Below are 55,008 nucleotides of genomic sequence, written 5' to 3' on the forward strand. Positions count from 1 at the left end.
ACCGCACGCTCCAGGAGTTGCGCGCCAGCAACCTGATCGTTCTCAAGGGCAAGATGCTGGTCCTGCCGGATATCGAGCGCCTGATGAGCGCCGGCCTTTTCAACGCCAATTACTTGCATTTGGACCGTGAAGGTCGTCAGCTCGATGCGAATGATTGAGACGTCCCGAGCGCCGACGCGAGCGGATTGCGCTAGACTGGCGGGCTGCGGCGGGCTGCCGGGGATACGGCGATGGTCGAACAGCGTATGGGTGATGGGCCTTTCGAGCAGGAGATCGTGCATCGCCTGGGGCTGATGCCGAATCTATTCCGGTCGGCGCCATCAGCCCCGGAAACGACTCGCCAGCTCTGGCAGCTCGCGAAATGTGCCTATCTGGATGCGCCGCTGCCGGCTCTGTTCAAGGAGCGGCTGGCCGTCCATCTCTCACGCCTTGGCTGCTCGTCCTATTGCCTGGCCCGGCACTTCGGCTTCCTGATCGGATTGGGCCGTCCGGCCGGCGACGCGACATGCCGGCCGGAAACGATCGATCAGGCCCGCCAGCTGCTCTCGATACCGCTCTCCGATGCCGCACGCGTCACGGCAGCGCTGGACCGCCTGGAGGCCGTCGCAGCCGCGCGCGAAATCCCCGAGCCCCGCAGCGCCGACGAGGCCGACCTGTTCGAGGCCGCGGCGGCGCTGTTCCTGCAGAGCGCGGCGGCGCCCCGCTCCCGGTTCGCCGTCCGTAAGGCATTCGGCGAGGCGCAATTCGAGCTGTTGACGGCCTTCCTGGCCTATCTGCGCATGACGCATTTCTGGGCCGATACGCATCCCGAACTGGCGATCGATCCGGACGTGCTGGAGCTCGCGCGATCCGATCCCGAGCTCGCAGAACACCTCGGCTGCGGCGAAGTGTGTCGCGCAGCTCAGCCCCCGCGCCCCGAATCCGCTGCGAACGGCAGCGAGACGAGCGCGCACCGGCTGCAGCGCCTGCTCGAGATCGATTCCGTCGGCGTGCTGTTCTTCGACCATGCCGAGGGTACGCTGATCGATGCCAACGACGCCTTCCTCGCCATGACCGGCTATTCGCGGGACGAGGTGCGCGACCGGCAGCTGAACTGGCAGAACATGACGCCGCCGGAATGGCGCGGCAGCTCCGCCGAGCAGATCGACCTCTTGCAGCAGACCGGCCGGATCGGCCCCTACGAGAAGGAATATTTCCGCAAGAACGGCGAGCGCACCTGGATGATGTTTGCCGGCCGCGACCTCGGCGACGGCACCGTGGTCGAGCTCGCGATGAACATCGACGACCACAAGCGCACCGAGGCGGCGCTGCGCGAGAGCGAGGCGCGCTTCCGCCAGTTCGGCGAGGCATCGTCCGACGTGGTGTGGATCCGCGATGCGCAGACAATGCAGTGGGACTATGTCAGCCCCGCATTCGAGACGATCTACGGCGCCCCGCGCGCCGCCGTGCTCCAGGGCGACCATCTCGCGCAATGGACCGGACTGATGCTGCCCGAGGATCGGCCGCGCGCGATCGCAGGCCTCGAACGCGCCCGGCAAGGCGAGCGCGACAGCTTCGATTTCCGCATCGTCAGGCAGACCGACGGCGCCGTCCGCTGGCTCCGTATCCGCACTTTCCCCATGGTCGACGCTTCGGGTCGCGTGCAGCGAATCGGCGGCATCACCCAGGACATCACGGCACTGGTGTCAGCCGTCGAGCACCAGAAGTTGCTGCTCGCCGAGCTGCAGCACCGCGTGCGCAACATGCTCGCGGTGATCCGCTCGATCATCAGGCGCACCGGAGAATCGAGCGAGAGCGTCGAGGACTTCGCCAGCCATCTCGAGGGCCGCATCACGGCGCTGTCGCGCATTCAGGCCGTCGTCACGCGCGATCCGCTCGCCGGCTTCGATCTGGCCGAGTTGATTGCCGATGAGTTGCGCGCCAGCGCGGCACGCGAGGACCGGCAGTTCTCGTTGTCCGGGCCTGCGGTGCGGATCAGGGGGAAGGCGGCCGAGAGCATCGGGCTTGCGATCCATGAGCTCGCGACCAACGCGCTGAAATACGGCGCGCTGACCGTCCCGCGCGGCTTCATCAGGATCGAATGGCGTCACGACGAGCGCGATGCGAGCAACTGGCTCGTCCTCGACTGGACCGAAACCGGCATGTCGGGTCGTCAGCTCGGTTCGAGCAGGCAGGGATTTGGAACCGTGCTGCTCGAGCAGATGCTGCCCTATGACGTCGGCGCGCGGGTGGCCCGGCGTTTCGAGCCGAGCGGCCTGCGCTGTGAGATCTGGCTGCCTGCGGACGGCATCCTGAAACGCTGACGCGTCGGCAAGGATGGCCGAGCGAGCCGGAGCGCCATCGGCGTAGCCTTCGCCCTCCATTCGGAGTATGCTTTGGCAACGGCCGGAGGTACCGGTCGTACGAAACGCGCAACTGCCATGCCTTTGCCTTGGTTTGGCCTGATATGGCAGAGAGTGCGGAGTACGCGAGGGAATCGGCCGAGCGTCGACGCGGCGGAACGATGATGGGGCGTTCCGACGCATCCGGCTCAGCCAAGACTAACACCGTGCACATGCAGAAGCGTGCGCATGTGGGACAACCGGTATCCAGGTTCTGTTCTGATACGGCCTTCGGGCCGAGCGTCTCGCGTCGTCGTCACATTGACGTCGTCGTCATCGGGCGTCGGTGCCACGAGACGTCAGTACGACGAGGCGTTGGCGAGAGGCATTGGTACGAGACATCAGGACGGAGCCGAGCGCCGCCAACGAGGCGGACGACAACGGAGGACGGAGCGTCAATGCTTGCAACGACGACCAAAGACGGCGATCAGCAGCCCCATGCCGTGATCGACCCGGATATCGTGCTGGCAGCGCGGGCCGATCGACCAGGCGTCGAGGCCGAACGGCGTAGCGCCCAGCGCCCGCCGGAGGTTCCATCGCCCAAGATCGATCCCGAGTACCGAACGCAGGCCTCCGCCGGCATTGCCGTCCCCGGCGAGCGCAGCACGTTCGCGACCTGGGCCGTGCGCACCATCCTCGCCGTGCTGTTCGCCGTCGGCAGCGCGGTCGCCGCAGCCGCCTGGCAGAGCTATGGCGACCAGGCCCAGGAGATCGTCGCGCACTGGATGCCGCGGATTTCGCTGGCGTCCAATGCCGACAAGGATGCGGCTTCGCAGCCCGCCGCATCATCGGCGCAAGAGACCGCCGCCGCAGCCCCGTCGCAGGCCCAGGAGCCCACAACCGGTGCGATCAGCGCGAGCGGCATGTCGCAGGAGCAGTCGCAGCTGCTGCAATCCATGGCGCACGACCTCGCGGCCCTGAGCCAGCAGATCAGCGACCTGAAGACGAGCCTCGCCCAGCTGAAGTCGGGCCAGGAGCAGATGGCGCGCGACATGGCGCGGGTGGCTGAGGCCAAGCCCAGCGACAGGCCCAGCGAGCGCACCGCCGAGGCCCGGTCGTTCGATCCGCGGGCCATCGAGCAGACGATACGGCCGCGCCCCGCCCCACGGCCCGCAACGGCGGCCATGACGCCGGCACAGCCCGCAGCGGCGGTGCCGCACCGGCCGCGGACCCCGCCCCCGTCGACGGCCAACATGGTGCCGCCGCCGCCCGCTCCGATGCCGTTGCCGTCGGCGCCAGCATCGGATCCGGACCAGCCGGTCGTGCGTCCGCCGATGCCGGTGCGCTGAGGCAGACCAGCAAGGGCTCGCCCCGTCTCGGCCTTCCGCGGCGCGCTTTGACGCGACGTCGACATGCTTGTCGCGATGCGGCTTTCCGGGCTAAGGAACTGCGCCTGAAATGCGCATTTGCGAGGGGTCCATGAGCCTGATCGATCCGACCAACCTGTCCGCTGCCGAGCTCGCCGACCGTATCGCGATTCTGCGCGACAACATCCGCCAGATCACGGAGCAGGCCGCGTCGCGGTCCGGAGCCGCCGACGAGGAGCGCAACGCGGATCGCCTGGCGCAGCAGAGCGACGAGCTGGACCTGTTGCTCAAGGAGCAGGAGCGGCGCCTGAGCAATTAGGCGGCGCAGCCCCGTTGGGCAAAGCCCGAAGCCTGATCAAATATCCATACTGCACTGCGCTCGTTGTTGCCGGCGCCGCGTCCAGAAGCTAGCCTCCCCGAAAATGAACGGGAGGATACCGGGGTATGCGAAACGGACTGCGTTACACCTTGACCGTTGCGGCGTTGCTGACGGCCGCGGCATCAGCCAATGCCGAGCCGCGCCACACGTACACGACCATGGTGCTGGAAGCATTTGCCACCAAGGTGGAATGTCCGGGCATCGACGTCGTCTATCAGGATCTGGTCCAGAAGGCGCAGGACATGCAGATGCCTGACGGCACCACCGAGAAGGTTCGCAACGCCATCGCCTACATGCACACTGGCGGAAAAATGGGCCAGAAGCAGGACGACGATCTGATGGCCGAAGTGGCCGTCGCCACCCAGGCGATCGACATGGATCAGCGCCGCCTCGGCATGTCGAACTGGTGCGAGGAGCAGAAGAAGACGCTGACCGGCTTCATCCGCCCCAAGGGCTGATCCAAGGGCTGACGGGCTGAGCCAACGGTGAGAATTGCGCGGCGCGCCCCCGGCGATGGCTGGACGGCGCGCTGGCGCATTGGCCATGAAGGACCGGAAAAGACGGCAACCGACGGCCAGGACCCCGAATGCCCGCTGCCGCTTGGCCTTGCAGCTGCTACGCAGCAAACGTCCAGCCCGGAGCGACCAATGCGCATCGAAACCGCCTTCCTGTTCGACCTCGACGGCACGCTGGTCGACAGCGTCTATCAACATGTGCTCGCCTGGAAGACCGCGCTCGACTCCGAGAACATCGAGCTCTCGGTCTGGCGCATCCATCGCAAGATCGGCATGAGCGGCGGCCTGTTCACCAACCAGCTGCTGCGTGAGACCGGCTTTGCCATGGAGCCTGACCGCATCGAGCGGCTCAGGCGCGCACATGCGACCGCCTATCAGGAGCTCGGACGGCAGGTCCGTCCCCTCCCCGGCGCCCGCGAGCTGCTCGCGTTCCTGACCGACGCCAATATCCCCTGGGCGATCGCGACCAGCGGCCGGATGGAGACGGCCGCCGTCAACCTCGCCGCCCTCGGCGTCGACCCCAAGGCGAGCCCCGTCGTGACGCGCGACGAGGTCCGCTATGCAAAGCCCGATCCCGACCTGTTCCTCGCCGCCGCGGCGCGCCTCAACGTGCCGATCGAGCGCGCGGTCGTGGTCGGCGACAGCATCTGGGACATGCTAGCCGCAACACGCTGCCGGGCGCTCGGTGTCGGCCTCTTGAGCGGCGGCTATGGCTCGGAGGAACTGCGCCAGTCCGGCGCCATCCGCGTCTACGAGGATCCGGCCGACCTGCTCGGCCACATCGACGAGGTCGGCGGCCGGCGGTGAGTCCTGCACCGGCTATCCGTCAGGTCTGCGGGCCGGACAGCGAGATGTCGCGCTCGGCACGGAACACGTTGGCGTAGAGATTTGCGATCCACTGCCGTCCCGTCGAGGTCATGTTGAGATAACGAATCTCGGTCTGGATGTGCGGAGCGACGCTGTTCCAATAGAACTGCGGATAGCGGTTGACGATGTCGGCCGGTGAACCGTAGCCGAGCTGCCGGTTGATGCCGACCTCCTCGAACTCATGATACAGCGCATTGGCCTTGCGGATGTAGTTGGGATCGCCGAGCTGCCCGATCAGATCGGCCGCACGCACGATCGACTGCTCCTCGTCGAACTGCTGGCCCGCAAGCGGCGGAAAGCGCGTGCCCTCGATGGCGCGGGCGATGCGGTCCTTGTCGAGCGGCGCCATGCCTTCGATGCGGTTGATGACGTACAGCTTGGAGCGATCGACGTGATACGGCATCAGGCTGGCATCGGAGGAGCCGCGCGGCAGGCAGATCTTGCGGCCGCCCCGATCGATGACGAAGCCGTCGCTATCGTCCTCCTTGAACAGACCCCGCACATAACCGATGTCGTGCAGCAGACAGGCCATGATCACGTGGACATAGTCCTCCGCCGTCATATGGCTGTGGAGCGCACGACCACGCAGGATCTCATGACCTGCAAGCGTGACCAGCAATGTGTGCTCGACGTTGTGATACAGCGCATCGCTGTTGCCGATGCATTCCAGCGCGATGCGAGCCGCAGCCGGAAGCATCTCCGACAGCTGGGTGTGGGAGGATCCGAAACGCCGGCGCATATAGGAGCTGAGGAACCGCTCCAACGCCGCTGCCGCGAGCTCCGGTAAGGTCATCATCGCTGCTGCCCCGCCTCAGACAGCCCAAAACACAACTCTAAAAGACACAACGCGGCAAAACACAAATCACGAAGACGCTGCTCAGGCCGACAGTGCAGAGGAAGACAGTGCTCGGGAACAACACAGCTCGCGACGGCCGGTTGCAAGTCCCTCACGTCCGGACCCGTCAGGCCGTCCCGGCCAACGAGCATAGCCCAGCTTGCCGATGTCGGCCACACCCGGATGAGGACGCCCGGGAAACTGCGGACGCGGCCGGCCGTCGATAGCAGGCGGACCACATTGGCCGCTGCGGCGTCTCTAATGTCCGCGAACCGGCAGCGGCGGACGCGGAGGCCGGGTCTCGCCGCGCGACAGCGATCGCCGGGCGCTCGTCTTGCGCGCGGGCGCCCCTGCCGGTGTATCAACCGACTGCAGATAAGTGCTCAGCGCCGATGCGGCGTCACTGCTGCTCGTATAATGCTGCTGCAGGAACAGATAGAGCGTCAGGCGAAAACGGCCCTTGGCAAGGCCTCGGGCCGAGCGGTGACAGCTTGCGCAGCTGTCGGCGAACAGCCGCGCGCCCGATTTTCCCGCATCGAGGTTTTCGGCCCGCGCGCCACTGACAACGATCAGCAACAGCGCCGCGGCTGCTCCGAGCCGCGCTACCATCCTGGCAGAGCGCGTCACCGCCGCTGCTCGATCGTGCCGCTCAGGCGACATCTGCGCGTGGCGTGTCCTCGGCCTGCGCGCCCAGCGCGTCGAGATCGACGAGTGCCGGGTCGTCGGGCAGCGGCTCGGTCTGCTGCTGTCCGCTGCCATGGACATGCATCAGCGTCTGCACTCGCCGCGCATTGAGATAGTCGACATGCTGGTGGGCAAGAGCGAGCGGCAGCAGCGCCTTGGGCAGCGCGCTCATGGTGAAGGCCGCGACCCGCTTCACCTCCTCGCCCTCCCGCCAGGTCAGCGGATTGAGCGTGTAGATCATCTGCCGGTCAGTCTCGGGAGCGGGCAACTGCCTGACTTCAGGCGGCGCCAGCAAGGCCACGTTGATGTTGCCGGCCCGCGTGCGGGTCGCCGCCGCGCGCAATTCCCAGCAGATCAGCTCGGCGGCCGAGAGCACCTCGTGCCGGATGTCGTCGACATCGGCTGCAAAGCGGCTGGCCTCGCTCAACGCCGCACGGCCGCGCGTGACCGCATCGACGAGCGCAGCCGCGCCGATCTCGAAGCGCGGAACCGCCTGCTCGATTGCCGATGCCACGGCTTCGATATCGTTGGCCGCACGGTCGCGCTCACGCTGCGCCACTGCGTCGGCAAAGGCGCGTTCGGCAAGGATGATCTGCTCGTCGCATTCGGCGACGGACGCGCGCAGCGCCTTGGCCTTCTGCTCCACCGCCTGCATTTTCGCTTCGGCGCGATCGAGCTGGCCATTGCTTGCGCCCGCCTTGGCGAGCCGCTCGGCGACAACACGCTTTTCTTCCAGCGCCTGCTCGGCCACGAGCAGACGCTCGGTCAGCCGCTGCCGCGCGGCCTGCTTGTCCCTCAACGCGCGCTCGAAGATCTCGACCGGGCTCAGCTCACGCTTGAAAAAGACCATGGCAATAATCCCTGGACGGCGGACGCGCCGGCAACGTGGTCAGCGGCCAATCCACTGCCGAATCATTGCCTGAATCTTGCGTGGAAATTGGGTCGGAAACCAGGATGAGAATGCGGCCGCGCCCCCTTGACGGCTGGCATCGGCCGTAGACCCACGGGCCGCAGAGTCGCGGCCGCCGCCACCATTCGGATGCATTTTCTTAAAAAGAGAAGCTTTGCGTCAGCTCTGATGCGGTCCGCGCATCATCTTCATCGCCTCGGCGATGTGGCGCCATTCACGCGCCTCTTCGGTGTCGCCGTCGTTTTCGCAAGACAGAGCCTTCTGCGCGGCCTGGGCAATCGCTGCAGCCCCGTGCATTTCCAGCATCTGGCGGGCGACCGCATGAATCTGGGTTTCGGACATCATGCGCGGTGCTCCTATCGCACTGAGATTCAGCGTTAACCACCATGCCCGCGATGAGTTCCGGAAATTGCAACTGCGTGACCCCGGTCACTGCCAATGCGGTTCCGAAAGGCAACACTGTGCCCGTAATTTACCTTACGTGCTCAATCGTAATTTCGCTCGGCGCGCTGCGCTGTTACTAGTGGATCAGATGCAGCGATGATGGCTGAGGAGCCAGACATGACGCAGGTCTTCTTTCATTGCTCCAACGATGATGAGATTCTCATCGACCGGCGCGGAACCGCCGTCCTTGATCTGACCGAGGCCCGTGATCACGCGACGCGCGTGATGCACGCGCTGATTTCGGCCGAAAGCGGCGAGGACTGGCGAGACTGGGTCCTGCACGTCGCCGACGATCTCGATGAAGAAATCTTCGCGGTGCCGTTCTCGTCCATTCTCGGTCGCATGCATTGAAGTCGAGGCGAGTATGTTGTTCTCCGGAGTCCGCCGACTGGCTGCCCTGCGCGATCGCTGGAATAGTTTGTTCGCACGCGTGAGCGATCCCTACCGTCCCGAGCGCTATTACATGCGCGGGCCCGGACCGAAATGGCGCGCCAAGCACGGCACTTCGCGGCTGATGCAAACTTAAGCCGTCACCACGCGTCAGCGCCCCACCATCAGCATCCCCAGCACATCGCACGGTTCCCGGCCGCATTCTTCTCGCCACATTTGTCCTTCATTTCGTCGGCGGTGAGACCGAGGGGACATCGCATGACCAGAATGCTGGCGACAACGGCAGTCGCACTCACATTGATGACATCGTCCCTGATGACGCCGGCTGCGCAGGCCGGCGAGCACCGCGGCGGCGATGCTGCGCTGGGCGCATTGTCGGGCGCAGTCGTGTTCGGACCGGTGGGCGCCGTCGCCGGCGCCGTGGTGGGCTACACCGCAGGTCCATCGATCGCGCGCTCGTGGGGGTTCCGCCGGTCGCACGCGGCCCGGTCACAGCAGGTCCGTCGTCCGGTCAGAGAGAGCCAGGCCGCGATGACCGACTCTCCGCAGCCGCCACAGGCTGCGCCGCGCGGCGCGCCACTTCAGCCGAGAACCGCTGCTGCGGCACCTCCCCCGCGCGGCCCGATCGCCCCGCCGGTGCAGACCCTCGAATAGATGTGGCCTCTGCCTAGTAGCCGCGCGCGCGGTCGACGACGTTCAACAACATCTCGCCGCGCAGCAGCCGTCTCGCATTCTCGGCCACCTGCTGCGCAATGACCTCCCAGGAGGCGATCGCCGCCATGTGCGGCGTCACCAGCACGCCGGGCTCGCGCCACAGCGGATGATCGGCCGGCAGCGGCTCCTGCTCGAACACGTCGAGCACCGCGCCGCGCAGATGGCCACTGCGAATCAGCGCCACCATATCGTCCATGACCAGGTGCTCGCCGCGGCTGCACAGGATCAGCGCCGCCCCCTTGGGCAGCCGGCGCAGACGGGCGGCATCGAGCAGGCCGACCGTCGACGGCGTCAGCGGCAGCAGCGAGACCAGGATATCGGTCTCACTCAGGAAATCGTCGAGCGCAGCGGCGCCGCTGAACGTCTTCACGCCGGCGAGAAGCCTGGGCGAGCGCGACCAGGCGCTGACCGAGAAGCCGAGATCGACAAGGCGGACCGCCGCGTCGGTGCCGAGTGCGCCGAGCCCGAGAATGCCGACCCTGCGATCCCCAGCCTCGCGCTGATCGTAGCGCCGCCACCGGCCGTCCCGCGCATTGCTGATCACGCGGTCGAAGTCGCGGTGGAAATACAGCGTCCCCCACAGCACGAACTCGGTCATCGCCGAGGTGATGCCGGGATCGACGATCCGGCACAGCGGCACGTCCGGCACGGCGGGATCGGACAGGATATTGTCGACGCCGGCTGCGATGGAATGAATCAGCCGGAGCTTCGGCATTGCCGCGAGCGCGCCGGCTTCCGGCTTCCAGCAGACCGCAAGCTCGGCCTCGCGTGCGGGGGGCTCCGGCCAGGACGCAACGGTGACACCCGGCAGCTCGCGCGCGAGCAGCGCCTTCATCGGATCCATCAGGCCGGGACGACCGAGCAGTGCAACCGAGATCATATTGTCGTCACGCCTTCCGCAGCCCGCACCATTGTGCGACGAACATCGCGATGGAGAGCGTCGTCTTGCGAACACTGTCGAGATCGACGCGCTCGTCGAACGCATGCGGCCCGATGCCGTAGGGTCCGTAGCACAGCGCCGGGATGCCGTAGTCGACCGTGTAGTAGCGGGTGTCGTTGACGGCCGTGGACAGCCGCACATCCAGCGGCTGCTCGAACACGCGCGCATGCACCTCTGCCAGTGCAGCCTCGGCAGCGCTGCCGGGCTCGCACACGGCCGGATCGGCCTGGAAGCCGCTCCATACCAGCTCGACCGGATTCTCCGACAGGAAACTGTCGGCGGCTTGCGCCTTGGCGAGACATTGCTCGATGCCCGCCATGGCCTGCGCCGGCGTCTCGCCGGGCAGCACGCCCAGCCGGCAATCCAGGTCGCACCACGCCGGCGTCGAGCTCGCCCAGTCGCCGCCCTTGATGATGCCGACGTTGAACTTGATCGGATCCTTGACCTTGGCAAACCACGCATTGGACGTGGCGCGCGTGTTGATCTCCTTCGTGTGCTCCTGGAAGGCACGGATCAGATGCATCGCCGACAGGATCGCGTTGGTGCCGGTCTCGGCATAGGCGACGTGCACCGGCGTGCCGCGCACGCGCAGCCGGAACCAGATCGCGCCGACCTGGGCGCGGGTCAGCGTGTGGCCGGTGGGCTCCGGGATCAAACAGGCGTCAGCGGTGTAGCCGCGCATCAAGGTCGAGAGTGCGCCATTGCCGGTGCTCTCCTCCTCGGTCACGGTTTCCAGGTGAACGCGTCCGTCCGGCACGAAGCCGGCCGCCTTGATCGCGTCGAGTGCAAAGATCATTGCGGAAACGCCGGCCTTCATGTCCTGTGCGCCGCGCCCGATCATCCAGCCGTCGCGCACGATCGCCTCATAGGGCGGATCGTTCCAGAGATCGGGCGGCCCCTCGGGCACGACGTCGATATGGCCCTGCAGGATCAGGCTGCGGCCCTTGCCCTCGCTGTCGAGCGTCGCCACCACCTGCTTCGAGCCGTCGAGCGCAATGCCGTCCATCGGCGCTGCCTTGGGATGGCGCATCAGGTCGACATCGGCGAGGTTGAAGCGGTCGACCATGTAGCCGCGCGCCTCGAACTCGCCGGCCAGCCAGTCCTGCACCGGCGCCTCTTCGCCACGCAGGCTGCGGAACTGCACGAGTTGCTGCAGGAAGGCGACCTGCTGTTCGAAGTTGGCATCAATGGCGGCAGCGAGCCGCTCCATCACGTCATTCGGCACAGCCGCCGCAGTTTCAGTCACACCAAGCCTCCAGCCTTCGCACTCACCCCAGCCGCGCGTCAGGCGGCCAGACACTTCTCCAGGATCGCGAGCCCTTCGTCCACGATCTCGTCAGACGCGGTCAGCGGCACCAGAATGCGGATGGTGCTCGCCGTGACGCCGCAGGACAACAGGATGAGACCATTCTCGTGCGCCACACGAGTCACGCGCTTCGTCATCTCGGCATCCGGCTCGTCGCTGCCGCGCTGCTTCAGGATATCGAATGCAACCATCGCGCCAGGACCGCGCGGACCGGAAACCGGAACCAGCGTGTTGGCGCGCGAGAAGCGCGCGATCGCCGCCCGCAATCGGTCACCGATCGCGTTGGCACGGTCGAGCAGCTTCTCCTGCTCGAACACGTCGAGCACGGCCAGCGCCGCCGCGCAGGCCAGCGGATTGCCGCCATAGGTGCCGCCGAGGCCGCCCGGCTCGGCCGCGTCCATGATCGCCGCGCGCCCGATCACGCCCGACAGCGGCATGCCGCCGGCGAGGCTCTTGGCGACGCAGATCAGGTCGGGCTGGACGTCGTAATGCTCCATCGCGAACATCTTGCCGGTGCGGCCGAAGCCGGTCTGCACCTCGTCCGCGATCAGCACGATGCCGTTGGCGTCGCAGATCCGGCGCAAGCCCCGCATCAGCTCCGGCGGCGCCTGGTGGAAGCCGCCCTCACCCTGCACCGGCTCGATGATGATGGCGGCGACCTGCGAGGCGTCGATGTCGGCCTTGAAGATGAAATTGATGTAGGACAGCGTGTCCTCGACAGAGACGCTGCTACCGGCGATCGGGAACGGCGCATGCCAGATGCCCGGCAGCGGCGGCCCGAAGGGCTTCTTGTAGGGCAGCACCTTGCCCGTCATCGCGTTGGCGAGCGCGGTGCGGCCATGGAAGGCGCCGGTGAAGGCGATGATGCCGCTGCGGCCCGTGGCGGCGCGCGCGATCTTGATGGCGTTCTCGGTCGCCTCGGCGCCTGTCGTCAGCAGGATCGACTTGGCCGGGCCCGAGATCGGCGCCAGCGCATTGAGCCGCTCGCTCAAACGCACATAAGGCTCGTATTGCAGCACCTGGAAGCAGGTGTGGGTGAAACGGTCGAGCTGGGCGCGGATCGCGGCCACCACATGCGGGTGGCAATGTCCGGTGTTGAGCACGGCGATGCCGCCGGCGAAGTCGACGTAGCGCTTGCCTTCGACGTCCCAGACCTCGCTGTTGACTGCCCGGTCGGCAAATAGCGGCGTCGCGTAGCTCACGCCCCTGACGACGGCTTGGTGCCGTCGCGCCAGCAGTTCCTCGTTTGCAGCCATCGGCTCAACTCCTTGCAGGATCATTCGAGCGGCAGGCTAAGGCGCTGGTGATCGCGATCAATCAGCTTGCGTCCCGCGACAGGTGACTTTTATGCACCAGAGCCGCTGCAGGGCACAGATTACCGGCCAAGGTGCGCGGCGGTCCAGGACAGGTCGGACGACCGGCGCGCTCCAAGCGGCTCCGGCAAGCCGGCGGAGGGAGGGAACGGCCCGGCGACGGACGATCAGCCGATCCGCTTCAACTTGTCGATGTCGCCCATCACGCCGGCAAGCTCGGCGCTCCGCTCGCGCACGAAGTTGACGAGCTCGGCGAGGACGCCCGTGATCGTCTCGAGCTTGGTGAACATCTGCTCGATCTGCGTGACGATCCCACCATAGCCTTCGCCCGCCTGCACCAGCTGTCCGCGCGTTTCCTGGATGTTCGTGCCCAGCGATGCCAGCGAGTTTTCCATGCCGCCGATCGAGGCGTGCGTCCGCGACAGGCTGGAGCGCGTATCCTGAGCCAGCTTCTTGACCTCGCTCGCAACCACCGAGAAGCCGCGACCAGCCTCACCGGCGCGCGCGGATTCGATCGTGGCATTCAGCGCCAGCAGGTTGGTCTGACCGGCGATGGTGTCGATGATCTTGAGGATGTCACGCAAGCCGTTCATCGCCTGGGTCAGGCCGGCGAACTCATTGGCGAGCGCCGTCGTGTCGGTCGCCTTGACGGCCGAATCCGCGCTGGTCAGGATCACCGAATGGATATCCTTGACGATGGTGTTGATGGCGGCAGTCTGCCCCAGCGCGTTCTCCACCTTCTCGCTCAGCATCGCGCTGGTGCCGAGATATTCGGTGAGACGCGCGACAATCCCGTCCTTGATCCGGTTGAGCAGGATCATGCGATTGAGATGGCTGCGGGTGAAGTAGCTGGCGAAGTTTGCGTAGTGAACCGGGAACATGTCCGCGAACGGATCGCGCAGCTGCTGGCCCCGCGTGTCGAAGAACACCACCGCCGTCAGCGTCTGGTTGATGTTGATTCCGAACAATTCGCCGAAGGTCGAGAATCCCGCCGCAGGCATCGGCCAAAGACCGGACATGTTGCGCAGCGCGCTTTCGTTGTTCAATCGACGCAGGATGCAATCGTTGAGAACCGCCCCGATCGCCGGCGGCTTGCCCTGCAGGAAGGCCTGGAGATCCTTCCTGGTCTGCTCCACGAAATCGGTCGCTTCCAGAAGCTCCAGGCGATCGCCCGAGTTCACGTCGCAGAAGAATGAAATGACGCCCGTCTCAGCATTGATATCCGCGACCGACCGGACGAAGAGGTCAGCGCCCACCTCGATCCCGAAGGAATAGCGCTGCATCTTCGACATGACCCCGGCAGGCGTCGTCTTGAGCACGTCTGCAACGGCGTTGGCAAAAGGCCGGATCTCGTTGGTTCGCTCGTCGAGGACGCCGGACGCGGTGCGCCGGTTCGGATCGGCCCCCATCACGACGAAAGACTGACCGGTCTTCTTGAAATTCTGGCTCTTGAACAGACTGAACCCGCGTCCCGGAGCCATCTTCATGAAGACCAGAAGCGCGTGATTTTCGATCACGCGGCTGCCGTCGAACATGTAGGTGTTCTTGAAGTCGAGCTTGCCGCCGGCCGAGCCGCCGACGAAGGCGCACGGGAACTTGCCGGCCCTGTACACAGCCTCCATGAAATAGTTTTCGCTCGCCGATACGCCATCGACCAGCGTGAATGCGAGCGTGTCGCGCACATCGATGCCGAACGGCGTGCGCACCGCCGAGAGCGAGCGGACGATCGCGTCGATGCGCGCATCGTGCAGCAGCGAGGGCGAGCCCTTGCGGATGTCATCGTTCTGCAGCGGAACGGCGTGGATGCTCACCGCCTGAAACAGATCGGCGGGAAACACCTGGACCACCACGGACGACCAGCGGTTGCCCGTGGGCTTGTAAAGCGTTGCGGGCGTGGCGGCGCAGAGCTCGCCTGCGGTCGAGACCGCGACCACGGTCGTGGCCCCGGCCAGCCTGCGGAGCTCGGATGTGATCTTCGCGAAATCGAGATGCGGCGAGATGAACGCGAATGCAAGCGGCGACGCGGCGCCGTCGAACATGAAGCTTTCTGCGGAGACGCCACCAAGCCTGTCATCCGTATCGATGACGCGGATCGTCTGCGCCTCTCGCGGGCTCGACGGTTCCAAGTCAGCGGCAGGAACGACGGCGGGCTTCAACGAAGCCTGTGAGTTCTTCGAGAACAGTGCCAACACCTGATAGCCCCGCGTCCATTGGTAGCATCAACATCAACAATGAGTTGGTTAACGCCGCCTAATTGCCAATTGGTGTACGAGATCAGGGCTGCACTCGCGGCAAACGAGAATCTGCACCCGTACGACTACTGGTGCAGCGACGATTGATTCTCATTGTCACAGATCTCGCTGCAGCGCTGCTGACGTTCCCGAGTCGCGCAGCTGCATTGATCGGCCACGCCTCAACCGGGGAAATTCGGGCAAGCTATTCCGCGAGCACTTTCTTCAACCATCCCCGCAGCGCGGCGATGGCGGGCTCGTTCCAGCGCTCTTTGAGCGCGACGAGCTGATAGGCGCCCATGTGGATCGTCGACGGGATCACCTCGACCAGCGCGCCGCTGCGGATATCTTCCGCGACCAGCACCTCGTTGGCGAGCGCGACGCCCTGCCCGATGCGCGCCGCCTCGATCGCGAGGTGCGCATGCCACAGCCGCTGTCCGCGCAGCGTGACCAGCTGGTCCAGTCCCGCCAGCTCGAACCAGCGTTCCCACTGCGCGGTGGACTCCTCGTGGATCAGCGATGCCTTGGCGATGCCTGCAAGCGTCGTGATCCCCGGGAAGCGCGCCAGATAGGCCGGGCTCGCCACCGGAAACACCCGCGGACGCACCAATTCCTCGGCCACCACCGCGCCGCCCGTCTCGATCACCTCGGCATAGACGATCTCGGCATCGGCCTCGCCGCGCGGCAGGTCTGGATGCGACAGCGTCGGCTGCAGGTTGATGTCCCAGTTCCGCGGCGGACCGGTCAGCTCCGGTAGCCGCGCCAGCAGCCGCCGATTGGCAAGCCCGGGAATGCACCAGATGTTCAGGGTCGGGCGCGCCGCCGGTCTGATCAGCGTGGTGGCGCGGGCGATGATGTCGAAGGCCTGGGTGACCTCGGCGTGGAACAAGCGGCCGAGGTCGGTGAGCGCGAGGCCCCGCCCCTCCGCGCGCACCAGCACGACGCCGAGGCTGCGCTGCAGATTCTGCAGATGGCGCGACACGACGGTATGGCTGACGGCGAGCTCGTCGCCGGCCGCGCGCACGCTGCCCCTGCGGCCAACCGCCTCGAAGGCACGCAGCGCAATGAGAGAGGGCAATCGTGGTCTCGTCATGCTCGCACAGTTGTCAGCCTGCGCGATCCACTCCCTCGCCCGCCCGCAAGCGCGCCGCCACGATCTGTCGTTCTCGCGGCTGATGTCGGAGCGCCGGCCACCTTGGCGACGTCCGCAGACCGAACGCATGCGCTCCGCACGGAGTGCTGCACAAGGCCATGAGGGCGCTTACGCGCGTCATGTCCGCTCTTAGCGTCCGGAGCAGCGCGACGCCAGCCCACATGCTGCCACAGTCGGCAGCGACGCGGCTCGGCGCGCGCGCGAGGTTAATGCGGCCGGCGGACGAGCAAACACCCCTTAAGGATCGTCTCGCCGCCGGTGCGCCTTGCCTAAAAGTTTCCACAATCGGATTCTGAATCGGTGCTGCTTCGAGCAGGAGAACCCAAGGACATGCAGATCGCCCCCATGATCTTCGTCGGTTCGCTGGCTGCCATCGTCGCGACGGCAAGCCCCGCATTGGCGAAGAATACCCAGACGCCCCAGACCTCCAGGACGGACGAGCAGACCACCTCGTCCTCCGGGTGCCGCGCCTACCAGCAGGCGCCCGACGGGAGCTGGAAGGAACTGCCCTGCCAAGGTGGAGGCCAGGCGGCCAGCGCGCCGCGGCGGCAGCAGTCGGTGACCAACACGCCGAGCAGCGCCGCACGGTAGTCGTCTCGATGCGAGCCAGCCGGAGCGCGCCTGCGCTCCGGCCCGCACGTCAGCGACCGGCTTCAATAGGGTGGCGCCTTGCGCGCCCGCTGGTCCCGGCTCGCCTCGACCCACCACAACAGATCATCGGCGAACCGCGGGAACGCGCGCTCCAGCGCCTTGCCGGCATCGCCCATGGGCTTGCCGTCGGCCGACAACGCCTGTCCGATGGGACCGACCGCGAGCGTGCTCGACACCACGACCATGCCCATCTCCGACAGGGTGCCGTGCCAGGCGGTCGCCGCCCGCGCCCCCGACAGCCGGCCCGCCGAGTAGCTCGCAATTGCAGCAGGGCGCCAGAACCATTCCTCGAGGAAATGGTCGGTGAGGTTCTTCAGTCCGGGCTGCATGCCCCAATTATATTCGCCGGTGACGAACACGAAGCCGTCGGCGGCGCGGATCTTGGCCGCAAGCTCCGCCATGGCCGGCGGCGCTTCGCCCGGCCGGTATTCCTTGTACATGCGATCGAGCATCGGCAGGCCGACCGCCTTGGCGTCGATCAGCTCGACGTCGTGTCCCCTGGCGCTGATGCCGTCGACGACGAACTGCGCCAGCCGGATACCCATCCGGTCGATGCGATAGGAGCCGTAGAGGACGAGGATGCGGAAGCTCATGGCGGGTCAACTCCTGGCCGGTCGATCCGTGCCAGTCTACCACGCCTGCATTGCCATCGAGGTCGATCGTGGTGACGCCGCGGAGTGCCGATCCGCGGCGGGTCTCTGCCGAAGCCTGGTCGCGGGCGGTCTAACGCGTCACGGTCGCCGAGGCCGAGCGCTCTGACGGCCGTCCGAACACGCTGCGGCAACCGTCGCTGAGGCTGGCGCGCTGCTTCATCATGCAGGCGATGATGCGGTCGCGGTCGGGAATCTCCGACGAGCACAGCCGGAACACGTCGCCGGTACACAGCCGCCGCTGGTCGTCCTCCGTGAAGGCGTGGCCCGCGCGCGGGCCGGCCACCAACGCCAGCGCCAGCCCCGCCATCGCCACATTCACGTTCCGCATCCTGAACAGATCAGTTCGCATCGCCGTCCCCAATTCGCCCGCTGTTTGTCTGGTTCACCCGCTGCTCTCGCTGATGTCGCGAAGCAGTTGCCGCCGCAGAATCAAATGATGACACGTCGCCGCGCGCCTTCAACAAGCGCTCTCGTCCCTGCACCACTATTTTGCCGTCTGTTGCATCTTCGACTCCTTCGCAGCCAAGGAACCTGTGATGCGCCGCCAAATTGTCATTAGGCGAACGCAATCCGGCCCAGCGGCGCTCACACTCTCGCGGCGTAGTGGTGGCGCTCCGGGCCATCGCCCCGAGCCGATGTATGGAGTGGCGTCATGGCGTACACGATGATCGCTGAGCGGGAGCAGCAGAAGATCCGCAAGCAGCGCGAAAGCGCGCTGATCGTGATCGCCAATGCACAGGTCATGGAGGCCGAAGGCTGGCAGGTCGTGATCACCGACGAGGACGGCAACAGCCTGCCGCTCGCCGAGTTCGAGGCCAGCCTCTCGCAGAAATTCTCGTCCTGGTACAAAGCCAAATCACGGCCGGTGGTGCCCACCACCATTCCCGGACCGAACCTGTTCTCGGAGCCGGCCAATGACGACGCCGGGCCGGAAGACGTCATCGCGGCAGAGCTTGCGGCCGAGCAGGTCGAGACGGCTGCCGCCGAGGTCCAGCAGATCGCCGAGGACGATTTCGAAACGGCCGAGACCGCCAATGCTGTCCCGGCCGAGAAGGCCGAGCGCGAAGACATCGCGCTCGACGCCGAGGTGGCTGGCTAGCGCTGCGGCCGCGCCGCAGCATCAGGGAGCATTACTCCCCGCCTTCGTAGAACAGCTCGAGCGGCAGCCCGACCTGGGCCTTGCCGATCCATTCCCGCGCGATGATGTTGGACGGCCCCATCGCGATCGCGGCGCGTGCATCGCGGAAGGCGCGCTCGATCGGGCCGCGGTGATAGCCATAGCCGCCGGTCACGGTCAGCGCTGACGACGCCACCTTGTTGGCGACCTCGGCGGCGTGCACCTTGAACTCGGTCAGCGGGATCAGGAGCTCGCTCTGAGGCTTGCCGCCGTGCCACAGCTCGTCGAGCTTGTGCGCCAGCTCGATCCGCCACGGACGCAGGCTCTCGACCAGCACCTTGGCGGCGCCGAGCTCCTGTCGGATCGCCTGGTAATCCGAGAGGCTCTTGTTGCGGTCCTTGTGGACGAAGCCGGTGGTGTGCGCGACCGCAGCATTCAGCACGCCGCGCGCCAGCCCCTCCCAGACCGCGCCGAGGCCGATCAGGTAGACCGGCGAGACGCCGTCATAGATGATCTCCTTGCCCTGCCCTTCGGCGCCGAGCCGGTCGCGCCGCGGCACGCGCACGTTCTTGTAGCTGATGCCGCCGGAATGGTTGGCGCGGACGCCGAGCGCCTCCCATGGCCGCGACTCGATGCCCTCAGCCTTGCCGTCGACGATGAAGAAGATGATGTCGGCCTGGTCCTTGGCGCCGGGCGTGCGGGTCTGGGCGACGTAGAAGTCGGCCTGGCCAGAGCTCGTCGTGAACGACTTGTCGGCATTGAGCCGGTAGTCCTCGCCGTCGCGCGAAGCCTCCGACAGATTGTACCACCAATGACCGCCAGTGGCGCGCTCGCTGGTCGAGTACGTTCCGAGCAGCCGGCCGCCATCCGCCTTCAGCCAGCGCTCCTTCTGGTCGTCGGTGCCGAACAAATTGATGGTCTGCGCCGCGCCGACATGCATGACGTAGACGAGACCGGTCGAGGCATCGGCCTGGCCGATGCGATAGGCGGCCTCGGCGAAATCGACATGGCCGAGCCCGAGCCCGCCGAAGCGCGGCGCGTTGAGCACGCCGGTCCAGCCGGCCTCGGCGAGCGCGCGCAGGTTCTCGCGGGGAAAGCGGCCCTCGCGGTCGTTGCGGTCGGCATTGGCCTTGATGACGTCGGCCACGATCGTGTCGAGCTGCGGATAAGGGCCTTCCTCGATCTTGCGTGCGGCAGTGCTGGTCGCCATGAACGGTCTCCTCTGGATGTGATGAAGTCAGGCCACGGCCTGGGTGGTCTGCGCCGGCGCGGTCGCGCCGCCGAGATAGAGATGCTTGATGTCCGGACGCTGCCGCAGTTCGCGCGCGGGACCGGCGAGCACGCTGCGGCCGCCCTCCAGCACGATCGCGTGATCGGCGAAGCGCAGCGCCACGGTGGAGTTCTGCTCGGCCACGAGGATGGATAGCCCCTCCTCGGCATTGAGCTTCTTGAGCGCGCGAAAGATGCCTTCGACCACCAGCGGCGCGAGCCCCATCGACGGCTCGTCGAGCACCAGCAGCCGCGGCCGCGACATCAGCGCACGACCGATCGCCGTCATCTGCTGCTCGCCGCCGGAGGTGAGCCCGGCCACCGAACGACGGTGCCGCGTGAGCTGCGGGAACAAGGCGTAGACACGTTCGAGATCGGCGCTGATCTCGCCTCGCCTGGCATCGCGGCCGATCGCGCCGGTGATCAGGTTCTCCTCGACGCTCAGCGAGACAAAGCAATGCCGGCCCTCCAGCACCGGCACCAGCCCAATCCGCACCAGTTGCGCCGGGGATGACGACGACACGTCGCGGCCGTCATAGCTGATACGTCCGCCGGTGATCTGCCCGCGCCGCGCCGGCAGCAGCGCCGAGACCGCCTGCAGGGTAGTCGACTTGCCGGCACCGTTGGCGCCGAGCACGGCAACGATCTCGCCGCGCCGCACGGCGAACGACACGTCGCTGACGGCACGGATCGCCTGGTCATAGGTCGCCGCCAGATGCGCGACCGACAACAGCACGTCACTCATGTCCTGAAATCCTTCGGTAGAATGCGCGGGAGATTGGCTCCCGCGCATGCAGGCCTTACTGCCCGACCGGATCATCACCCGACGTGCGGATCTTGATGCCGTGCTCCCGCGCGTAGGCCGTCGACGACTTCTCGATGATCGGCCGCAGCGCCGCCCAGTCCGGCGAGATCCAGTCGGAGACGACCTTCCACCTGGCGCCGTCCCATTGCTGGAAGGTCACGCGGCCGTTGCCCTCGTGATTGTCCCAGGTGACGTTGATCGAGTGGAACAGGCCCTTGGCGCCGAGCGCTTCCACGCGCGCCGGATCGAGCTGCAGGTGCTCGAAGCCCCAGCGGACCTCGTCGCCGGTCAGGGTCCGCTTGCCGAACTTCTCCTGCGCGATGCGGACCGCCTCGACGTTGAGGATGCCATTCACGATGCCGAGATTGTGGTAGACGCTGCCGATCCGCTTCTTGTCGTCGAGATTGCCCTTGCCGGCGCCGTAGACGGTCTTGATCACCTCCTGCAGCACCGGGTATTCGGCGCCGGAGGCCTGGGTGGTGATCGCGACATAGCCCTTGGCGGCATCACCGGCCGGGATCACGTCCTCTTCCGAGTTGGACCAGACGTTGCCGATGATGTGGTCGACCGGGAAGCCTGTCTTCTGCGCGGTCTTCAGCGCCACCGGGTTCATCACGCCCCAGCCGCGCAGCACGACATAATCGGCCTTGGCGCGACGGATCGACAGCCATTGCGACTGCTGCTCGTTGCCGGGATGCGGCACCTCGATCTGCTCGAGCTCGAAGCCGTATTTGTCCGCGAGCAGCTTGTAGATCGGGATCGTCTCCTTGCCGTAAGGAGAGCCGTGATAGAGCACGACGAGCTTCTTGCCCTTCAGCTTCTCAGCACCACCCTCGCGGTTGGCAATGTAGTTCACGATGCCCGAGGTCTCGCTGTAGGGATTGAGCAGCAGCGGGAAGACGTAAGGGAACACGCGACCATCGGTGGAGTCCGTGCGGCCGTGGTTGATCGTGATCAGCGGCACCTTGTCCTTGCCGATGCGATCGATCATCGCATAGGCGATGCCGACCGAGAGCGGATTCCAGGCGGCCACGCCGGGCCGGCTCTTCAGCCGCTCATAGACCTCGACGCCGCGCTCGACCTCGTACTGGGTCTCGCCCTCGTCCCAGGTCAGCTTGACGCCATTGACGCCGCCGTCGCGGATGTTGATGAGGTTGAGATAGTCGATGAAGCCGCCGAAGAAGCAGGTGCCGCCGGCCGCATAGGGGCCGACGCGATAGCTCTGCAGCGGAAAGAACTGCTCGTCGGCTTTCGCCGGCAGGCTGGTCGCCAGCCCCAAGGCAAGCGCCGCCCCCAAGGATAGCTTCAAGGCCAGCTTCGCACGTCTGAACGTCGTCATCAGGATCTCCTTCTGGTGGGTGTTTCAGGTCTGGGATGAACGGAAGCGGCGCAGCGCGCGCGTGGCACGATCGACGAGGGCGATCAGGCCGCGCGGCTCGGCGATCAGGACGGCAATGATCAGCGCGCCGATGACGATGCGCTGGCTCATTTCGAGCACGCCGGAATCGAACACGCTGCCGAGCACCGCGGCCCCGAGCCGCGACAGCAGCAGGGGAAAGGCGACGATGAAGGCCGCGCCGACGAAGGCGCCGCGCAGCGACGCCAGCCCACCGATGATGATGATGAACAGGATCTGGAACGAGCGGTCGAGATTGAAGCCGGCCGGCTCGACCGTGCGCAAGTAGGCGAATGCCCAGAGCACGCCGGCGACACCGATCAGGAACGACGAGAACCCGAAGGCGAGCAGCTTGGTACGCAAGAGCGGCACGCCGATCACCTTGGCTGCGACCTCGTGGTCGCGCACCGCGATGAAGTTGCGCCCGGTCTGCGAGGCCAGCAGCCGCGCCGTCAGCGCGGTGGCGATCGCCACGACCGAGAGCGAGAACACATAGCGGCCGGTCGCCGAGGTGAAGGTCAGGCTGCCCACACGAAGCACCGGCGCGTCGATCACGCCCGACGCATTGTCGTTGGAGAACCAGCCGAACTTGGTCAGCGCCCACTGCACGAAGAACTGCGCGGCCAAGGTCGAGACCGCGAGATAGAAGCCGCGCAGCCGCAGGCTGGGCAGGCCGAAGATGATGCCGATCGCAGCTGCGATGCCGCCGGCCAGCACGATGTCGGCGAGGAGCGGCAGTTCCGGCAATCTCAAGTTGAGATCGTAGGCCGCATAAGCGCCGACCGCGAGGAACGCCGCCGACCCCAGCGACACCTGGCCGGCATAGCCGGTGAGCACGTTGAGGCCGACGGCCGCGAGCGCCAGCGCGAGGAACGGCGTCAGCACCGCGTCCATCAGATAGTCCGAGCCGACCAGCGGCACGATGATGTAGCCGAGCCCAAGCAGCAGGACGATGCCGAGCGCATTGGCATTCAACAGCGACGACCGCGCCGGTGCCGGGACGATGTCAGTGATCGTGGTCATCACACCCGCTCCACCAGCTTCTGGCCGAACAGGCCGGACGGACGCACCAGGAGCAGCGCCAGCGCCACGACATAGGCCGCCCAGGCCTCGATGCCGCCGCCGAAGAACGGCCCGACATAGACCTCCGCCAGCTTCTCGATGGCGCCGATCAACAGCCCGCCGACGATCGCGCCGGTGATGGAATCGAAGCCGCCGAGCACCAGCACCGGCAGCGCCTTCAGCACCACCAGGGACAGCGAGAACTGCACGCCGAGCCGCGCGCCCCACAGCAGACCCGCCACCAGCGCGACGATGCCGGCGGCCGTCCACACTGAAGCCCACACAAGCGGCAGCCGCAGCCCGACCGCGAGCGCGGCGAACTGATCATCGGCGACGGCGCGGAACGCGAGCCCGGTGCGGGTGTAGCGGAAGAACAGCGTGAACAGCGCGACCATGCTGCCGGCGACTGCGGCCGCGAACAGGTCGAAGCGGCTGATGAACACGCCGCCGATGTCGAACGGGATGTCGCTGACGCCGATCTCCAGCCCATGCACCTGGGTGCCCCACAGCAGCTGCGCGGCGCCCTCGATGACGTAGGACAGGCCGAGCGTGGCCATGAACAGCGTGATCGGCGGCTGGTTGATCAGCGGCCGCAGCACGGCGCGCTCGATGGTGATGCCGAGCGCCACCATGATAGCGAGCGTGGCGAGCAGCGCCAGCGCGAACGGCGTACCGCGCTCGACCAGGCTGACGAAGGTCAGCGCCGCGAACAGCAGCATCGCGCCTTGCGCGAAATTGAGCACGCCCGAGGTCTTGTAGATCAGCACGAAGCCGATCGCGACCAGCGAGTACATCACCCCGGAGAGCAGCCCGCCGAGCAGCACTTCGACGAGAAACTGATAGTCGAACATCAGATCGCGAGCTCCGTTTCGTCCTCATGGGCGACGCCGAGATAGGCGTCGATGACCGCCTGGTTGGCGCGGATCTCGGCGGGCGGCCCGTCGGCGATCTTGCGTCCGTAGTCGAGCACGGCGATGTGGTCGGAGAGCTCCATGACGATGCCAATGTCGTGCTCGATCAGCACGATGGTGGTGCCGTAGCGGTCGCGCGCGCCGCGTACGTGCTGCGCCAGTTCCTGCTTCTCGCTCACGGTCACCCCGGCGAACGGCTCATCGAGTAGCAGGAGTTTTGGACGTGCCACCAGCGCACGCGCCAGCTCGACCCGCTTCTGCAGGCCGTAAGGCAGGGTGCCGGCGATGCGATCCCTGATGTCGCCGAGATGCAGGAAGCCGATCACCTCCTCGGCCGCGGCGCGGTTCTCAGCCTCGATCCGCCGCGCCAGCGGCGAGCCGACGAGCTGGCGGATGAAGCCGGCACGGACGCGGTGCGCCAGCCCCATCAGCACGTTGTCGAACACCGAGAGCCCCTTGAACAAGGCAAGGTTCTGGAAGGTCCGGGCGACGCCGTGGTGCGCGAGGCTCGCCGTCGGCACCTGGCGGAACGCGTGATCGCCGAACCACACCTCGCCCTGGTCCGCCCGATAGAGCCCACTGATCACGTTCAGCAGCGAGCTCTTGCCGGCGCCGTTGGGGCCGATCACCGCCCGGATCTCGCCTTGCGCGACGTCGAGATCGACATCGCGCAAGGCAGCAAGTCCGCCGAACGACAGCGAGATGTTGGCGAGCCTGAGCACCGCACGCGGAGCATCCGCATCAGAGCGAGCCGGCACGCCCGCCGGCTCTACAGCAAGCACCTGGCGTGCCGTCCCCGGAGCCCATGTCTCCAGGGCCAGCACGTCCAGCGATGTGGTGAGGCCGCTCAACAGCATCGTGCCCGCCCTACTCGGCCGCCTGCAGGCCAGCCTTGGTCTGAACCTTGGCTTCGAGCTCGCGCACCAGCGGGATCACGTGCTTGCCGAAATAGGCGACCTCCTCCTGGAAGTGCAGGAAGCCGAGCAGCACCAGATCGACGCCGACCTGCTTGAGCGCGACGATGCGCTCGGCGATCTGCAAGGGCGTGCCGATCAAATTGGTCTTGAAGCCATCATTGTACTGGACGAGATCCTCGAAGGTCGATTTGGCCCAATTGCCCTCGCGCTCCGGCGAGGCCTTGCCGGCATTCGCCACCTCATGGGCAAAGGCATGGACGGCGTCGGGGTTGGCGTGATCGATGATCTCCTTGAGCACGGCCTGCGCCTCGGCTTCGGTGTCGCGCGCGATCGCGAACGCATTGACGCCGATCTTCACGGAATGATTGTTGGCCTTCGCCTTGGCCCTGATGTCGTCGACCTGCGCCTGGATGCCCTCGACCGAGTTGCCGTTGGTGAAGTACCAGTCGGAGACACGCGAGGCCATGTCGCGGGCCGCACGCGAGCTGCCGCCCTGGAAGATCTCGGGCTGCGGGTCGATCGGCTTCGGCTTCAGCGTGTAGTTCGTGAAGCGATAGAAGTCGCCGCGAAGATTGAAATTGTCCTCGGTCCAGATCCCCCGGAGAGCACGAATGAACTCCTCCGAGCGGCGGTAGCGCTCGTCGTGGTCGAGCCAGGGCTCGCCGATCGCCGTGAACTCGCCGCGGAACCAGCCACTGACGATGTTGACCGCCACGCGGCCCTCGGTGAGATGGTTGATGGTGGCGATCTGCTTGGCGACGACGGCGGGATGCCAGGGGCCAGGCAGGATCGCCGCAATCACCTTCAGCGTCGTGGTCGCTTCGAGCAGCGCGTGGCTGAACGACACCGATTCATGCTGATATTCGGCGCCGTAGCCGGCCGTAAAACGAATCTGGCTGAGTGCATAGTCGAAGCCGCTGGCCTCGGCGATCTGCGCCAGCTTCTTGTTGTAGCCGATGTCCCAGCTCGTGCGCTGCGCGATGTTGGAGATCACGAGACCGCCCGACACGTTGGGCACCCAATAGGCGAACTTGATGGACGAGTCCTTGGCCGTCATATGCTTTCCTCGTTTGTCTTGCTGGTCACGAATGTCCGCCCCGCCTTGATGAGGACGGCAGACAGCGTCTGCGCTGCCGGCCCGGCAGCACATGTTTGCTTGCATCGCGATTTCGCGTGATGAGCAGGCAACGCCCGCCGATGTCGCGGCGTCCAGGCGCCGCTTTCGTCAGATCAATGGATCAACAGAACCGGGCGCAGACCGTGCGCAACAGGCTTCCATTCATGCGCAGAGCCGCATCACTGGAGCGATTGCCATTGTTGCCGATCATGCAAATCCCCTCTGTCAATCACCATCGACCGACGCATGAAGTGTCGCAGAGAAGCGCTGGGGCAGCGAGTCCAAGACCGTCTCTTTTTGAACGTGGCGGTAAAAGCGTCTTCCGTAGTTGCGCGGGATGCGGATTATTTTTGCTGCCGATCATCTTCAGTTCCGCCGGCCAGAACATCTTTCGGCCTGCGAACTAATAGAAGCCAGATCGCGCGACGAAGGCACCCGGTCTGACAGACAACTCATCGATAGAGAAAAAGACCGCTGCCCGTCGGGCAAATCAGCACGGATTCTTCTGGGACCGGCGAACATCCGGAGGTTGAATGGTCTGAAATCGCGATGCGCGCAAAAACGATTTTCTCCTGATGCATCAAGCTGATTTGGCCTGTCCAGTCCCGCAGGCAAAAATATTCCGCTTTTCCTAACTCGCGATCGATGCTCTTGTCGCGTCATCTTCCGCTCGCAAGAGGGACGTATCGCGGTCGTCACGGACGTGGAGCGGGAGGAGCGGTGGACGCGATGGCAGCGCAGCGCATCTTGCGCCGACGAACGCTGTCGTCGCGTACGGTCAAGTCGCGTGGTCCTGGCATCCCGACGCTGATGCCCCCGCGGTGGCGCGCCCAAAGCGCGTCATCGTGCACGGTGACCAGAAAGCCCGGCGCACCGGGGAGCACGCGAAGCAGCCGTTAAGATCATCGCGCGGGGAATGCCGGTTGTCGGCTGAACCTGTGGTGACTGCCGCCTGCTTTTTTTCTGCAGGCGGGCCATGGGTTGCGGCCAGCAGCCCGGCATTCCCCGCGCCCTCTGTTATTCGGGGGGCAAGACGAACGGATCACTCGGGCGCTCTGCGCAGCGAGAGCGCGAAGGCATGCGTGCAGCAGCGTTTCCATAAACTCAGTGTCATTCCGGGGCGCGCGCAGCGCGAGCCCCGGAATGCCGCTGAGGCGAGATGGCGCCCCACTCACCGCTGTCATGCCCCGCCCCCGGGTCTCGCCTTCGGCGAGCCCAAGGACAGGCTCCGGCGGGGTATCCAGTACGCCGCGGCCCCTCGGACAACCACGACTGCCTCGGCGTACTGGATCGCCCGGTCCCGTCTTGGCCTGGCGGCTTTGACGCGGCGGGGGATGCGAGGGCGCGCCGCAGCTTCAGCGAAGGCGGCAAGCCGGGCGACGACACCGAATGTGAAGCGAGCGAACGTTCAACACGAGCAGCGGCCCTACATGGCAGGTGCCTCAGACCAGGTCCCTCACAACAGCTTCGCACTCACGAACAGCGTGCGCACCGCGTTGGTGGCCTGCACGGTCATGATCGCATGGTCGGCCGCGTCCTGCAGGGCCGCCATCGCCTGGTCGTGCAGCGACTTGAACTCCATCCATTCGACGGAGTTGAGACTGGTGAGGAACTGATGGGCCTGCCCGACCGTCGAAATCACGAGCGGCTTGCCATTCACCTTGATGTTGAAGGTGGTACGCAGACGCGTTTCCGAGCTTGCGGGATCATTCATGAGGACCTTCCGGAAGATGCGACTGACGTCGCCGCCGGGGTCGCGCACGGGACCAGCAACACAACGTCACTCGGTCTTTTGCGCGGTCCGCGTCGGGGTATCAGCCTCGAGCCCGATGACGACGACGAGTCGGTTGAACTCGCCGTCATCATACGCCTTCAGGAAGCGATCGTAATTCTTGATCGACACGCAGCCGTTCGAGTCGCCCTCCGGACCCAGCATATAGGGGTGGGTGAGAAGGCCGCTGCGGCCGAGGGTCGATCCGTCCACCACGTTCATGCGCAGGGCGCGCACGCCGTGAAACGGCCTTTCGCGTGGCTTGAGATCGTAGGTGGCGGGCGGCGTCGCGCCGACCATGCGCTGATTGACGTGCTCGGGGTCGTCACGCAGGCTGCCCATCCCGGAATGGGCTTCGAGCCCGATACCGGAGGGCAGATAGACCATCTTTGCCTTGATGTCGTAGACTGCGGTCTTGTCGTAGCCGAGCGCCCCGAGATCGATGCCGGAACGCACGACGCCGCTGTCAGGTCCGAGCGAAGCGAGCTTGGTCGGGTTCGGCAGCAGGTCCGACAGCTTCTGCAGGATCGAGCGATCGTCGACGCGCCCGACGGCTTCCGTCGCACTGGCCGAGACCAGGCTGGTCGGCAGGTTGGCCACGGACGGCCGCGGCCGCGGCAGCGGCACGCCGGGGGCGGGCATCGTGACCGAGCTTCCCTCCGTGAGCATCGGCCGCCAGTCGCTGTTGTTGGGGTCGCGCGCGCCTGCATCGCGCGATTCCATGCCCTTCACCAGCGCGGCCCGGGCATCGAGCAGCTGGCGGTCGATGCCGCCGCGGAGTGCGAATCGGTCGAGCGCGCGGACGGCGTCTTTTTCCGAATAGGCAGAGGCCGAGGCCGAGGCCGGCGCGAACCGTGTCTCGAACGTCATGGACGGCGTGGCGGCTGGCGGCAACGCTGCGGCCGCACTGGGCACAGAATCGCTGCTGGCAGCGATCCATGCAGAAGCGCCCGCTGCGATCGCGAGTGCTGCAAGCACGAGCGCGATCGCTTCGGAGCGCCCGAAGCGGCCATGCGACAACAGAACGTCTACGCTTGCTTCACTGGAAGCCATCACGTCCCCGATATACCCCCCTCTTCGGACCACCCGCAGAAGGCGTCCGACCCCAAGGGGTACGATTCGACCCGTCATGACATAGGATGGCAAGAGTGCGGCATAATCTAGACAAAGGCCAGCACGGATTGCTCGGGGCAGCTTTATTCCCGGCGCCGCCAAAGATACGGCCACGGCACTCGCGCAAACCGAATTACCGATCATGCTCAATCGGTTGGAGGAAAACATGAACCTGGAAGCTGATCCCCTTGGCCGATTTGTCGACGCACAGAATTCGATTTATTCGCGCGTGACCGCCGAACTTGCGGCCGGACACAAACAAAGCCACTGGATGTGGTTCATCTTTCCGCAGGTCGAGGGGCTCGGCACCTCGGTCATGGCGCAGCGCTACGCCATCCGCTCCGGCGCGGAGGCTGAGGCCTTCCTCGCCCATCCCGTGCTCGGGCCGCGCCTTCTCGAATGCACGCGCCTCGTGCTCGCCGTGCGGGACAAGTCGCTGCGCGAGATCCTGGGCTCGCCCGACGATGTCAAATTCCGATCCTGCATGACGCTGTTCGATGCGGTCCGGCCGGATGCGGAGTTCGCAATGGCGCTCGATCGCTATTGCGACGGCAAGCGCGACCAGGCGACGTTGGCGTTTCTGCGCCGCGCCGGATGACGCTGCAGCGCACATCGGCGGCGCCGGTAGCATGCTGATGGTGTCACGCGCGACCAGCGCCTTATTTCGGGTGATAGGCCAAGGATAGGTCAAGGCGAAACTTGATCGCGCCAAGATTTGAGGCTCCCATCCGCCGCATTGTTCGTCCCAAGGAGACACGCTCATGAAGAAGCTTTTTCTGATTGCCGCGCTCGCGACCTTCGCTGCCGGCTCCGCCTTCGCTCAAGACAGCTGCGAGACCAAGGCCGTCGGCAAGGACGGCAAGGCCCTGGCTGGCGCCGCCAAGACCTCGTTCATGAAGAAGTGCATGGCCGAGAGCTGCGAAACCAAGGCGGTCGGCTCCGACGGCAAGAAGCTCGCCGGCGCCGCCAAGTCGAGCTTCATGAAGAAGTGCGAAGCCGGCGGCTGATACGGCTTGCGACTGACGACATCGGCGCCCCGCCATGATGGCTGGCGGGGCGAAAGATCTTCCGGCGAGTTCCATCGCGCGAGCGTATCGGCAAGCGCGATTGACATGATACAGTGTCGCGAGATCCTCACATCGAGCTGCCCATGCCCTGCCGAATTCACGTCCGCCTGCTCTGTCTGGTTCCGCATTTCGGCGAGGCGCTCGCGGCGTGAGTTCCTCGGAGATCGATGCGCTCCGGCAGCGGCTGCAGCAGCTGGAAAGCGAGAATGCAAGGCTTCAGGCGCTGTTTGCCGCCGACGCCGGCCGTCGAGCCCGCGCCGAAACCGCGCTGGCCGAAAGCGAGGAGCGTTACCGCACACTGTTCAACTCGATCGATGAAGGCTTCTGCATCATCGAGTTCTTCGACGGCCCGCACGGCCCGTTGAGCGACTACGTCCACGTCGAGGCCAATCCGGCCTATGCGCTGCATGCCGGCATCCCCAACGTGGTCGGGCAGAAGGTGCGGGAGATGGTGCCCGACGAGGCCGGCGGCTGGGTCGAGCTCTATGGCGCCGTCTTGCGCACCGGCGAGCCGATCCGGTTCGAACGCGAGCTGGTCGCCACCGGCCGCTATCTCGAACTGGCGGCCTTCCGGGTCGAACCGGCGACGCGGCGGCAGGTGGCGGTGCTGTTCCAGGACATCACCGCGCGCAAGCGCGCCGAGGCCGCGCTGCAGGAGATCAACGACACGCTCGAGGCGCGCGTCGTCGCCGCGCTGGCCGAGCGCAAGCTGCTGGCCGACATCGTCGAAGGCACCAATGCCTTCGTGCAGGTCGTCGACATGCAGTTTCGCCTGATCGCGATCAACGGCGCCTCGGCACGGGAGTTCGAGCGCATTTTCGGCATCCTGCCGAAGGTCGGCGATGATCTGGTGGAGCTCCTGAAGGACATGCCGGAGCACCAGGCGACCGTGAAGGCCGTCTGGGCGCGCGCGCTCGGCGGCGAGGAATTCACCGAGGTCGCCGAGTTCGGCGACGCCAGCCGGGACCGCCGCTACTACGAGATGCGCTTCTCCGTGCTGCGCAATGGCGAGGGAGCACAGATCGGCGCCTACCAGTTCGTCTATGACGTGACCGAGCGGCTCCAGGAACAGACCAGGCTGCACGAGGCCGAGGAGGCGCTGCGCCAGTCGCAGAAGATGGAAGCGGTCGGACAGCTGACCGGGGGCATCGCGCATGATTTCAACAATCTGCTGACCGGCATCATGGGCTCGCTCGAGATGCTCCAGACCCGTGTGCGCCAGGGCCGTTTCTCGGAGATCGACCGCTACGTGGCGGCGGCCCAGGGCGCATCCAAGCGCGCGGCTGGGCTCACTCATCGCCTGCTCGCCTTCTCGCGACGCCAGACGCTCGACCCGAAGCCGACCGACGTCAACCGGCTGGTGATGGGCATGGAGGAGCTGGTCCGCCGCACCGTCGGCCCGCAGATCACGCTCGAAGTGGTGACGGCCGGCGGGCTGTGGCCGGCGCTGATCGATCCATCGCAGCTCGAAAGCGCGCTGCTCAACCTCTGCATCAATGCCCGCGACGCCATGCCCGAAGGCGGCCGGATCACGATCGAGACCGCCAACAAATGGCTCGACGACCGCGCCGCCCGCGAACGCGACCTGCCGCCCGGTCAGTACATCTCGCTTTGCGTGACCGACAACGGCACGGGCATGACACCCGACGTGATCGAGCACGCCTTTGATCCGTTCTTCACGACCAAGCCGATCGGCCAGGGCACCGGCCTCGGCCTGTCGATGGTCTACGGCTTCGTCCGCCAGTCGGGCGGCCAGGTGCGGATCTATTCCGAGCTTGGTCAAGGCACCACGATGTGTCTGTATTTTCCGCGCCACTATGTCGGCGAAGCCGAGGCCACCGATGCCGCGCGCAACAGCGCCGCGATGCCGGTGCACACCGGGCAGACCATTCTCGTCGTCGACGACGAGCCGACCGTGCGCATGCTGGTCATGGAGGTGCTCGACGAGCGTGGCTACGCCGTCATCGAAGCCAAGGACGGCCCTTCGGGGTTGGCGGCGCTGCAGTCGAGCGCGCGCATCGATCTCCTGATCACCGATGTCGGCCTGCCCGGCGGCATGAACGGCCGTCAGCTGGCTGACGCGGCGCGCACGACGCGTCCGGGTCTGAAGGTGCTGTTCATCACGGGCTACGCCGAGAACGCGATCCTGAGCAGCGGCCAGCTCGCGCCCGGCATGCAGGTGCTGACCAAGCCGTTCGACGTCGAGGCCCTCGCCGGCCGCGTCACCGAGATGGTGGAGAGCTGAGCGCGTCCCCCTCGCCGTTGGATCAGCTGCGCAGCCCGGGCGCCTCGTGGCCGCTGCGGGCGACATATTCGGTGTAGCCGCCGCCATACTGATGGAGCCCGTCGGACGTCAACTCCAGCACGCGGTTGGAGAGCGCCGCGAGGAAATGACGATCATGGGACACGAACAGCATGGTGCCCTCGAAGCTCGACAACGCGGCGATCAGCATCTCCTTGGTCGCCATGTCCAGATGGTTGGTCGGCTCGTCCAGCACCAGGAAGTTCGGCGGATCGTAGAGCATCTTGGCCATCACGAGCCGCGCCTTCTCGCCGCCCGACAGCACCCGGCATCGCTTTTCGACGTCGTCGCCGGAGAAGCCGAAGCACCCCGCCAGCGCCCGCAGCGAGCCTTGGCCCGCCTGCGGGAACGAATGCTCCAGCGATTCGAACACCGTCTCGTCGCCGTCCAGCAGATCCATCGCATGCTGGGCGAAGTAGCCCATCTTGACGCTGCCGCCGATCGTCACCGAGCCGTCATCGGGCTCCGCGCTGCCGGCGATCAGCTTCAGCAAGGTGGACTTGCCGGCGCCGTTGACACCCATGACGCACCAGCGCTCCCGGCGCCGGATCATGAAATCCAGCCCGTCATAGATGCGACGGCTGCCGTAGCTCTTGGAGACGTTCTTCAGCGCGACCACGTCCTCACCCGAGCGCGGCGCCGGCAGAAAATCGAACGCGACCGTCTGGCGCCGCTTCGGCGGCTCGACCCGCTCGATCTTGTCGAGCTTCTTGACCCGGCTCTGCACCTGCGCCGCGTGCGAGGCGCGCGCCTTGAAGCGCTCGATGAACTTGATCTCCTTGGACAGCATCGCCTGCTGGCGCTCATACTGCGCCTGCTGCTGCTTCTCGTTGAGCGCCCGCTGCTGCTCGTAGAAATCGTAATCGCCGGAATAGGTCGTGAGCTGGCCGGCGTCGATCTCGATCACCTTGTTGATGATGCGGTTGATGAACTCGCGGTCGTGCGAGGTCATCAGCAGCGCCCCCTCATAGCCCTTGAGGAATTGCTCCAGCCAGATCAGGCTTTCCAGGTCGAGATGGTTGGACGGCTCGTCGAGCAGCATGACGTCGGGCCGCATCAGCAGGATGCGCGCCAGCGCGACGCGCATCTTCCAGCCGCCGGACAACAGGCCGACGTCCTTGTCCATCATCTCCTCGGAGAAGCCGAGACCCGCGAGCGCCTCGCGTGCCCGGCTGTCGAGCGCATAGCCGTCGAGTTCCTCGAACCGCGCCAGCACCTCGCCATAGCGCGCGATGATGTCGTCCATCTCGTCGGCGCGATCCGGATCAGCCATCGCGGTCTCGAGCTCCTTGAGCTCGGCTGCGACCGACGATACTGGCCCGGCCCCATCCATGACCTCGGCGACGGCACTGCGGCCGGACATCTCGCCGACATCCTGGTTGAAGTAGCCGATCGACACGCCGCGATCGATCGAGACCTGCCCTTCGTCCGGCTGCTCGCGGCCCGAGATCATCCGGAACAGCGTCGTCTTGCCGGCGCCGTTCGGACCGACCAGGCCGATCTTTTCGCCGCGCTGGAGGGCGGCGGAGGCTTCGATGAAGAGAATCTGGTGGCCGACTTGCTTACTGACGTTATCGAGGCGGATCATGAGGGCTCAGGACATGGACATGTTGCCGCCGCTCTTAGTCGATGCGCGCCGCCGGTGGAAGGCGCAATTTGGGCCCTCCCGCCAGTACCATCAGACCGGCTGGGTCAGCGGCCGTGCGGCCGGAAATCCTGGTTGCCGAATGGCTTGTCGGTTGGAATGCGAATGGCGATGTAGCCGCGATCCATCGAGGCGTGGCACGCATTGCAGCCCGACGTGAGCTCCGTCACGGCCGCGGCGAAGCGCTTGCCGTCCTTGGCGGCGATGGCATCCGAAATCGACTGGATCGGCTGGCCCAGCGTGGTCACGTTGTCCACCGGCAGACCCGAATAGAAGATCGCGGCGTCGGTCAGGCTCTGCCTCAGCTGAGCGAGTTCATAGGACGCGAGATCCCAGTTCTTGGCCTGCCCCGCGAACGACAGCTTCGCATGCCGGACCTGGATGAGATTCATGATGTCGCCGAGCCGCGGCAGATACTGGTCTGCATTGGACCGCGATTGCGCCGCAGCCAGCGAGACCGCCGAACAGGCAAGCAGAACACCGGCAACCCACTTGCGATAATTCATGTCGACACCCCCGCTTCCCAGATCCGAGCCGTTGCACTCCAAGAAGAACATACCGCTGTGATCGAAAGCCGGACTTGCGATTGATCAAGACCGACAGGGTCAACCGCTCAATAGACCGCCTCGAGTTCTTAAGGCTTGTAAAACGAATGATCCGCCGAAGCGGCTGCTCCGGCGGATCATCATGTCAGCCCCTGCCCCGGGGTGTTGTGTTCGGCGTCTTAGGCTGCGGCCTTCGCGCCGGTCGGAACCATCGAGATCGTCTTCAGGACCTGAGACGCGATCTGGTAGGGGTCGCCCTGGGAGTTCGGGCGGCGGTCTTCCAGATAGCCCTTGTAGCCATTGTTGGCGAAGGAATGCGGCACGCGGATCGAGGCGCCGCGATCAGCAATACCCCAGCTGAAAGTATCGATCGACGCAGTCTCGTGCTTGCCGGTCAGACGCATGTGGTTGTCCGGACCGTACACTGCGATGTGATCGGCGCGGGCTTCCTTGAAAGCGTCCATCAGCTTCTCGAAGTACTCCTTGCCGCCGACTTCGCGCATGTGCTTGGTCGAGAAGTTGCAGTGCATGCCCGAGCCGTTCCAGTCGGTGTCGCCGAGCGGCTTGCAGTGGAACTCGATGTCGATGCCGTACTTCTCGGTCAGGCGCAGCATGAGATAGCGGGCCATCCACATCTGGTCGGCGGCAGTGCGCGAGCCCTTGCCGAACACCTGGAATTCCCACTGGCCCTTCGCCACTTCGGCGTTGATGCCTTCGTGGTTGATGCCGGCCGCGAGGCAGAGGTCGAGATGCTCCTCGACGATCTTGCGGGCGACGTCGCCGACGTTCTTGAAGCCGACGCCGGTGTAGTACGGACCCTGCGGAGCGGGATAGCCGTATTCCGGGAAGCCGAGCGGACGACCGTCCTTGTAGAAGAAGTACTCCTGCTCGAAACCGAACCACGCATCCTGATCGTCCAGAATGGTCGCGCGGGCGTTCGACGCATGCGGAGTCACGCCGTCCGGCATCATCACTTCGCACATCACCAGCACGCCGTTCGTACGACCGGCATCGGGATACACGGCGACCGGCTTCAGCACGCAATCGGAGCTATGGCCTTCGGCCTGCATCGTCGACGAGCCGTCGAAGCCCCACAGAGGCAGTTGCTCCAGGGTCGGAAACGAGGAAAATTCCTTGATCTGTGTCTTGCCGCGCAAATTCGGCACCGGCTTGTAGCCGTCGAGCCAGATGTACTCGAGTTTGTATTTCGTCATTGAGCCTCTCTGTCTTATCGAAAGGTGGGAGGCCAGCAATCGAAGGCACCCCGCTTACCCGGCCACGATCGGCCAGCGCACTCTTAAGCATGGAACGTGCCAAATCCCGCGACGTCCCGCCGCAGCGGCCGACCTCGATCCGAGCACCGCATGACCAGACTTTCCCCCGTGTCGAGTGCGGCAAAGCGGCACGGCCGGGATTGCACGGGCTGCATGACGGCGGCAGCGGTGTGTCCGAATCACGCTTGATTCCTTGGCATTTGCGGCGCTGCGAGACTCCAGACGACCAAGGCGTTGGCAGTGCCCCGACATTTTTGAAAAGACCTGAGCTTCCTTTCGCAACCTTTGATCTGGCTCAAGCGTTAGTCAGCTGCCTGTTGCTTCGCAGGGTGCAAGTCCGGAAATGCCTCCGAAACGTGCAACATGTGATTTCATTTTGATCATATTGCATTCTCCGGGGCAGCCGCCGATATCGATACTGGTAACCACAAGCGAACGAGTCGGGCGCACCATCAGCTGTGGTCCGATGGGAAGGAGAATTGCCAATGGACAGGAACGTGAACGAGGGGTCCGCAAGGATCTATCAATTCCCGCGCGGCGGGCGGGCGGGTCTCGCGCCCCGTCATGCCGGAGAGACCTCTGCACGGCAGATCGCACCGTCTTTGCAGCCGACGATCTACAGCGGCAGCTGGTATCACGACGAGGCGATCCAGGAAGCCAAGCCGGCGTGGGACCGCTGATGTCGACAAGTCCCGTAACGCACGCTTCGCGCTTTTGCTGAAGGGTCGGACCGACGAGGTTCCGGCCCTTTTGCTTTCTCAGACATTCTTCGGAGCTGCTCGCAGACGAGCGAGGTTGTGCCGGGTCATGGGGCGGCCGTCCCTGGTCACCAGGTCGCGGAAACTGAGCGGACGACATTCCCCTTCGAAGGTCGATGACGTACATTCAGGGCATGTCCGACGCGCCCTTCCAGCACCCTGCCCGCCACCTCGGTCTCCAAGGCGCCAGCAACTTCAGGGATCTCGGCGGATATCGCAGTCGCGATGGACGCCATGTGCGCTGGCGACAGCTGTTTCGGTCAAACCATCTCGGCCGGCTGACCGAGGCCGATATTGCGATTTTGCGCCAGCTCGGCGTCCGCACCGCGTTCGATTTCCGCGGTCGCGACGAGCGCAACGCTGGCCTCTGCGCCGTGAGCGAAATCACCGTGCGCTCCGTGCCGATCGAGCCGAGCGTCGTCCCCGCACTGCGAGCCCGGGCAATGGCCGGGCGTCTGGCGGCGGACGAAGCCCTGGACCTCATGCGTGAATCCTATCGCAACTACATCCGCAACCACACGCCGCGTTTTCGGGTGCTGTTCGACCATCTCCTGCAGGACCATGCGCCGCTGGTGATCCATTGCACGGCAGGCAAGGACCGCACCGGCGTCGCATGTGCGCTGGTGCTGCATGCGCTCGACATTCCGGACGATGTCATTCTCGAGGACTACCTGCTGACGAACCAGCTCTACCAGCGCGACTCGGCAGCTCACCCCGATCTTCCCGGCGATGTCGTGCAGGCGATCGGAACGGTCCAAGGCTCGTTCCTGGCGGCGGCGTTCGATACCATGCGCGACGATTTCGGCGACGTCGACGCGTACTTGCGCCACGGTCTCGCCATCGACAGCGCCGCGCGCAACGCTTTGCAGGAGCTTTATCTCACGCGATGAGAGGTCGGAGCTCAGTCCTACAGCTTGGCCCAAAGACTACCGTTTCGGTATCGCCGACGGCATGAGAAACCCGGTGCGTAGGCACGCTACGCACATCGCATCGATCGACCCGATTCGCGGGCCGTGCAGTCCTGCTGGTGCCGAATCAGGCCGCCTCGATATCGGCCGTCTCAGCGGCCTCCAGCGCATCGAGATCGGCAATCACCTCCTCGAACGCGGAAATGGCCTGCTGAACCGCTGCAATCTGCATCAACTCCCAGCCGCTCACCGGACCTGCACGATTCTGCAAGGCGACCACGAGATCCCGCCGCTGCTCCTTCAGTTGCACCAGCGGCAAACCATGGTCCGGCAGATGTCTCATCATGACAAAGCTCCAACGCCCTTCAAACGGCACATCGGTAAGCTATCCTGCCACGCTGGCGATCCGCTTACGAAACTCGGACAAATTTTATCGATCAGGCGAGCGGCGCCGGCGCCGACATCATCGCTTCGGCAAGAATGCTGCTGATACGCGCGGTCGCCACTTCACTCACGTGGAGGCGATCGCCATGCCCGTCGTCCAGCGCCGACGGCGAGATCTTGCCGCTCTCGCACCAGCCCTTCATTAGCGCCCAGCGCCCGAACAGATTGACGCCGGCCGCGGAGGTGACCTTCTCGATCCGCCGCTGCATGTCTTCGGCGAGGGCCAACCGTCTCGGCACGTCGACGATTGCAGCGGTATATTGCAGGTCCATGACGATCACGTCGACCGGCAGCGGGGCAAGCCATTCGAGACCGACGCGGAGCGCCGCCTCGACCTCATCCAGACTATAGAGTCCGTCCCTGTAGGCGGCGTTCGTGCCGACCTGCCAAATGACCAGCGACGGCTGTTCCGCGATCACGTCGCATTCGAACCGCGAGAGCTCCTCCGGCGCCTCCTGTCCGCCAAGGCCACGATTGAGCACATCGACCATGCAGCCAAAATTGGCCTTGCGCAGCGATTGCTCGAGTCGCGCGGGGAATGCGACAATTTCATTGGTACCCGCCGTCGACGACGAACCGAGCGCCACGATCCGGGTCTTGCGTTGTGCACGAAGACTGTGCCGGAAATGGCTGATCGGATGACGAAAACCGGTGAAAACGTCGGGAAGTCCGCCAGCGCCTGTCGCGGTCATGATCACCTCTGACGAACCACGCCTTCTGATTGCAATTGCATGCCGCGGCCGCGCCCCCATTGCAACTCGTTCGCTTGGCAATAGTATAAAAGGGGGCGCTGCGGGGCGCGTGAACGGGGACCAGAGACGGAATGGACGGAGCAGTCATCGTCATCACGGGGGCGCAGGGCGCGCTCGGGCGCAGCGTTGCCGACCTCGCGCTGGCGCGCGGAGCGCATGTGGCCGGGATCGATCATGCCCAGGCCGAGATCCCGGCAAGTGACGACCGCATCGAGCTCGGAGGCGTCGACCTGTCCGACCCCGAACAGGCAAAGGTCGCCATCGATTCGGTGGCCGCCCATTTTGGTGCGCTGGATGCCCTGATCAACGTCGCCGGGGCATTCGCTTTCGAGAATGCCGCCGATGGCGATGACAGCGTCTGGCAGAAGATGCATGCGCGCAATCTGATGACGGCGCTGCATGCCTCCCGGGCCGCGATCCCCCATCTCGTGCGTTCCAGCACCGGGCGCATCGTGAACATCGGCGCGATGGGCGCGCTTGCAGCCGGTGCCGGCATGGGTCCCTATGCCGCCTCCAAGTCAGGCGTGCATCGGCTGACGGAGGCGCTCGCGGCGGAGTGGAAGGGCAAGATCACGGTCAACGCGGTGCTGCCTTCGACCATCGATACGCCGGCCAATCGCGCCAGCATGCCCAAGGCTGATTTCGACAAATGGGTCACGCCGCAGGAACTCGCGGAGGTGATCCTGTTTCTTGCGAGCGACGCCGCGAGCGGCGTGACCGGCGCATTGATACCGGTGGTCGGCCGCATGTAGCAGCGCGGTCGGCCAGGGACCGACTTGGCGCTGACATCGGGGGATGCATCGGGCTAGACTCGCCCGCGCTTGAGTCGCACGCATGGACGGCCCTTGGAAACCGCGCTGTACCTCCCCGTCAAACGCTTTCTCGAAAACCTCGGCTTCTCGGCCAAAGGGGAAGTCGGCGGCTGCGATGTGGTGGCGCTGAAGGCCGGCGACCCGCCGCTCGTCGTCATCTGCGAGCTGAAGCAGGCATTCAACCTGGAACTGCTGCTGCAGGCGGTCGACCGTGCCGGAGCCTGTGACGAGGTCTGGGTCGCCGCCAAACTGTCGGCACGCGGCAAGGGCCGCGAAAGCGATGCACGCTACCGCAATCTCTGCCGCCGGCTCGGCTTCGGGATGCTGGCCGTGACGTCGACCGGACAGGTCGAGGTGCTGGTCCATCCGCCCACCGCCGCACCGCGCAAGAACCCCAAGAAGCGGTCGCGGCTGGTGATCGAGCATCAGAAGCGCAGGGGCGACCCCGTCGCCGGCGGTTCGACGCGCGCGCCCATCATGACGGCCTATCGGCAGCAGGCGCTGGCCTGCGCCTCGGCGCTGTTGGGCGGCCCAAAGCGAATCCGTGACCTCAGCGTGGACATTCCGGATGCGCCGAAGATCCTGCAGCGCAACGTCTATGGCTGGTTCGACCGCGCCGAGCGCGGCGTCTACACCCTGACGAAAGCCGGGCACGCGGCCTTGCGCCGTTGGCCCCAGGATATCCACATGACGCAGGTAGTGTTGCCCGGTCGCGACATGGTGAATGCATAGCTGGCTTGCCCGGCGGAATATATATTGCAATGCAGCAATTCTGCTTCTAGGTATCCCGGACGATTCACGAGGCCCCCATGAGCGAAGATTGGAACACCAAGTACGGTCCGCGTCGCGTGCGGCGCGATCCCCCGACTCTTGAGGAAGCGATTTTCGCCGCATCCGGCATCACCGACGACGTCGAGGCGCAGGCCGAGATCGCATCGGCGCTGATGGGGCTGCCGCTCGAGCAGGTCCTGCCCGAGGTGAAGAAGGCGAGCCGCATCGCGGCGCGTACCAACACCCGCGTCATCACGGCCGATCAGGGCACACAGCAGCGCGCCGTCGTGGTCGAGCGCCGCACCGTGCGCCGCTTCAATTTCGACAAGCGCACGGGCACCTGAGGCAGCTGCCCGCGACGGTGCAAGCCGCACGCCGGCCAGCCCGCACCGACAAACGAAAAGCGCGACAGCGGGGACCGCTGTCGCGCTTTTCTTGGTTGTTACCGAGCGTTGTCGATCAGGCGGCGCGCTGGTCGCCATACATGCGGGTCACCAGCTTCCAGCACGCGCGATTGAGATTGAAGAGCGCACGGGCCGCAGCAATCGGCGTCTCGATCACCAGCTTCGTCAGCTCATCCTGCGGCTGCTGGGTCAGGTCGATCGTGCCGGTCGACTCGCCATGGCGGAAAGCCAGATGGGCGCCGAATTTGGCCGCCAGCGCCCGCATGGCGTGGTTCTGCGAGCCGGTCGTGACGCGCAGCTGGCGATAGCCCTTCCAGCGCGCTTCCGAGATCACCCGCTGGAACAGTAGGCTGCCGACGCCGCGGCGGCGCACGCAGGCCTCGACGCTGAACGCGATCTCCGGAAGCCCGTCCTCGGACTGCTCCGGCGGATGCAGCTCGGCGGCGCCGCGCACCATGCCGTTCTCCATGTAGGCGACGACGATGGTGCCATCGGCCGCACAGCGGGCCGCGTAGCGTTCGATGAAACTGTCATCGAGAAAACCGTTGAATCGATCGTGCCGGCTCTCTGCGTCGAGCCGCAACAAATGATCGCGCAGCAGCGGCAGTTCTTCGTGCTGGCTGAGCGTCCGCACATAGCCAAAGCCGGGCCGGGGACGGAAAGTATCTACCTGTGTCACTGCCAAAGACTCCTCTCAGAAGCCCTCGCGTACCGACGTCTTTCCCTAGACAGGAGACATATTGTGCATCGCAACATTCATTGCAAGCCCCATGCTCTACGGAGAGAACATGCAGCCATGCACGGGCCGCGTGAGTTAACAATTCGTTTGTATACGAATCATCACAGCACGAGCTGGGTCTGGGTGACGATCGCTACCAGCTTTCCGTCCTCGGTCTCGATCCGGGTCTGCCATACCTGGGTGCGGCGGCCTCGGTGTACCGGTGTCGCAATTGCAGTCACGACTGTGCCTTCCCTGGCACCGCCGATGAAGTTGGTCTTGCTCTCGACCGTCGTAGTGCCCTTGGCATCCTCCGGCAGATTGATCACGGTGGCGGCGGCTCCGACCGAATCGGCCAGCGCCATCACGGCGCCGCCATGGATCGTGTGATGCAGCGTGCAGAGGTCGGCCCTGACGAGCATCTGCGCCACCACGCGGTCCGCGCTCGCCTCGGTGAAGCCGACGCCCTTCAATTCGGCGAACGGCATCTTCAGCGAATTGATCTTCTCGAGCGGCGTCATGCCAGTCCCCCTCCTCCGTGATCGAATGGCGCGTCTGCGCGCGCCTGTGCCGATCTGGATGCCTCGCGCTTTGAACCGAAGGCAATGACCTGCGAGGTCATTGCCTTCGCGCGCGCTGCCAGTCAGATCTTCTCGACCCCGCACCATTCGGCAATGAACAGCGCCATCGTCTTGGTCGTCTGGCGCAGCGAGTCGAGCTCGACATATTCGTTGAAGCCGTGCATCGCAGCGCCGGTCGCGCCGAAGCACAGGCTCGGGATGTTGTAGTCGAGGCCGTAGAAGCGGGTGTCGGTCAGCGCCGTGAAGACGAGATCCTGCACCTCTCCGCCATGGACCGCCTTGAACGCCCTGCCGAACGCAGCCTCCGGCGCGGCGGCATCGATCAGCTCATAGCCTTCCGACAGGAAGCCGGACCATTCGACGACCGGCGGATTGTTGGAAAGAAAGCGGTGATCGCGCGAGGCCGCGGCGACGCAGGCGAGGATCTCGTTCTGGCAGTCCTTGACCGACCAGCCGGGCAGGATCGCGATGCGGCAATCGACGTCGCACCAGGCCGGCACGCTCGAGGCCCAATCGCCGCCCTTGATGATCCCGGGATTGAAGTTGATGGGATGGGTGAGCGTCTTGAAGTGACGATCGCTCTTGGCGCGCTCGTTCCAGTCGGCCTCGAGCTTCTCCAGCGCATGGATCAGATGGTAGCTCGCCTGGATCGCGTTGGCGCCGACGCCGGCTTCGAACACGTGCGCCGGGAAGCCGCGGACCTTCAGGCGAAACCAGATCACGCCGACCTGCGAACGGACCATCTTGCCGCTGGTCGGCTCCGGAATGAAGCAGGCGTCGGCGCGATAGCCGCGCTGCAAGGTGGAGAGCGCGCCGACACCGGTGCTCTCCTCCTCGATCACCGACTGCACGTGAATGCGCGCGGTAGGCTTCAAGCCGGCAGCCTTGATCGCATCGAGCGCATAGAGCGCGCCGATGGTGCCGGACTTCATGTCGCAGGCGCCGCGGCCATACATCCGGCCGTCCTTGATGACGGGCGAGAACGGCGGCGTCTCCCACATGTCGAGCGGGCCGGCCGGCACCACGTCGCAATGCCCCTGCAGGATCAGCGAGCGCCCCGCTGATGTTGCCGGGCGATAGGTTCCGACCACGCTGCGCGCCTTGGAGAAGTCGTGCTCGACCGGGCCAAAGCCGCGCATGTCCTTGAGATCGTCGAGATCGATGTGCCAGTCGTCGACCTCGTAGCCGCGCGTGCGCAGGAGGTCACCGAACATGTCCTGGCATGGCCCTTCGGCGCCGCGGGTCGAGGGGATCGCGACGAAGTCGCTGGTGGTCGCCAGCTGGCGCTCGAAGCCGGTATCCACGGCGTCGACGATCCGTCGCGTGATGTCTTCGGTGATCATGCCTGTCCAGGTTCCAATTGCTGATGAGCGCAGCAAACCACAATCCGGCGCACGATTGCACCGGATTCGCTGCTGCTTTCAGAATCGCAAGCCTCCCCGTACATTGGCGCATACGAAGCACCGCAAACGAGGTCTTTGGAATTTTGCATGTCGGATCACCGCAACATTCTCTATTTCCTGTTGGGCATTCTCACCGCCGCGGTTGTCGTGCTCGGCTATAATTTCTATCAATCCAAGAAGCAGCCCGACGGCTTCCAGATCAATGTCGGGCCGAACGGTGTGAAGATCGAGGGGAAGTGATGCGTCCAGTCCTGGCGTTGCGCTCGCGTATTGCCGCACAGTCTCTCGGTGGTCTCGGGCTTCTGCTGCTGCTCGCAGCGCCGGCGCACGCCCAATATGTCGGGCGCGAGGAGGACATCACGGATCTCCGGCTGGGCCAGCGCGTGATGGTCGATGACGGCACCTGTCCTGCCGGCCAGGTCAAGGAGGTGTCGGGATCCAAGATGTCCGAGACGGGGATTGTCCGCACCACGAAATGCGTGCCGCGTTTCGGGCCGAAGAAGAAGTAGCAGACCTCGCGCATCTACGGTCGCCGGCCTCTCCCGCGTGACCTGCAGCACAGAGCCGCACCGCGTGATCACCGATGCTCCCTCCCCGTGGACAATGTCGGGGACGCAGGATGTCGATGTCGTTGGTGCAAGGCCAAAACTTCTTCGAACCGGCCGACCGGCCGCAGCCGGTCAAGGCCGATTTCAGCCGCTACGCCCTGCTCGGCTATCTTTCGATCGCGCTCGTGTTCGGCGGCTTCGGCGTGTGGTCGGCCTATGCGCCGCTCGACCGCGCTGCGATTGCGCCGGGGACAGTTTCGGTCTCGGGCGATCACAAGGTGGTGCAGCACCGCGAAGGCGGAATCATCAGGGAGATCCTGGCCAAGGAGACCCACGCGGTGCGCCGGGGCGACCTGCTGTTCCGACTGCAGCCGACGGAGGCGCAGGCCAACACCGACATTTTGCGCAAGCAGATGGACGCAGCGCTCGCCGAGGAAGCCCGCCTGCTGGCCGAACGCGGCAATGCGCGGATGATCAGTTTCCCCGACACCCTGCTCAATCGGCAGAACGTGCCGGAAGCCGCGCTCGCCATCGCCGATCAGCAGCGGCTGTTCATCGAGCGGCGCAATGGCCTCATCAGCCAGATCAACATCCTCAATTCACAGATCGTCCAGCAGCAGCAGGAGCTCGCGGGTCGCGACCGTCAGCGCGCCGCGCTCGTCGCACAGCGCGCGAGCTTCGACACGCAGATGAACAATCTGCGCCCGGCGGTCGCGGCCGGCTACTATCCCCGCAACAGGTTCCTCGAGCTGGAGCGGGAGCGCGCCCGGGTCGAAGGTGACTTTGGCCAGGCGCAGGCCGATGTGGCGCGGTTGACGCAGACTGCCGCGCAAACGCGCCTGCAGATCGACCAGACGCTGCAAAAGTACCAGACCGAGGTCGGCCAGCAGCTCGACGGCACCCGTGCCAAGCTGTCGGACCTGCGCGAGAAGCTCATCATCGCCGAGGACGTGCTGCGCCGTATCGACATTCGCGCCGAACGCGACGGCATCGTCATGAACATGAAAGTTCACACGGTCGGTGCCGTCGTGAAGCCTGGCGATACGCTGGCCGAAATCGTGCCTGTCGGCGAAGGTGTCGACGTCATGGCGCACGTTTCGCCGCATGACATCGAAAGCGTCGCCATCGGCCAGAAGGCCGAGGTACGCTTCCCAAATTTCTCCTCGCGCACGACGCCGACGATCTTCGGCAAGGTCCAGAGCGTGTCGGCGGACGCGATCTCGGATGAGGCGAGCAAGCAGAGCTATTACTCGTCGCGGGTCGTGATCGACTATTCCACCATTCCGCCCGAGATTGCCGAGAAGATCCTGCCGGGCATGCAGGCCGACGTCATCATCTCGACGGGCGAACGCACCGTGCTCGAATATCTCGTCGGTCCGCTGCTCAATACACTGGCGAAGACGTTCCGGGAGAAATGAGTCGGCGGCGCCTAGGCTGGCGCCACCGGTGTCGCGCCCGCGTCGACAGCTATGTCGCGGGCACGCCGCACGCCGATGATGTCGACGTCCCCGCCCTGCTCTGCGTCCGCGAGAGTCTCGCGGGCCGCTCCGTCGAGGTCGAGCGAACCTGCGCGTCTGGCGACGTCGCCTGATATCGCCAGTTGCCAGCCTTTCGTTTCCGCAAGCTCTGCCATTCGCGCCGGTCGCTCCGTCAGGAGACCAAGCACGGTGACTTGCACCATCCGCCCCATTTGCAGGCGCCCGATGACGATCTCGCCGATATCAGCACCGATCGCGAGCTCGACCGGACGGCCGATCTCAGCGGCGATCTTTTCGTTGACGCGATCCATGGCCACGTCCATCGCGCCGATCGCCTGCAGCGCCTCGCGGCATCCCTGATCGGGTCCATGCTGTTCGCCGAACACCGCGAGCACGCCGTCGCCGAGGAAGCGATCGATGCGACCGGCATGACCTTCGACGGCCGCGCCAATCGCACCGAGGATCTCGTTCATCATGAACACGACATCGGACGGCAACCGGTCGCCGACGATCGTCGCGATCGCGCTGATGCGGATATGGACGAGGCACACGGCACGGCGCTCGCCCTGCGCGTCGAGATGCGCAGCCGGCTCCCTCCCCCCTGCATCGCCGCCGACCAGACGTGTCACGGTCAGTGCCGATACGGGGCGGATCTGACAGGCCAGCCGGACATTGTCCGCTGCCCCCAAACGGGCAAGCGCAGCGCGCTCCGCAGGGTCCGGCGGCGGAAGGGTGTCCGCGCCTTGCTCGACACCGACGCGACAGAGACCACAGCGCGCGCGGCCGCCGCAATCTGAGGGATCAGGGAGATTGTTGCTGCTGATGATCTCCAGCAGCGTCGGCCCGACTGCGGCCTGCACCGTCGCGCCGCCCGTGAAAGCGATGGCGACCTTGGGCGCTGCAAGCATCGCGATATGGCGAAACACGATGATCGTCGCCCCGGCCACCAGCAGGGCCGCAACCGCGATCTGCGCCGACGTCTGGAACAGACCGAGCCACTTGATGTCGAGCTCACTCGGCCAATGCGTGACCTGATGCATCCGCTCCGCCATGGCAGGATCGGCCAGCAAGGCGCTGACAGCGCGCCCGGAGACCACGAAACCCATCAGCGCCGCCATCGGCACGGCGACGGCGAGGACGATCAGAAGCGGCTGCACCAGGCGATACCATTCGTCGTATTTCAGCCAGTAATGCAAGCCGACGCAGCCGTGGATCCAGACCAGCAGCAGCAGCGCGGTCTGGATCCACGCCGCGTTCGGCCACATCAGCCCCAACGCATAGAGGTAGCTGTCCTGGACACCGAACAGCGCGTGAGCAACATGGGTCTCGATGATGTGCGGCAGCAACAGCAACGGAATTAGAAATCCGGTGATCAGCTGAGTGAGCTGCCACGGCGGCAGCCGCCAGGAGCCGCGTTGGATCGTGTTCGTGAACGCAAGCCCGGCATGTCCCAGCAGCGCAGCAGCGAGCACGATCATGCCAGGCCAAGACCGCGTCACCGCCAGCCGCCATTCCTGCACTTCGTCCATCGCCTCGAGACTGAACAGGCCTACCGCGTGGTTGAGAAAATGCGTGGCCGCGAAGGCAAGCAGGATGAGCCCGGACACCAGGCGGATGTTTTGGGTCGTTAGGGCGCGCATGTCGTCACTGTCAAAGGGGGCAGACTTCGGAACGGAAGCACGAGTGTCCCTGCGGTAGCTGCTGAGACCGGCCAACTCAAGCGCCGGCGCGCTGCCTCGCGCTCTGTGAGGTCAGTCACGGTCTCGACTGTCGAACTGGGCGAACGTCCCCGGGCGCCATCGCAAGGGGATCCGACATGACGACCACCACCCGAAGCCCTCTGGGAGCCGCGTTCCGCGCCTGCTTCCCCGCGCTCACCGCGACCTTCGTGCTCAGCCTCTTCATCAATGCGAGCATGTTGGCCTCGCCGCTCTATTCCATGCAGGTCTACGACCGGGTCCTCACCAGCCGCAATCTCGGCACGCTGGTCATGCTGACGCTCATCGTCGGCGTTTTCCTGGTGCTGTACGGGGTGCTCGAATTCGCCCGCTCGGGCGTGCTGGCGCGCGCCGGCGTCCAGTTCGAGGGCACGCTGCGCCACCCGCTGTTCGAGACGATGATGAAGGCCGAGCTGTCCCCGCGGCATCGCTTCGGCCAGCAGATCATCCGCGACGCCGAGACCGTCCGCGACTGCATCTCCAGCGGCACGGCGGCCATCGCCTGCGATCTGCCATGGACCCCCGTCTTCGTCGCGCTCTGCTTCCTGCAGCACGCCTATCTCGGCATCCTGTCGCTGCTCGGCGCGATCGTGCTGTTCTCGCTGGCGCTGTTCACCGAATTCTACACGCGCGCCAGCGTCGAGCGCACCAATGCGCTGGCCAATGAGGCCTCGCGCTTCGTCGCGGCGGCGCTGCGCAATGGCGAGGTCGTGCGCGGCCTCGGCATGGGCGACATCGTGATGGACCGCTGGAGCTGCCGGCAGTCGGCGATGGTCGATGCCCATAGCACGCTGGTCGAGCGCGGCGCCGCAATGCATTCGGTGACCAAGTTCGCGCGCATGGCGGTGCAGACCTCCCTGCTCTGCATCGGCGCCTGGCTTGCCATCGAGCAGCAGATCTCACCCGGCGCGATGATGGCGACGTCGATCATCATGGGACGTGCCTTGGCGCCGGTCGAGCAGGTCGTCGGCCAGTGGAAGCGCATCATCGCGTTCCGCTCCGCCTATCGCCGGCTGGACGAGCTGTTCCAGGCGCTGCCGGTCACGGCTGCGCCGACGGCGCTGCCTACGCCGCGCGGCGACATCGACGTCGAGAACGCGGTGGTGTGGCCGCCGGCCGCCGGCCGCCCCTCGGTCAAGGGCGTCAGCTTCTCGCTCAAGGCCGGCGAGAGCCTCGCCATCGTCGGCGCCTCGGCCAGCGGCAAGTCGAGCATGGCGCGCGCCATGGCCGGCGTCTGGCCTCTGCGCGAAGGCGTGATCCGGATCGACAGCGCCGCCTACAGCCAGTGGGACCAGAACCGGCTCGGCAAGCATATCGGCTACCTGCCGCAGGACATCGAGCTGTTCTCGGGCACGGTTGCCGACAACATCGCGCGTCTCGCCAAGGTCGACGAGCCGGCGGTGGTGGCTGCTGCAAAGGCCGCCGGCGCGCACGAGGTCATTCTGCGCCTGCCCAATGGCTACGACACGCCGATCGGCGAAGGCGGCGTGGCGCTGTCCGGCGGCATGCGCCAGCGCGTCGGCCTTGCCCGCGCGCTCTACGGCGATCCGCGGCTGCTGATCCTCGACGAGCCGAACTCCAATCTCGATGAGGACGGCGAGCGGGCGCTGGCCCATGCCATGGCCCAGGCGAAGGCCGCGGGCCGCACCGTGATCGTCGTCACGCACCGTCCGCAACTTCTGGCGCATGTTGACCGCATCATGGTGATGGCCTTCGGCAAGACGCTGGCATTCGGTCCGCGCGACGAGGTGATCGCCAAGATGCGCGGCCAGCGAGTCGTCGTCGCCCACGACCGGGCAACGGCCAGCGCCGCGGCCTGAAGCCACCTGTGCAGTTTACAGCCAGCCGTTCGAAGGAGCCCGCCATGATCAAGTTCGCACCGCGCTCGACCACCATGCAGTTGGCGGTCGCAGCCGCCGTCCTGATGCCCATGTCCGCTTTCGCGGAGACGCCGATGACCGCGCGGCAGATGTTGGCCCACGCACAGACGCAAGCCCTGAACGTTCCCGGTGACTTCAAGAAGCCCGCGCTGGAGCCGGACCGCAGCGAAAAGAGCGTCGGGGCAACCATCGATGCGCCCTCGATCGGCGCCGCCATCGCCGCCCCGCTTCCGGTGATCGAGCCGCCGGCGCCGATAGCGCCTCCCGCCGCAACGCTCACGGCTCTGGCAACACCCATCGCAGCACCGGAAGCAGCCTCGCCCCAGAGCCGCAACAATGCGCTCACCGCCGTCGCGCCGGCTGCCGACACGGTCAAGGCATCGAATGCCATGGTCGCGATGCCGCCCGTGGCAGCCAGCATCGCCGAGACCCCGCCCGCGGCACCGGTTGCAGCGCCCGTCACAGCCGTTGCCTCACCTGCTGCGGCACCTGCACAGCCCACTCTGCCAGCTGCGACAACAACGGAGACGCCCCGGATGCAAGCGGTGACGACGTCGTCCTCCGAAAAGCTCGCGCATGCACAGCGTCAACCGGCCCCAGCGCGGCCGGCCCGCAAGTCCGTCGCGAAATCGTCCAGCCGGAGCGACGATGCGGCCATCAACACGCAGATCTCCCGCATCATGCGCCGGCCGGAGGTGCAGTCACTGATGTCGCAATATGGCTTGGACTGAAGACGAGCGCTGCCGGACGACGGACGCGATCCGCGTTCCGTCCGGCGGAGCTTGCGATCATTTGGCGGGGTCGAACATGCACTGCAGTGTCGGCCTGGCGATCCGGGTGAAGGTCGGGCCGATCTCCGCCTGTTTGGCGGGCGACACCCAATCGGTCTCGATCGTCGGGACACCGGTTTCGCTGATTCCGCGCAGCAGCGCCTCGCGCAGGTCTGCGTCCTCGACAACCGCGGCCGCATGGTCGTGCAGGCAGGAGCATACGGCCTCGGGATGCGCCCACCGTCCGAGCATATGAGGCACACATTGACGAACGAATTCTCCGCGCAGGTCGGGCAACCGGGCCGTCGGCCGCGCATCGGCGGGAGACCAGGAGAGGCCGGAGAGGACGGCTAGCGCCGCAACACCCAGTCGAAAAAGCATGGTGGACCGCTGATCCCAGGGGCTTGTTGTGTGTTCTTGTGATGTGCGCCGGGTTGAACCACGCAATGAGGCTCGCACTTCCGCCTACCTACGCTTCATAACCATTTCACGTTTCAACGGGGCTGCGGCACAAGCCAAAAATGGTTTCGTGGCCGACGGCTTTGTTTCATGCAGCAGGTCTGACGACACAAAATACAACCATTGAGAGAGTCAAAGTCAAGACTCAAACAGGGCGCGATGCTGACACGCTCCTTGCCATCCCCAACTTCATCCTCCCCGAAGCGGCGGCCGATTTGGCCGATGCAAGGCTTCTTAAGGTCCGTCCCGTAACCTAACGGTCTGGGAAACATCCCAACTCTTCACAGCAACCCGACCGCGGGCTGTGCGTTGAGACGCCGTTGCTGCCCGGGGCTTGCCATGACCAAGACGTCCACGCACACCCCCGCCTCGAAGACACATCGCCGACGCCGCCCGCTTTCGGCGCCGATGGCGCAGCAGCGCACCGAGAACTGCGCCATTTCGACGCCTCAGAGCCTGGTTCGTCTGATCGGCTGCCACGACCCGGCCAAGCGCAAATTGCCCGGCAAGCCCGCGGAGAGCCGATCGTCGCTCGGCAAATCCTTCATTGAATGAAATCGCCGCACTTCTGGACTTCGCCGTCATCGGCCTTGCCCCAGGGCATGACCGGGACTGATGACGTCGAGTTCTTCGGCGAGCCCTCGATCAGCTTGTCCGAGTAGACCATGTAGACGAGCACGTTGCGCTTGGCGTCGCAGCCGCGCACGATTTGCATCTTCTTGAAGAACAGCGACCGTCGCTGCCGGAACATGTCGTCCGCCTGTTCGAGCTTGCGCTTGAAGCGGATCGGCCCGATCTGCCGACATGCGAGCGAGATATCCGACACCTCCTCGGCGAGACCCAGCCAGCCGACATATCCACCCTTCTGAGGAATGGTGAAATGGCAGGCGACGCCCTCCACCTCTGGATCATCAACGCCATAGGTCGCGAGCTTGTCATTCGGGCTTAGCAGCTTGAACACCGTCGACCGACGGAAGATCAGATCCGGCTCATCTGCGGCGTAGGCTGACACCACGGGCGAAGACAGTCCGATAAGCAGAAGGAAAGCGAGGGTTTTCAGCCACAGATCGAATCGGTTGGTGGCTCTGAACGACATGTCGGTCTCCGTTATACCGCCGATGGCTCGGCACACCGCCCATGTAGGAACACAAATGCCTGCAAGGAAGGCGCTTCCTGCCGATCACCTTCCAATACTCGTTTAACGGGATGTGAGGCTTTTCTGCTACGATCGGAACGAAAATCACGCAGGGCAGAAGCCCCAAGCTGGTGAATGCAGACTCCGTCTGCGACACTAAAGACCAGATGGTTCTTGAGGATTTGCCGGAATGCTCTGCGTTCGTGCAGCCGCCAGGGGGCGGTTTTATTGTGCAGCAATCGTTTCAGTACCGCTTGTCATAGCAGCGACGTCGCAGGCTGGAGCAGCGTCCTACTACTATTGGAACGAACCGCAGCCGGTCATCTCACCCTCCGAACGTCCGATCGTGCCGCGCAAGCCCAAGGCACGACAGCTCCAGAAGGCGGCAAAGATCGAGAAGGAGGCCGCCAAGCCGCAAGGCCCGATCACGGTTGCGGTCTCCGTCAACAAGCAGCAGCTCAAAATCTACGACGCAAACGGCCTGTTCGCTGAAGCTCCGGTATCGACCGGCATGAAGGGCCACTCCACGCCGATGGGCGTTTTCAGCGTCATCCAGAAGCAGAAATTCCATCGCTCCAACATCTATAGTGGCGCGCCGATGCCGTTCATGCAGCGCATCACCTGGTCAGGCATTGCGCTCCACGCGGGCGTGCTGCCGGGCTATCCTGCGTCGCATGGCTGCATCCGCATGCCCGCGAGCTTTGCGACCCGGATCTATGGCTGGACACGGATGGGATCGCGGGTTCTGGTCACGCCGGGTGAAGTCGCGCCCGCCAGCTTCTCGCACCCGATGCTCGCAGCCCTGAAGGCGCCGCAGCCGAGCGCTTCGGTACAGCCCGACGCCAATGCACCTGCTGGAGCGAAGTCGGACAAGGGCGCAGCCGTCGCCACGGCGATCACGGTCGCGACGACCGACCTGCGTGCAACGATCGGTCATGCGGAAGTCGGCAACATGACGCCGTCATCCCGCGCCCCGACGCGCACAGCCGATGCCGGCAATGCGACTGGACTGGCGGCTGTGGCCTCGGACGCTTCGCCCAAGACTGAACCCACGCGGTCAGAAGCGGCGGAGATCCGGAGCGGTGCTGCCGAGCTTAAGCCCAGTGTCGCCGAGAGCGCCGTCAAGGGAGAGAGTCCAACGGTGGACGCTGCGACGAAGCCGGGCGCAGCCAAGGCTGCCGATCAGGATGAGAACAAGCCTGCCATCGACGCCGCACCGTCACTTGCGAGCCAGCCGACGCAGGCAGCGGCTCCGGCCGCCGAGAAGCCGATCGATGCACCGGTAAAGGCCGAAGCGACGAACTCGAGCGATGTCGGCCTGGCCGATACGAAGCCTGCCGATGCCAAGATCGCGGATCAGCCCGCGGCGCCATCCGCAACCACGGCAGATGCGCCGGCAACGCCTCTCGATCCCAATGACCTTTCCAAGGATCCCTCCAAGGATCAGTCGCGTGTTGCCGCACCGGACAAGCCGATCGCGCCCAAGCCCGAGTTGAAGCGCAACAGCCAGGTCGCGATCTTCATCAGCCGCAAGGATTCGAAGCTGTACGTGCGGCAGAACTTCGCTCCGGTGTTCAACACCCAAATCACCATCGCGCCGGGCGACAAGCCGTTCGGCACGCACGTGTTCACCGCAACGGCTGACAAGGCCGATCCCGCTACCATGCGCTGGTCGGTCGTCTCGCTTCCGGTTTCGGCGCGCAGCGTCGCGGCGAACGACGGCGCGGAGAAAGTGACCCGGCACGGCAAGAAGCCCGCGGACGCTCGCGTCGAGTCGAAGCCGGTCGTTCAACCGAGCAGCCCGGCCGAGGCGCTCGACCGCATCACGATTCCGGCGGATGTCATGGCCTGGCTGGGCGAAGCGTTGTCGACCGGAAGTTCGCTGATCGTCTCCGATCAGGGCGTCAATCAAGGCGAAACCGGCGAGGGCACGGAGTTCATTCTTTCGCTGCGCTGACGACCGAAGCGGTCCTTCTTTCCGCCCAAGGCCAGGGGTATCCCCTTGCTGGAACGCAGCCTGATCCAACTCGACTCCGCGGCCGTTCAAAAGTCGCTGGTCGAGCGCAGGCGCATTCATGCACACGGGCTGGCTCTAGGGAGATTCACATGATCGATCGCAGGATGGTTCTTCTCGGCGTCGGTGCGTCGTTGTCGGCGGCGACGCTCGCGTCGCGCGCCGCCTCAGCGGACAGCGCGCTGAGCAAGACGACGGCCTACCGCTTCTCCTTCCCCGCTCTGGCCGGCGAGCCGATCCGTCTCGCCGATTTCACCGGCAAGCCGGTGCTGGTCGTGAATACGGCCTCGCAGTGCGGCTACACCCCGCAATACACCGGTCTGCAGAAGCTGTGGAGCGAGTTCCACGAGCGCGGACTGTCGATCATCGCGGTGCCGTCCAACGACTTCAATCAGGAGCCTGGAATTGCCGGCGACATCGCCGACCTGGCCAAGCAGGAATATGGCGTGACCTTCCCGATGGCCGCCAAGGCGGTGGTGACCGGTTCCAACGCCCACCCGTTCTACCGCTGGGCCGCGGAAGCGCGACCCAAGGACACCCCGCGCTGGAACTTCCACAAATACCTGATCGGCCGCGACGGCTACCTCGCCGAGGTGTTCGCCTCCTCGGTCGAGCCGACGGACACGCGGGTCAAGACGGCGGTGGCCCGGATCCTCGCGGACGGCTGAGCAACACTTGGCAAGAATGCGGCGGAGGCCGGCAACTTCCCCGTGTTTTTGCCTCGTTTCCTTTTGGCGCCACTCCGGCTGCTGGGCTAGTATCCCGGCCCGGATGGCGGAGCGACTCTCGACATTGGCGCTCCCGTTGCAACAACCCCGAGGAAACACGATGCGGATTGCAGCAGGATTGGTGTTCGCGAGTTCTTTGGCGGCTTCGCTGCTGACGTCTGGTGCAGCCTGGTCGCAGGCGCAGCGCACGGCGGCAGCGCCGACGCCGGCTGCGGCTCCCGCACCCGCCCAGGCCGCCGTGGCGGCTCCCCAGGCGCAGCCGCCCCGCGCACCTTGCATGAATGCCGATGCGCTCGGAGTCGGCCGCACGGTCGAGATCGACACGACGGGCGGCCCTGGCTTCGGCTTCGAGCACTTCAAGGACCTCGACTTCCTGAAGGACCACGAGGTCGTCCTGACGTTCGACGACGGTCCATGGCCGGAGAACACCCCCGGCGTGCTCAAGGCGCTCGCCGACCAGTGCACCACCGGCATCTTCTTCATCATCGGCAAGCACGCGACCTACTATCCGGAGATCCTGAAGCAGGTCTACAATGCCGGCCACACCGTCGGGACGCACACCTGGTCGCATGCCGCGCTCACCAACAAGAAGCTCACCGAAGACCAGCGCAAGGAAGAGATCGAGCTCGGCATCAGCGCGGTGAAATGGGCGCTTGGCGGCAACTCCCCGGCGCCGTTCTTCCGCTTCCCCGCCCTGCAGCACCCGCCGGAGATGGTCACATATCTGGGCACCCGCAACGTCG

The 55,008-nt window shown here is 65.4% G+C and carries 58 protein-coding genes (2 of these 58 only partly in view); 27 read left to right on the forward strand and 31 right to left on the reverse strand.

Features of this window, described 5'->3' with window-relative positions:
- The 6 genes from S58_RS19885 to S58_RS19910 form a co-directional block, all read left to right on the forward strand.
- On the forward strand, positions 1-158 hold the 3' portion of the coding sequence (locus S58_RS19885; RefSeq protein WP_015667158.1) for a Crp/Fnr family transcriptional regulator. 580 nt of this gene lie to the left of the window's left edge; 158 of the gene's 738 nt are visible here — the last part of the coding sequence; its start codon lies off the left edge, out of view; its stop codon occupies positions 156-158.
- Between the two features lie 72 nt (positions 159-230).
- Positions 231-2,303: a sensor histidine kinase gene (locus S58_RS19890; protein WP_042339949.1), complete on the forward strand. Its 2,073-nt coding sequence runs from the start codon at positions 231-233 to the stop codon at positions 2,301-2,303.
- A gap of 476 nt (positions 2,304-2,779) precedes the next feature.
- On the forward strand, positions 2,780-3,670 hold the full coding sequence (locus tag S58_RS19895; protein WP_042339952.1) for a hypothetical protein: 891 nt from the start codon (positions 2,780-2,782) through the stop codon (positions 3,668-3,670).
- Between the two features lie 130 nt (positions 3,671-3,800).
- Entirely contained in the window at positions 3,801-4,007 is a 207-nt protein-coding gene (locus tag S58_RS19900; protein ID WP_042339957.1) for a hypothetical protein, read from the forward strand.
- Positions 4,008-4,132: 125 nt separating this feature from the next.
- Positions 4,133-4,525, forward strand: coding sequence for a hypothetical protein (locus S58_RS19905; RefSeq protein WP_015667162.1), 393 nt, complete (start codon positions 4,133-4,135; stop codon positions 4,523-4,525).
- 189 nt (positions 4,526-4,714) lie between these two features.
- Positions 4,715-5,389, forward strand: a complete 675-nt coding sequence (locus tag S58_RS19910) for an HAD family hydrolase (protein WP_015667163.1) — start codon at positions 4,715-4,717, stop codon at positions 5,387-5,389.
- Between the two features lie 19 nt (positions 5,390-5,408).
- Here the strand turns inward: S58_RS19910 and S58_RS19915 are convergent, their stop codons facing one another.
- The 4 genes from S58_RS19915 to S58_RS19930 all read right to left on the reverse strand — a co-directional run bounded on the left by S58_RS19915 (position 5,409) and on the right by S58_RS19930 (position 8,220).
- Entirely contained in the window at positions 5,409-6,245 is an 837-nt protein-coding gene (locus S58_RS19915) for an HD domain-containing protein (RefSeq protein ID WP_015667164.1), read from the reverse strand.
- A 297-nt stretch (positions 6,246-6,542) separates the two neighbouring features.
- On the reverse strand, positions 6,543-6,893 hold the full coding sequence (locus tag S58_RS19920; RefSeq protein WP_015667165.1) for a hypothetical protein: 351 nt from the start codon (positions 6,891-6,893) through the stop codon (positions 6,543-6,545).
- 40 nt (positions 6,894-6,933) lie between these two features.
- A complete protein-coding gene (locus tag S58_RS19925) occupies positions 6,934-7,818 on the reverse strand; it encodes a hypothetical protein (protein ID WP_015667166.1) in 885 nt (294 codons plus the stop codon).
- 219 nt (positions 7,819-8,037) lie between these two features.
- Positions 8,038-8,220 carry a hypothetical protein gene (locus S58_RS19930; RefSeq protein ID WP_042340825.1) on the reverse strand — a complete coding sequence of 61 codons (183 nt, stop codon included), beginning with the start codon at positions 8,218-8,220 and terminating at the stop codon, positions 8,038-8,040.
- A gap of 219 nt (positions 8,221-8,439) precedes the next feature.
- Between S58_RS19930 and S58_RS19935 the strand changes: the two genes are divergently transcribed.
- Positions 8,440-8,673, forward strand: a complete 234-nt coding sequence (locus tag S58_RS19935) for a DUF6894 family protein (RefSeq protein ID WP_015667168.1) — start codon at positions 8,440-8,442, stop codon at positions 8,671-8,673.
- A 297-nt stretch (positions 8,674-8,970) separates the two neighbouring features.
- A complete protein-coding gene (locus S58_RS19940; protein WP_042339960.1) occupies positions 8,971-9,366 on the forward strand; it encodes a hypothetical protein in 396 nt (131 codons plus the stop codon).
- Between the two features lie 13 nt (positions 9,367-9,379).
- Here S58_RS19940 and S58_RS19945 read toward each other — a convergent pair whose 3' ends face one another.
- The 5 genes from S58_RS19945 to S58_RS19965 form a co-directional block, all read right to left on the reverse strand.
- Complete coding sequence (locus S58_RS19945; RefSeq protein ID WP_015667170.1) at positions 9,380-10,306, reverse strand: 2-hydroxyacid dehydrogenase; 927 nt, start codon at positions 10,304-10,306, stop codon at positions 9,380-9,382.
- Positions 10,307-10,313: 7 nt separating this feature from the next.
- On the reverse strand, positions 10,314-11,612 hold the full coding sequence (locus S58_RS19950; protein WP_015667171.1) for an ArgE/DapE family deacylase: 1,299 nt from the start codon (positions 11,610-11,612) through the stop codon (positions 10,314-10,316).
- A 38-nt stretch (positions 11,613-11,650) separates the two neighbouring features.
- Positions 11,651-12,928, reverse strand: coding sequence for a 4-aminobutyrate--2-oxoglutarate transaminase (gabT, locus tag S58_RS19955; protein ID WP_015667172.1), 1,278 nt, complete (start codon positions 12,926-12,928; stop codon positions 11,651-11,653).
- A gap of 224 nt (positions 12,929-13,152) precedes the next feature.
- The gene (locus S58_RS39350) at positions 13,153-15,177 is read right to left on the reverse strand and encodes a methyl-accepting chemotaxis protein (protein WP_042339962.1); all 2,025 of its coding nucleotides are present in this window, start codon (positions 15,175-15,177) and stop codon (positions 13,153-13,155) included.
- Between the two features lie 244 nt (positions 15,178-15,421).
- Positions 15,422-16,309 carry a LysR substrate-binding domain-containing protein gene (locus S58_RS19965; RefSeq protein WP_042339964.1) on the reverse strand — a complete coding sequence of 296 codons (888 nt, stop codon included), beginning with the start codon at positions 16,307-16,309 and terminating at the stop codon, positions 15,422-15,424.
- A gap of 390 nt (positions 16,310-16,699) precedes the next feature.
- On the opposite strand from S58_RS19965, the gene S58_RS19970 reads away from it, so the two are divergent.
- A complete protein-coding gene (locus S58_RS19970) occupies positions 16,700-16,960 on the forward strand; it encodes a hypothetical protein (protein ID WP_015667175.1) in 261 nt (86 codons plus the stop codon).
- A gap of 62 nt (positions 16,961-17,022) precedes the next feature.
- Here the strand turns inward: S58_RS19970 and S58_RS19975 are convergent, their stop codons facing one another.
- Entirely contained in the window at positions 17,023-17,613 is a 591-nt protein-coding gene (locus S58_RS19975; RefSeq protein WP_015667176.1) for an NADPH-dependent FMN reductase, read from the reverse strand.
- 130 nt (positions 17,614-17,743) lie between these two features.
- Positions 17,744-18,001 carry a hypothetical protein gene (locus S58_RS19980; protein ID WP_244440609.1) on the reverse strand — a complete coding sequence of 86 codons (258 nt, stop codon included), beginning with the start codon at positions 17,999-18,001 and terminating at the stop codon, positions 17,744-17,746.
- Between the two features lie 324 nt (positions 18,002-18,325).
- On the opposite strand from S58_RS19980, the gene S58_RS19985 reads away from it, so the two are divergent.
- Positions 18,326-18,772 (forward strand): hypothetical protein, encoded by a 447-nt coding sequence (locus S58_RS19985; protein WP_015667178.1) that lies wholly within the window; start codon positions 18,326-18,328, stop codon positions 18,770-18,772.
- 31 nt (positions 18,773-18,803) lie between these two features.
- Here the strand turns inward: S58_RS19985 and S58_RS19990 are convergent, their stop codons facing one another.
- The 9 genes from S58_RS19990 to S58_RS20030 form a co-directional block, all read right to left on the reverse strand.
- Positions 18,804-20,000 (reverse strand): acyl-CoA dehydrogenase family protein, encoded by a 1,197-nt coding sequence (locus S58_RS19990; protein ID WP_015667179.1) that lies wholly within the window; start codon positions 19,998-20,000, stop codon positions 18,804-18,806.
- A 27-nt stretch (positions 20,001-20,027) separates the two neighbouring features.
- The gene (locus S58_RS19995; RefSeq protein WP_015667180.1) at positions 20,028-20,804 is read right to left on the reverse strand and encodes an ABC transporter ATP-binding protein; all 777 of its coding nucleotides are present in this window, start codon (positions 20,802-20,804) and stop codon (positions 20,028-20,030) included.
- Positions 20,805-20,859: 55 nt separating this feature from the next.
- The gene (locus S58_RS20000) at positions 20,860-22,203 is read right to left on the reverse strand and encodes an ABC transporter substrate-binding protein (RefSeq protein WP_015667181.1); all 1,344 of its coding nucleotides are present in this window, start codon (positions 22,201-22,203) and stop codon (positions 20,860-20,862) included.
- Positions 22,204-22,227: 24 nt separating this feature from the next.
- Positions 22,228-23,283: a branched-chain amino acid ABC transporter permease gene (locus S58_RS20005; protein ID WP_015667182.1), complete on the reverse strand. Its 1,056-nt coding sequence runs from the start codon at positions 23,281-23,283 to the stop codon at positions 22,228-22,230.
- Complete coding sequence (locus S58_RS20010; RefSeq protein ID WP_015667183.1) at positions 23,283-24,173, reverse strand: branched-chain amino acid ABC transporter permease; 891 nt, start codon at positions 24,171-24,173, stop codon at positions 23,283-23,285. The genes S58_RS20005 and S58_RS20010 overlap by 1 nt, the downstream gene beginning before the upstream one ends.
- The gene (locus tag S58_RS20015; RefSeq protein WP_015667184.1) at positions 24,173-25,090 is read right to left on the reverse strand and encodes an ABC transporter ATP-binding protein; all 918 of its coding nucleotides are present in this window, start codon (positions 25,088-25,090) and stop codon (positions 24,173-24,175) included. The genes S58_RS20010 and S58_RS20015 overlap by 1 nt, the downstream gene beginning before the upstream one ends.
- A 10-nt stretch (positions 25,091-25,100) precedes the next feature.
- Positions 25,101-26,207: a dimethylsulfone monooxygenase SfnG gene (sfnG, locus tag S58_RS20020; protein WP_015667185.1), complete on the reverse strand. Its 1,107-nt coding sequence runs from the start codon at positions 26,205-26,207 to the stop codon at positions 25,101-25,103.
- Positions 26,208-27,723: 1,516 nt separating this feature from the next.
- Positions 27,724-27,981, reverse strand: coding sequence for a hypothetical protein (locus tag S58_RS20025; protein WP_015667186.1), 258 nt, complete (start codon positions 27,979-27,981; stop codon positions 27,724-27,726).
- A gap of 66 nt (positions 27,982-28,047) precedes the next feature.
- Positions 28,048-29,091 (reverse strand): DUF2778 domain-containing protein, encoded by a 1,044-nt coding sequence (locus tag S58_RS20030; RefSeq protein ID WP_042339969.1) that lies wholly within the window; start codon positions 29,089-29,091, stop codon positions 28,048-28,050.
- Positions 29,092-29,317: 226 nt separating this feature from the next.
- On the opposite strand from S58_RS20030, the gene S58_RS20035 reads away from it, so the two are divergent.
- The 3 genes from S58_RS20035 to S58_RS20045 all read left to right on the forward strand — a co-directional run bounded on the left by S58_RS20035 (position 29,318) and on the right by S58_RS20045 (position 32,463).
- Positions 29,318-29,749, forward strand: a complete 432-nt coding sequence (locus tag S58_RS20035) for a DUF1810 domain-containing protein (RefSeq protein ID WP_015667188.1) — start codon at positions 29,318-29,320, stop codon at positions 29,747-29,749.
- Positions 29,750-29,912: 163 nt separating this feature from the next.
- Positions 29,913-30,158, forward strand: coding sequence for a hypothetical protein (locus tag S58_RS20040; RefSeq protein ID WP_015667189.1), 246 nt, complete (start codon positions 29,913-29,915; stop codon positions 30,156-30,158).
- 208 nt (positions 30,159-30,366) lie between these two features.
- On the forward strand, positions 30,367-32,463 hold the full coding sequence (locus S58_RS20045) for an ATP-binding protein (protein WP_015667190.1): 2,097 nt from the start codon (positions 30,367-30,369) through the stop codon (positions 32,461-32,463).
- A 22-nt stretch (positions 32,464-32,485) separates the two neighbouring features.
- On the opposite strand, the gene S58_RS20050 is transcribed toward S58_RS20045, so the two are convergent.
- From S58_RS20050 to S58_RS20060, 3 genes are all read right to left on the reverse strand, one after another.
- Entirely contained in the window at positions 32,486-34,108 is a 1,623-nt protein-coding gene (locus S58_RS20050) for an ABC-F family ATP-binding cassette domain-containing protein (RefSeq protein WP_015667191.1), read from the reverse strand.
- Positions 34,109-34,212: 104 nt separating this feature from the next.
- Positions 34,213-34,671, reverse strand: a complete 459-nt coding sequence (locus S58_RS20055) for a hypothetical protein (RefSeq protein WP_015667192.1) — start codon at positions 34,669-34,671, stop codon at positions 34,213-34,215.
- A gap of 218 nt (positions 34,672-34,889) precedes the next feature.
- The gene (locus S58_RS20060) at positions 34,890-35,924 is read right to left on the reverse strand and encodes a glutamine synthetase beta-grasp domain-containing protein (RefSeq protein ID WP_015667193.1); all 1,035 of its coding nucleotides are present in this window, start codon (positions 35,922-35,924) and stop codon (positions 34,890-34,892) included.
- A gap of 545 nt (positions 35,925-36,469) precedes the next feature.
- Here S58_RS20060 and S58_RS20065 point away from each other — a divergent pair.
- Positions 36,470-36,664 carry a DUF2735 domain-containing protein gene (locus S58_RS20065; RefSeq protein WP_015667194.1) on the forward strand — a complete coding sequence of 65 codons (195 nt, stop codon included), beginning with the start codon at positions 36,470-36,472 and terminating at the stop codon, positions 36,662-36,664.
- Between the two features lie 194 nt (positions 36,665-36,858).
- The gene (locus S58_RS20070) at positions 36,859-37,632 is read left to right on the forward strand and encodes a tyrosine-protein phosphatase (RefSeq protein ID WP_015667195.1); all 774 of its coding nucleotides are present in this window, start codon (positions 36,859-36,861) and stop codon (positions 37,630-37,632) included.
- 145 nt (positions 37,633-37,777) lie between these two features.
- Here the strand turns inward: S58_RS20070 and S58_RS20075 are convergent, their stop codons facing one another.
- Positions 37,778-37,996, reverse strand: coding sequence for a hypothetical protein (locus tag S58_RS20075; RefSeq protein WP_042339972.1), 219 nt, complete (start codon positions 37,994-37,996; stop codon positions 37,778-37,780).
- Between the two features lie 91 nt (positions 37,997-38,087).
- Entirely contained in the window at positions 38,088-38,786 is a 699-nt protein-coding gene (locus S58_RS20080; protein WP_015667197.1) for an SGNH/GDSL hydrolase family protein, read from the reverse strand.
- Positions 38,787-38,917: 131 nt separating this feature from the next.
- On the opposite strand from S58_RS20080, the gene fabG reads away from it, so the two are divergent.
- The 3 genes from fabG to S58_RS20095 all read left to right on the forward strand — a co-directional run bounded on the left by fabG (position 38,918) and on the right by S58_RS20095 (position 40,773).
- Positions 38,918-39,598, forward strand: coding sequence for a 3-oxoacyl-ACP reductase FabG (gene fabG / locus S58_RS20085; RefSeq protein ID WP_015667198.1), 681 nt, complete (start codon positions 38,918-38,920; stop codon positions 39,596-39,598).
- A 93-nt stretch (positions 39,599-39,691) separates the two neighbouring features.
- Entirely contained in the window at positions 39,692-40,390 is a 699-nt protein-coding gene (locus tag S58_RS20090) for a DUF2161 domain-containing phosphodiesterase (protein WP_015667199.1), read from the forward strand.
- A gap of 77 nt (positions 40,391-40,467) precedes the next feature.
- Entirely contained in the window at positions 40,468-40,773 is a 306-nt protein-coding gene (locus S58_RS20095; RefSeq protein WP_015667200.1) for a hypothetical protein, read from the forward strand.
- Between the two features lie 115 nt (positions 40,774-40,888).
- Here the strand turns inward: S58_RS20095 and S58_RS20100 are convergent, their stop codons facing one another.
- The 3 genes from S58_RS20100 to S58_RS20110 all read right to left on the reverse strand — a co-directional run bounded on the left by S58_RS20100 (position 40,889) and on the right by S58_RS20110 (position 43,475).
- Positions 40,889-41,512, reverse strand: a complete 624-nt coding sequence (locus S58_RS20100) for a GNAT family N-acetyltransferase (RefSeq protein ID WP_042339975.1) — start codon at positions 41,510-41,512, stop codon at positions 40,889-40,891.
- Positions 41,513-41,673: 161 nt separating this feature from the next.
- A complete protein-coding gene (locus S58_RS20105; RefSeq protein ID WP_015667202.1) occupies positions 41,674-42,072 on the reverse strand; it encodes a PaaI family thioesterase in 399 nt (132 codons plus the stop codon).
- 122 nt (positions 42,073-42,194) lie between these two features.
- Positions 42,195-43,475 (reverse strand): ArgE/DapE family deacylase, encoded by a 1,281-nt coding sequence (locus S58_RS20110; RefSeq protein WP_015667203.1) that lies wholly within the window; start codon positions 43,473-43,475, stop codon positions 42,195-42,197.
- Between the two features lie 147 nt (positions 43,476-43,622).
- Here S58_RS20110 and S58_RS38660 point away from each other — a divergent pair, with 147 nt between their 5' ends.
- The 3 genes from S58_RS38660 to S58_RS20120 all read left to right on the forward strand — a co-directional run bounded on the left by S58_RS38660 (position 43,623) and on the right by S58_RS20120 (position 45,501).
- Positions 43,623-43,775, forward strand: a complete 153-nt coding sequence (locus tag S58_RS38660; protein WP_015667204.1) for a hypothetical protein — start codon at positions 43,623-43,625, stop codon at positions 43,773-43,775.
- Complete coding sequence (locus S58_RS20115) at positions 43,775-44,044, forward strand: DUF6719 family protein (RefSeq protein WP_015667205.1); 270 nt, start codon at positions 43,775-43,777, stop codon at positions 44,042-44,044. The genes S58_RS38660 and S58_RS20115 overlap by 1 nt, the downstream gene beginning before the upstream one ends.
- Positions 44,045-44,154: 110 nt before the next feature.
- Positions 44,155-45,501: an HlyD family type I secretion periplasmic adaptor subunit gene (locus S58_RS20120; protein ID WP_042339978.1), complete on the forward strand. Its 1,347-nt coding sequence runs from the start codon at positions 44,155-44,157 to the stop codon at positions 45,499-45,501.
- Positions 45,502-45,512: 11 nt separating this feature from the next.
- Here S58_RS20120 and S58_RS20125 read toward each other — a convergent pair whose 3' ends face one another.
- The gene (locus tag S58_RS20125; RefSeq protein ID WP_042339980.1) at positions 45,513-47,201 is read right to left on the reverse strand and encodes an adenylate/guanylate cyclase domain-containing protein; all 1,689 of its coding nucleotides are present in this window, start codon (positions 47,199-47,201) and stop codon (positions 45,513-45,515) included.
- A gap of 176 nt (positions 47,202-47,377) precedes the next feature.
- Between S58_RS20125 and S58_RS20130 the strand changes: the two genes are divergently transcribed.
- Both S58_RS20130 and S58_RS20135 read left to right on the forward strand, forming a co-directional pair.
- Positions 47,378-49,099: a type I secretion system permease/ATPase gene (locus tag S58_RS20130; RefSeq protein WP_015667208.1), complete on the forward strand. Its 1,722-nt coding sequence runs from the start codon at positions 47,378-47,380 to the stop codon at positions 49,097-49,099.
- A gap of 44 nt (positions 49,100-49,143) precedes the next feature.
- A complete protein-coding gene (locus S58_RS20135) occupies positions 49,144-49,890 on the forward strand; it encodes a hypothetical protein (RefSeq protein WP_015667209.1) in 747 nt (248 codons plus the stop codon).
- A 57-nt stretch (positions 49,891-49,947) separates the two neighbouring features.
- Here the strand turns inward: S58_RS20135 and S58_RS20140 are convergent, their stop codons facing one another.
- Complete coding sequence (locus S58_RS20140; RefSeq protein WP_042339982.1) at positions 49,948-50,310, reverse strand: phage tail protein; 363 nt, start codon at positions 50,308-50,310, stop codon at positions 49,948-49,950.
- Positions 50,311-50,727: 417 nt separating this feature from the next.
- Between S58_RS20140 and S58_RS20145 the strand changes: the two genes are divergently transcribed.
- Entirely contained in the window at positions 50,728-50,943 is a 216-nt protein-coding gene (locus S58_RS20145) for a hypothetical protein (protein ID WP_015667211.1), read from the forward strand.
- Here S58_RS20145 and S58_RS20150 read toward each other — a convergent pair.
- Complete coding sequence (locus S58_RS20150; RefSeq protein WP_015667212.1) at positions 50,933-51,484, reverse strand: CreA family protein; 552 nt, start codon at positions 51,482-51,484, stop codon at positions 50,933-50,935. The genes S58_RS20145 and S58_RS20150 overlap by 11 nt on opposite strands.
- A gap of 229 nt (positions 51,485-51,713) precedes the next feature.
- Here S58_RS20150 and S58_RS20155 point away from each other — a divergent pair, with 229 nt between their 5' ends.
- The 3 genes from S58_RS20155 to S58_RS20165 all read left to right on the forward strand — a co-directional run.
- Entirely contained in the window at positions 51,714-53,480 is a 1,767-nt protein-coding gene (locus S58_RS20155) for a L,D-transpeptidase (RefSeq protein ID WP_015667213.1), read from the forward strand.
- A 149-nt stretch (positions 53,481-53,629) separates the two neighbouring features.
- Positions 53,630-54,205, forward strand: coding sequence for a glutathione peroxidase (locus tag S58_RS20160; RefSeq protein WP_015667214.1), 576 nt, complete (start codon positions 53,630-53,632; stop codon positions 54,203-54,205).
- A gap of 160 nt (positions 54,206-54,365) precedes the next feature.
- Positions 54,366-55,008: the 5' portion of a polysaccharide deacetylase family protein gene (locus tag S58_RS20165; RefSeq protein WP_042339985.1), read on the forward strand. Its footprint extends 317 nt past the window's final position; 643 of the gene's 960 nt are visible here — the first part of the coding sequence; the start codon lies at positions 54,366-54,368; its stop codon lies off the right edge, out of view.

It is taken from the genome of Bradyrhizobium oligotrophicum S58, from assembly GCF_000344805.1.
GTDB lineage: Bacteria > Pseudomonadota > Alphaproteobacteria > Rhizobiales > Xanthobacteraceae > Bradyrhizobium > Bradyrhizobium oligotrophicum.

Excerpts from the sequence above, each read along its gene's own strand:
- S58_RS19890 (WP_042339949.1), top strand. The coding sequence starts at position 231 with ATGGTCGAACAGCGTATGGGTGATGGGCCTTTCGAGCAGGAGATCGTG.
- S58_RS19895 (WP_042339952.1), top strand. The coding sequence starts at position 2,780 with ATGCTTGCAACGACGACCAAAGACGGCGATCAGCAGCCCCATGCCGTG.
- S58_RS19900 (WP_042339957.1), top strand. The coding sequence starts at position 3,801 with ATGAGCCTGATCGATCCGACCAACCTGTCCGCTGCCGAGCTCGCCGAC.
- S58_RS19905 (WP_015667162.1), top strand. The coding sequence starts at position 4,133 with ATGCGAAACGGACTGCGTTACACCTTGACCGTTGCGGCGTTGCTGACG.
- S58_RS19910 (WP_015667163.1), top strand. The coding sequence starts at position 4,715 with ATGCGCATCGAAACCGCCTTCCTGTTCGACCTCGACGGCACGCTGGTC.
- S58_RS19915 (WP_015667164.1), bottom strand. The coding sequence starts at position 6,245 with ATGATGACCTTACCGGAGCTCGCGGCAGCGGCGTTGGAGCGGTTCCTC.
- S58_RS19920 (WP_015667165.1), bottom strand. The coding sequence starts at position 6,893 with ATGGTAGCGCGGCTCGGAGCAGCCGCGGCGCTGTTGCTGATCGTTGTC.
- S58_RS19925 (WP_015667166.1), bottom strand. The coding sequence starts at position 7,818 with ATGGTCTTTTTCAAGCGTGAGCTGAGCCCGGTCGAGATCTTCGAGCGC.
- S58_RS19930 (WP_042340825.1), bottom strand. The coding sequence starts at position 8,220 with ATGTCCGAAACCCAGATTCATGCGGTCGCCCGCCAGATGCTGGAAATG.
- S58_RS19935 (WP_015667168.1), top strand. The coding sequence starts at position 8,440 with ATGACGCAGGTCTTCTTTCATTGCTCCAACGATGATGAGATTCTCATC.
- S58_RS19940 (WP_042339960.1), top strand. The coding sequence starts at position 8,971 with ATGACCAGAATGCTGGCGACAACGGCAGTCGCACTCACATTGATGACA.
- S58_RS19945 (WP_015667170.1), bottom strand. The coding sequence starts at position 10,306 with ATGATCTCGGTTGCACTGCTCGGTCGTCCCGGCCTGATGGATCCGATG.
- gabT (WP_015667172.1), bottom strand. The coding sequence starts at position 12,928 with ATGGCTGCAAACGAGGAACTGCTGGCGCGACGGCACCAAGCCGTCGTC.
- S58_RS19965 (WP_042339964.1), bottom strand. The coding sequence starts at position 16,309 with ATGACGAGACCACGATTGCCCTCTCTCATTGCGCTGCGTGCCTTCGAG.
- S58_RS19970 (WP_015667175.1), top strand. The coding sequence starts at position 16,700 with ATGCAGATCGCCCCCATGATCTTCGTCGGTTCGCTGGCTGCCATCGTC.
- S58_RS19975 (WP_015667176.1), bottom strand. The coding sequence starts at position 17,613 with ATGAGCTTCCGCATCCTCGTCCTCTACGGCTCCTATCGCATCGACCGG.
- S58_RS19980 (WP_244440609.1), bottom strand. The coding sequence starts at position 18,001 with ATGCGGAACGTGAATGTGGCGATGGCGGGGCTGGCGCTGGCGTTGGTG.
- S58_RS19985 (WP_015667178.1), top strand. The coding sequence starts at position 18,326 with ATGGCGTACACGATGATCGCTGAGCGGGAGCAGCAGAAGATCCGCAAG.
- S58_RS19990 (WP_015667179.1), bottom strand. The coding sequence starts at position 20,000 with ATGGCGACCAGCACTGCCGCACGCAAGATCGAGGAAGGCCCTTATCCG.
- S58_RS19995 (WP_015667180.1), bottom strand. The coding sequence starts at position 20,804 with ATGAGTGACGTGCTGTTGTCGGTCGCGCATCTGGCGGCGACCTATGAC.
- S58_RS20000 (WP_015667181.1), bottom strand. The coding sequence starts at position 22,203 with ATGACGACGTTCAGACGTGCGAAGCTGGCCTTGAAGCTATCCTTGGGG.
- S58_RS20005 (WP_015667182.1), bottom strand. The coding sequence starts at position 23,283 with ATGACCACGATCACTGACATCGTCCCGGCACCGGCGCGGTCGTCGCTG.
- S58_RS20010 (WP_015667183.1), bottom strand. The coding sequence starts at position 24,173 with ATGTTCGACTATCAGTTTCTCGTCGAAGTGCTGCTCGGCGGGCTGCTC.
- S58_RS20015 (WP_015667184.1), bottom strand. The coding sequence starts at position 25,090 with ATGCTGTTGAGCGGCCTCACCACATCGCTGGACGTGCTGGCCCTGGAG.
- sfnG (WP_015667185.1), bottom strand. The coding sequence starts at position 26,207 with ATGACGGCCAAGGACTCGTCCATCAAGTTCGCCTATTGGGTGCCCAAC.
- S58_RS20025 (WP_015667186.1), bottom strand. The coding sequence starts at position 27,981 with ATGAATGATCCCGCAAGCTCGGAAACGCGTCTGCGTACCACCTTCAAC.
- S58_RS20030 (WP_042339969.1), bottom strand. The coding sequence starts at position 29,091 with ATGGCTTCCAGTGAAGCAAGCGTAGACGTTCTGTTGTCGCATGGCCGC.
- S58_RS20035 (WP_015667188.1), top strand. The coding sequence starts at position 29,318 with ATGAACCTGGAAGCTGATCCCCTTGGCCGATTTGTCGACGCACAGAAT.
- S58_RS20040 (WP_015667189.1), top strand. The coding sequence starts at position 29,913 with ATGAAGAAGCTTTTTCTGATTGCCGCGCTCGCGACCTTCGCTGCCGGC.
- S58_RS20050 (WP_015667191.1), bottom strand. The coding sequence starts at position 34,108 with ATGATCCGCCTCGATAACGTCAGTAAGCAAGTCGGCCACCAGATTCTC.
- S58_RS20055 (WP_015667192.1), bottom strand. The coding sequence starts at position 34,671 with ATGAATTATCGCAAGTGGGTTGCCGGTGTTCTGCTTGCCTGTTCGGCG.
- S58_RS20060 (WP_015667193.1), bottom strand. The coding sequence starts at position 35,924 with ATGACGAAATACAAACTCGAGTACATCTGGCTCGACGGCTACAAGCCG.
- S58_RS20065 (WP_015667194.1), top strand. The coding sequence starts at position 36,470 with ATGGACAGGAACGTGAACGAGGGGTCCGCAAGGATCTATCAATTCCCG.
- S58_RS20070 (WP_015667195.1), top strand. The coding sequence starts at position 36,859 with ATGACGTACATTCAGGGCATGTCCGACGCGCCCTTCCAGCACCCTGCC.
- S58_RS20075 (WP_042339972.1), bottom strand. The coding sequence starts at position 37,996 with ATGATGAGACATCTGCCGGACCATGGTTTGCCGCTGGTGCAACTGAAG.
- S58_RS20080 (WP_015667197.1), bottom strand. The coding sequence starts at position 38,786 with ATGACCGCGACAGGCGCTGGCGGACTTCCCGACGTTTTCACCGGTTTT.
- fabG (WP_015667198.1), top strand. The coding sequence starts at position 38,918 with ATGGACGGAGCAGTCATCGTCATCACGGGGGCGCAGGGCGCGCTCGGG.
- S58_RS20095 (WP_015667200.1), top strand. The coding sequence starts at position 40,468 with ATGAGCGAAGATTGGAACACCAAGTACGGTCCGCGTCGCGTGCGGCGC.
- S58_RS20105 (WP_015667202.1), bottom strand. The coding sequence starts at position 42,072 with ATGACGCCGCTCGAGAAGATCAATTCGCTGAAGATGCCGTTCGCCGAA.
- S58_RS20110 (WP_015667203.1), bottom strand. The coding sequence starts at position 43,475 with ATGATCACCGAAGACATCACGCGACGGATCGTCGACGCCGTGGATACC.
- S58_RS38660 (WP_015667204.1), top strand. The coding sequence starts at position 43,623 with ATGTCGGATCACCGCAACATTCTCTATTTCCTGTTGGGCATTCTCACC.
- S58_RS20115 (WP_015667205.1), top strand. The coding sequence starts at position 43,775 with ATGCGTCCAGTCCTGGCGTTGCGCTCGCGTATTGCCGCACAGTCTCTC.
- S58_RS20120 (WP_042339978.1), top strand. The coding sequence starts at position 44,155 with ATGTCGATGTCGTTGGTGCAAGGCCAAAACTTCTTCGAACCGGCCGAC.
- S58_RS20125 (WP_042339980.1), bottom strand. The coding sequence starts at position 47,201 with ATGCGCGCCCTAACGACCCAAAACATCCGCCTGGTGTCCGGGCTCATC.
- S58_RS20130 (WP_015667208.1), top strand. The coding sequence starts at position 47,378 with ATGACGACCACCACCCGAAGCCCTCTGGGAGCCGCGTTCCGCGCCTGC.
- S58_RS20135 (WP_015667209.1), top strand. The coding sequence starts at position 49,144 with ATGATCAAGTTCGCACCGCGCTCGACCACCATGCAGTTGGCGGTCGCA.
- S58_RS20140 (WP_042339982.1), bottom strand. The coding sequence starts at position 50,310 with ATGCTTTTTCGACTGGGTGTTGCGGCGCTAGCCGTCCTCTCCGGCCTC.
- S58_RS20145 (WP_015667211.1), top strand. The coding sequence starts at position 50,728 with ATGACCAAGACGTCCACGCACACCCCCGCCTCGAAGACACATCGCCGA.
- S58_RS20150 (WP_015667212.1), bottom strand. The coding sequence starts at position 51,484 with ATGTCGTTCAGAGCCACCAACCGATTCGATCTGTGGCTGAAAACCCTC.
- S58_RS20155 (WP_015667213.1), top strand. The coding sequence starts at position 51,714 with ATGCTCTGCGTTCGTGCAGCCGCCAGGGGGCGGTTTTATTGTGCAGCA.
- S58_RS20160 (WP_015667214.1), top strand. The coding sequence starts at position 53,630 with ATGATCGATCGCAGGATGGTTCTTCTCGGCGTCGGTGCGTCGTTGTCG.